Below are 57671 nucleotides of genomic sequence, written 5' to 3' on the forward strand. Positions count from 1 at the left end.
TGCCGGCATCGAACAGGTCAACCAGACCGTCACCCAGATGGACGAGACCACCCAGCAGAACGCCGCGCTGGTGGAGGAAGCCACCGCCGCCGCGCGCGCGATGGAAGAACAGGCCATGCTGCTGACCGACGCGGTGTCGGCGTTCCGCCTGCAGGCGTCCGCGCGCGCGCCGCACGACCTGGCACTGGCCAGCTGAGGTCGCCCGGTGTCCCTGCCCGCTCCCGCCTCCCGCGACTTCGAGTTCAACGACCGCGACTTCCGCCGCGTCTGCGAGCTGATCCACAAGCGCGCCGGCATCGCGCTGGCGCCGGCCAAGCGCGACATGGTGTACGGCCGCCTGTCGCGGCGGCTGCGCGCCCTGGGCCTGCACTCGTTCCAGGACTACCTGGACCAGCTCGAGCGCGACGGCGGCGATGAGTGGCAGGCGTTCACCAACGCGCTGACCACCAACCTGACCTCGTTCTTCCGCGAGCCGCACCACTTTGAGAAGCTGCGCGAGGAACTGCTGGCGCGCGCGCACCGCGCGCCGCTGCAGATCTGGTCGTGCGCGGCCTCCACCGGCGAGGAGCCGTACTCGCTGGCGATCACCGCCTGCGAAGCGTTCGGCACCCTCACCCCGCCGGTCCGCATCCTCGCCACCGACGTCGATACCCAGGTGCTGGCCACCGGCGCGCAGGGCGTTTACCCGCTCGAGCGCATCGCCGGGCTCGATCCGGCGCTCAAGCGCCGCTACTTCCAGCGCGGCACCGGCCCCAACGAGGGCAAGTGCCGGGTGCTGCCGGCGCTGCGCAGGCTGATCGAGTTCCGCCAGCTCAACCTGCTGGCCCCACGCTACGACGTCGGCGGGCCCTACGACGCGCTGTTCTGCCGCAACGTGATGATCTATTTCGACAAGCCCACCCAGCGCGGCATCCTGTCGCGGCTGGTGCAGCACATGGGCGACGACGGCCTGCTCTATACCGGCCATTCCGAAAACTACCTGCACGCGGCCGACCTGATCCAGCCGTGCGGGCGCACCCTGTACCGGCGCGTGCCCGGAGCCGGCGCATGAGCCTGCCCGCCCACGCCGACGACGTCATGCGCTACCGCGACACGCGGTTCCAGACCATTGCCGCCAAACTGCTGCCCACCCAGTACCTGGTGGTGGACGACGACACCGCGCTGACCACCACCCTGGGCTCGTGCGTGGCGGCCTGCATCCGCGACCCGGTGCTCAAGATCGGTGGCATGAACCATTTCCTGCTGCCCGACGGCAACGTCGGCGATGGCGCCCCGGCGCGTTATGGCAGCTATGCGATGGAACTGCTGATCAATGACCTGCTCAAGCGCGGCGCCCACCGCAAGCGCCTGGAGGCCAAGGTGTTCGGCGGCGCCAACGTGCTCAAGGGCTTCACCAGCAACCCGGTCGGCACCCGCAACGCCGAGTTCGTGCGCCAGTACCTGCGCGCCGAGCACATCCCGGTGATCGCCGAAGACCTGCTCGGCATCCACCCGCGCAAGGTCTGGTTCTTCCCGCAGACCGGCCGGGTGGTGGTGCAGCGCCTGCCGCATGCGCACGAAGCCGAAGTCGCCGCCACCGAATCGGCCGTGCGCGCCCGCCTGTCCAAGGCCCCGGTCACCGGTGGCGTGGAGCTGTTCGAATGAGCCTGCAAGCCCCCTGCCGCGTTCTGGTGGTCGACGACTCGGCGCTGGTCCGGCAGATCCTGTCCGATCTGCTGGCGCGCGACCCCGGCATCGAGGTGGTCGGTACCGCGTCCGACCCGCTGATCGCGCGCGAGAAGATCAAGCGCCTGAACCCGGACGTGCTGACCCTGGACGTGGAAATGCCGCGCATGGACGGGCTGGCGTTCCTCGAAAACCTGATGCGCCTGCATCCGCTGCCGGTGGTCATGGTGTCGTCGCTGACCGAGCGCGGCGCCGACACCACGCTGCAGGCACTGGCGCTGGGCGCGGTGGATTTCGTGGCCAAGCCCAAGCTCGACGTGGCCCGTGGTCTGGAAAGCTACGCCGCGGAGATCTGCGCCAAGGTCAAGACGGCCGCGCGCTCGCGGGTGCGGGCGCTGGCGGTTCCGGCGCAGGCCAGGCGCACCCTGGACACGATCGCCCCCAGCGCGGCCGGCGCCTCGTCGCTGAAGTTCCGCACCACCGACCGCCTGATCGCCATCGGCGCCTCGGCCGGCGGTACCGAAGCCCTGCGCGTGGTGCTGGAAATGATGCCCGCCGACGCCCCGGCCATCGTCCTCACCCAGCACCTGCCGGCCAGTTTCAGCACCGCCTTCGCCGAACGCCTGGACCGCCACTCGGCGATGTCGGTGCGTGAGGCCAGCGATGGCGAGGCGATCCTGCCCGGCCATGCCTACCTGCCGGCCGGTGGCCGCCACCTGCGCATCATCCGCGACGGTGCGCGCTGGCGCTGCCGCATCGACGACACCCCGCCGGTGAACCTGCACAAACCGGCGGTGGACGTGCTGTTCCGCTCGGTGGCGCAGAACGCCGGCGCCAACGCCATCGGCGCCATCCTCACCGGCATGGGCGACGACGGCGCGCGCGGGCTGCTGGAAATGAAGCAGGCCGGCGCCCGCACCCTGGTGCAGGACGAAGCCAGCAGCGTGGTCTGGGGGATGCCCGGCGCGGCGTTCAAGCTCGGTGCCGCCGACGAGGTGGTGCCGCTGGAGCAGGTCGCCGCGCGCCTGCTGGCCTGGGCGCAACAGGGGTAAGCCATGTCGCGCGCCGACCCGCCCGGGCCACAGGCAGCGACCACCGCGGCGGCGGCCACCGCCGCCGACACGGCACTGCGCCACTGCCTGCAGGACGCGCCGGACGGCATCGTGCTGCTCGACCGCGACGGGCGGATGGTGTTCGGCAATGGCAAGGCCTGCGAAATGCTCGGCCTCGGCGGCAGCGCCGACACCGCGCCGCTGCCGGAACTGCTGACCCCCGAGGAGCGTGAACGCTGGCTGCAGGCGCCACCCGCGCCGCTGCTGCTGGCCGCGCAGGCACGCCCGGGGCGGCCCGGCGACCTGTGGCTGTGCGCCGGCGAAGGCTGCCTGCGCGGCATGGCGGTGCTGCGCCCCGCCGACGCGCGCATGCACGAGCAGGCGCACATCCACCTGTTGTCGCAGGCGCTGGACAGCAGCGACAACGCGATCTTCCTGTGCGACGGGCAGTCGCGCATCCGTTACGTCAATGCCGGTTTCTCGCGCATGCTCGGCTATGCGCCGGAGGAAGCGCTGGGCAAGCTGCCGCGCGAACTGATCCGCGGCCCGCATACCGACGTGGCCACGCTGGACCGGCTGGGCGAGGGGCACCGCGCCGGCCGCGCCCACCGCGACCACCTGCTGGGCTACTGCAAGGACGGCAGCCCGCTGTGGCTGTCGGTGGTGGCCACGCCGCTGGCCGATGCCAGCGGCAGCCTGGTCAACGTGTTCACCGACATCACCGAGGCCAAGACCCACGAGGTCCTCAACGGCAAGGTGCTGGACGCGCTGGTGCGCGAAGAACCGCTGGCGATGACCATGGCGCTGATGTGCCAGGAGGTCGAGCGGGTCGCGCCCGACCTGCGCGTGGTGGTGACCCGCAGCGAACCCGACGGGCAGTTGTGCACCCTGGCCGCGCCGGCCCCGCTGATGACCGCCGGCACGTGTGGCTGGGAGCACCCGGCGTGCATGCAGGCGCTGCGCCGCGGGCGCGCGGTGGTCATCGAGGACATCGCCAGCGCGCCGCTGTTCGACAGCCAGCGCGACGCACTGCTGGCCCTGGGCCTGCGCGCGTGCTGGTCCAACCCGATCCGTTCCACCGCCGGCCAGGTGCTGGGCACGCTGGCCTTCCATTGCCACCGCCCGGGCCCGCCGACGGCCTGGCACCGGCGCCTGGCGGAGCTGTGCCTGCACCTGTGCGCGCTGGCGCTGGAACGCGAACAGGCGCGCTCGCGCATGCACCGGCTGGCGTTCTACGACGTCCTCACCGGGCTGCCCAACCGGCTGATGTTCAACGCGCTCAGCGAGCAGCCGCTGATGCAGGCCGAACAGCAGGACACGCCGATGGCGCTGCTGTTCGTGACCCTGGACCGCTTCAAGCGCATCAACGAAAGCCAGGGCCACGCCGCCGGCGACGGCCTGCTGCGCGACCTGGCGCGGCGCCTGCACGACATCGCCGGCCCGGAGTCGGTGGTCGCCCGCCAGGTGGCCGACGAGTTCACCCTGCTGGTGCCGGGCTGCGCGCAGCAGCAGGCCGTGGCGCTGTGCGAACGGCTGCTGGCGATGATCGCCGCGCCCACCGTGGTCGGCAGCATGACCCTGCACGCCAGCGCCAGCATCGGCGTGGCGATGTACCCGGACGACGGCCGCGCCCTGGAGACGCTGCTGCGGCATGCCGACCTGGCCATGCGCCGGGCCAAGGACGAGGGCGGCGGGCGCTTCCGCTTCTTCAGCGCGGACATGAACCGCCTGGCGCAGGAACGGCTGCTGCTGGAGGCCACGCTGCGCGACTCGCTGCGCCAGGGCGGCCTGCGCCTGCACTACCAGCCGCAGGTGCATGCCGATGGCCGCGGCCTCTACGGCGTGGAGGCACTGCTGCGCTGGCGCCACCCGCACCTGGGCGACATTCCGCCTTCGCGCTTCGTGCCGCTGGCCGAAGAGTGCGGGCTGATGGCCGAGCTCAGCCACTGGGTGATGGAAGAAGCCTGCCGCCAGCATGCCGACTGGCGCCGCCGCGGGCTGGACATCCCGCGGGTCGCGGTCAACCTCTCGGCCAGCGCCTTCGAGCTGCCCTCGCTGGCCGAGCAGGTGCGGCGGCTGCTCGAGCGCCACCAGCAGCCAGCGGACACCCTGGTGCTGGAGATCACCGAGGGGGTGATGCTCTCGGCGCAGCCGCAGGTGCCCGCCAACCTGCACGCGCTGCACGCGCTCGGGGTGCGGCTGTCGCTGGACGATTTCGGCACCGGCTATTCCAGCCTCAGCCACCTGCACCGGCTGCCGATCAGCGAGATGAAGCTGGACCGCAGCTTCATCAGCGAGATCGGGCACGACCCGGCCGCCGGCGCGTTGATCCTGTCGGTGCTGCGCATCGGCGAGAGCCTGGGCAAGCACGTGGTCGCCGAAGGCGTGGAAACCGAAGACCAGCGCCGGTTCCTGGTGGACAACGGCTCGCCGGTGCTGCAGGGCTACCTGTTCTCGCCGGCCCTGTCCGCCAACGCCCTGGAGCAATGGCTGGGCGAACAGGCGTACGCCCGCCCGCCCCGGTGCTGAGCGCCACGGCCACCGCCGCCGCCTGGTGGCGCGCCACCGGCACCACGGAAGGCCGATAATGCGCCCGCACCGCTGTTGCCCGAGGAACACCCCATGACGGACACCCCCACCCGCCACGACCAGCACGGCCGCTACCCGCGTGCCGAGACCGCCGACGATTTCCGCCACAACCTGGCCGCGGTGCAGGCACGCATCGCCGCCGCCTGCCAGCGTGCCGGCCGCGACCCGGCCAGCGTGCGCCTGCTGCCGGTGAGCAAGACCATCGACGAGGCGCGCATCCGCCAGGCCTACGCCGCCGGCTGCCGCTTCCTGGGCGAGAACAAGGTGCAGGAGGCGCACCACAAGTGGGAGGCGATGCAGGACCTGGGCGACCTGCACTGGTCGGTGATCGGCCACCTGCAGACCAACAAGGCCAAGCTGGTCGCGCGTTTCGCCAGCGAGTTCCAGGCACTGGACAGCCTGCGCCTGGCCCAGACCCTGGACCACCGCCTGCAGCTGGAAGGCCGCCAGCTGGACGTGTTCGTGCAGGTCAACACCTCCGGCGAGGACAGCAAGTACGGGCTGGCGCCGGCCGACGTGGCTGCTTTCATCGCCGCATTGCCGCGGTTCACGCATTTACGCGTGCGCGGGCTGATGACCCTGGCGCTGTTCTCCGAGGACGCGGCGCGGGTGCGCGCCTGCTTCGTGCGCCTGCGCGAACTGCGCGACCGCCTGCGCCCGCAGGCGCCGGACGGCATCGGCCTGGACGAGCTGTCGATGGGCATGTCCGGCGACTTCGAGATCGCCATCGAGGAAGGCGCCACGGTGGTGCGCGTCGGCCAGGCCATCTTCGGCGCGCGCGCGCTCCCGGACAGCCACTACTGGCCGGCCGGCGCCGGCTGAACGGGGGGGGACGGCGTCGCATCGGCTTCGCACGAAGCGCTATAAACTGCGCGCCTTCACTCACCCTTGCTCACCGGACGCGACGATGTTTTCCTGGATCCTGGCCCTGCTGCTGGCACTGTTCGTCTGGGGCCTGACCTCCGCCTGGTTGTGGATGGTCAAGCGCCGGAAGACCGAAACCCAGCACGGCCTGGCCGCACTGGCGGGCATGCGCTGGCGGGAGTTCTCGCAGATCGTGCGGCGTGCCATGAGCGAACAGCGCGGCATGCGCGACCTGTCCGGCGAGGACCACGGCGACCGCGGCACCAGCAGCGACTTCCTGATGGAACGCGCCGGCCAGCGTTGGCTGCTGTCGTGCAAGCACGGCCGCGCCTACCGCATCGGCGCGCCGGCGATCACCGAGCTGGGCGCGGCCCTGCGCCTGACCGGCGCGGCCGGCGGCATCCTGATCACCGAAGGGCGGGTTGAACGCGACGGCCTGGCCGCCGCCGAGAAGGAAACCATCGAGGTGCTGGACGGCCGCGTGCTGTGGCAGGTGCTCGCCCCCTGCGTGCCCGACGACATACGCACGATGGTGGAAGGCATTGCCCGCCGCGAGGCGGTACGCCAGACCGGCATCGCCGCCCTCGGCGCGCTGGCGGTAGGGCTGCTGGCCGGCCTGGGCTACACCACCCTGCAGGTCGACGAGAACCTGACCACGCGTGCCACGGAGACCGCCGCGGCCGCGCCGCCGGCAACGGCTCCCGGCCCGGCCCCGGCGCCGGCGCCCGCCGCACCGGCCGCGGCGCCTGCGCCGGCTCCGGCCAGGACCGCGGCCGCGGCCCCCCCCGCCACGCGCGCGGCACCCGCCGTGGCGCCCCCCGCCGCCAGCGCCAGCGCCAGCGTCGACAAAGCCGCCAGCGACGATCTCCAGGAAGACCCCGACCCGGACACCCTGCTGCGCTACCAGCAGGCCGTTTCCAAGAAACTGGCCGCCACCCCGGGGGTGATCAGCGGCATCTGGCTGACCCGCTCCACCCTGTCGGTCGAACGCAGTGCCGACGACGCCACGGTGTGGCCGCTGATCTGCCGCGAGGTCGAGCATTACCCGGCGCTGCGCACCGTGCGCATCCAGCTCAACCCCCGCCCCGGCACCGGCGAGCCGGTGCGCTGGCGGCAATGCCGGACCTTCTGACCCGTAGGTGCGGGGCTCGCCCCGCATGGGCGGTACGGTGAAATCCGCATGCGGGGCAAGCCCCGCATCTACAACGGCGGCTGGTCAGCGGCCGCCCGGCGCGAAGCGCGCCACCAGGTCGTAGGCATCGCCGAGGAATTTCTGCCGTACCCAGGTGATGGGCATCTCGCCGCGCCAGGTCTGGCGGTCGATCACCAGGCAGGCGGTACCCACCGGCACCGCCAGCAGGGCGGCCTCGGCGGCGCTGGCGGCCACCGCGCTGATGCGGTGCTGGCCGCGTGTCCACGACACGTTCTGCAGCAGCCAGCTGCCCGGCGCATGGGTGGAAAAATCCACCGCCAGCGTTTCCGGGACGGCCTCGGGGTTGATCAGGCGCCGCTCCAGCGCCAGCGGGCGGTCGTCGGCCAGGTGCAGGCAGCGCATCGCCAGCAGCTCGCCCTCGCCCACCAGCCGCCCTTCCTCCGGCGCGGCGGCATCGGCGCGCCGTAGTTGCCGCTCCAGCAACCTGAAACCGTAGCGGTGGCCACGCTCGTTCACCGCCAGCGCGATGTCGGGGATCTCCAGCGCCACCTGCTCCAGGTGCGGCGGTTGCCGCGCGACAAAGGAGCCGGCGCGGCGGCGGCGTTCGATCATGCCACTCTCGGCCAGCGCGGTGAGCACCTTGTTCACCGTCATCCGCGAACAGTCGTACTGCGCCATCAGCTCGTGTTCGTAGGGAATGCGGAAGCCCGGCGCCCACTCACCGCTGAGGATGCGGCTTTCGATGTCGCCGCGGATGCGCTGGTTGAGGCTCGGCGCCTTCCTGTTCTTCACTCGTGATTCCTGCCTGGGGTCAGCCCAGTATCCGCTGCAACGCGACCCGATAGCGCGCGGCGATCGCATCGCGGTGCACATGGCGGCCGTCCCGCACCCACTGCCGGCCGCCGCGCCATACCGAACGCACCGCGCCGCCACGCGCGGCGAACACCCAGCTGTCCAGCAGCGCGTCGCCGGCGCGGCCCTGCAGCGACGCATGCGCGGCGTCGAGCTCGACCAGGTCCGCCGGCGCACCGACCGCCAGGCCGGCAGCCACGCCCAGCGCCTGCGCGGCGCCTTCGTGCGCCTGCTGGCACAGCCAGCGGCCACTGGAAAGCGAACCCGGCGAAACCACGTTGCGCCCGCGCAGCGCCAGCCGCTGGCCGTACTCGAGCAGGCGCAGTTCCTCGGCCGCGTCGATCAGCACGTTGGAGTCCGAGCCCACGCCAAAGCGGCCGCCGTGGTGCACGAAATCGCGCATCGGGAACAGGCCGTCGCCGAGGTTGGCCTCGGTGACCGGGCACAGCCCGGCCACCGCGCCGCTGGCGGCGATATCACGCACCTCGTCCTGCTCCAGGTGGGTGGCGTGCACCAGGCACCAGCGCGTGTCCACCGGTGCATGCTGCAGCAGCCAGCGCACCGGGCGCTGGCCGCTCCACGCCAGGCAGGCCTCGACCTCGCGCACCTGCTCGGCGATATGGATGTGGATCGGCCCCGGCGCCAGCTCCACCAGCGCCTGCAGCTGCTGCGGGGTGCAGGCGCGCAGGCTGTGCGGCGCCAGCCCCAGCACCGCGTCGGGCAGCGGCCGCAGCGCCTGCCGGCAGTCATCCAGCAGCGCCGCGAAGCCCTCGATGTCATGCAGGAAGCGGCGCTGCGCCGGCAGTGGTGCGGCACCGCCGAAATCGCTGTGCGCGTAGAACACCGGCAGCAGGGTCAGGCCCAGCCCGGTATCGGATGCGGCCGCGGCGATGCGCGCGGCCATCTCCGCGTGCCGGGCATAGCGCTGGCCATCGGGCGCGTGGTGCAGGTAGTGGAACTCGCCGACCCGGGTGAACCCCGATTCCAGCATTTCCATGTAAGCCTGCGCGGCCACCGCCTGGCACTCATCCGGGCCCAGCCGGTCCAGGAAGCGGTACATCAGCTCGCGCCAGCTCCAGAAGCTGTCGCCCGCGCGACCACCAACCTCGGTCAGGCCGGCCATGGCGCGCTGGAAGGCGTGGCTGTGCAGGTTGCCCAGCCCCGGCACCACCACGCCCAGCGGCTGCGCGCCCGGCTCGGCCGGCGCATCGGCGGTCACCGACACGATGCGGCCCTGCGCGCATTCGATACTCACCGCCTGTGCCCAGCCCTGCGGCAGCAGGGCGTGCGCGGCGTGGAAACGGACCGGACTGGAAACCTCGTTCGCCATCACTGGACACTCTCCGTGGGTGGTGATTATTGTATATACAAATAAACGCGGAAGGGTGCTCATGCACTGCGATACGGTCTGGCACAACGCCCATCTGATGACGCTCGACGATGCCGCCGGCGGCCTTGGCATCGTGCGCGACGGCGTGGTCGCCGCCCGCGACGGGCGCATCGTGCATGTCGGCCCCGCCGCCGCCGCGCCGGCCTTCGACGCCGCCCGGCGCATCGACTGCGGCGCCCGCTGGCTGGGCCCCGGCCTGGTCGACTGCCATACCCACCTGGTCCATGCCGGCAACCGCGCCAACGAGTTCGAGCAGCGCCTGCAGGGCGTGAGCTATGCCGACATCGCCCGCGCCGGCGGCGGCATCGTCTCGACCGTGCGCGCCACCCGTGAAGCCGACGACGCCGCGCTGCTGGCGGCCACCCTGCCACGGCTGGACGCGATGCTCGCCGAGGGTGTCACCACCGTCGAGATCAAGTCCGGCTATGGCTTGACCCTGGACGCCGAGCGCAAGCAGCTGCGCGTCGCCCGGCAGCTGCCGCAGCTGCGCCGGGTCGACGTGGTGACCACTTTCCTCGGCGCGCACGCGGTGCCGCCGGGCCGGCAGCCGCAGGAGTACATCGACGAGGTCTGCGAGGTGATGATTCCGGCCATCGCCGGCGACGGCCTGGCCGAAGCGGTGGACGTGTTCTGCGAGAACATCGCGTTCTCGCGCGAACAGGCCGCGCAGGTGTTCGAGGCCGCGCACCGCCACGGGCTGGCGGTGAAGATCCACGCAGAACAGCTGAGCAACCAGCATGGCGCCGAGCTGGCGGCACGGCATGGCGCGCTGTCGGCCGACCACATCGAGCACCTGGACGAGGCCGGGATCGCCGCGATGCGCGCGGCCGGCACCGTCGCGGTGCTGCTGCCGGGCGCGTTCTACTTCACCCGCGACACCACCGTGCCGCCGATCCAGAAACTGCGCCAGGCCGGCGTACCGCTGGCGCTGGCCACCGACAGCAACCCCGGCACCTCGCCGCTGACCAGCCCGCTGCTGGCGATGAACATGGGTGCGACCCTGTTCCGCATGACCGTGGACGAATGCATCGCCGGCTTCACCCGCGAAGCGGCGCGCGCGCTCGGCCGCTTCCACCGCATCGGCCGGCTCGCCGCGGGCATGGACTGCGACCTTGCCATCTGGGACATCGACGCACCGGCCGACCTGGTCTACCGCATGGGCTTCAACCCGCTGCAAGCGCGCGTGTTCCGCGGCGAACCGGCAGCGTAGGCCCCGGGCCCGCCCGGGGGCGGCCATTCCGGCAGCCCCCATGCGCCGCGGCGCCGCACCCGCGGAACCCCAAAACCCGTGCGCGGCAAGCCCCGCACCTACCCTTGAGAACCTGGAGTAACCCGATGAATTCGCCCCTCACGCTTCGTCCCGGCCATGTTCCGCTGGCCCAGTGGCGCCAGATCTACCGCGGCGCCCGCGTGCGCCTGGACGCTGCGGCGCAGGCCGCGGTGCTGCGCAGCGCGCAGGCGGTGGACGCCATCGTCGCCCGGGGCGAGCCGGTGTACGGCATCAACACCGGCTTCGGCAAGCTGGCCAGCGTGCGCATCGAGCGCGACGACCTGGAAACCCTGCAGCGCAATATCGTGCTGTCGCACGCCGCCGGCGTCGGCGAGCCGATGCCCGCCGACGTGGTGCGGCTGATGATGGCGCTCAAGCTGACCAGCCTGGCGCAGGGCGCCTCGGGCATCCGCCCGCAGACCCTGGCGCTGCTGGAGGCACTGCTGCAACACGATTTCGTGCCGGTGGTGCCGTGCCAGGGCTCGGTCGGCGCGTCCGGCGACCTGGCGCCGCTGTCGCACCTGGCCGCGGTGATGATCGGCGTCGGCGAGGCCTTCGTCGATGGCGTGCGGATGCCCGCGGTCGATGCGCTGGCACGGATCGGCCAGGCGCCGCTGACGCTTGGCGCCAAGGAAGGCCTGGCGCTGCTCAACGGCACCCAGTACTCCACCGCCTACGCACTGGCCGGGCTGTTCGAGATCGAGACCGTGTTCCAGGCCGCGCTGGTCACCGGCGCGCTGTCGGTGGAAGCGGCCAAGGGCTCGGACACGCCGTTCGACCCGCGCATCCACCAGATCCGTGGCCAGCGCGGGCAGATCGCCACCGCCGCCGCGCTGCGCGCGCTGATGGCCGGCTCGGCCATCCGCGAATCGCACCGCGACAACGACGTGCGCGTGCAGGACCCGTACTGCCTGCGCTGCCAGCCGCAGGTGATGGGCGCGGCACTGGACGTGATGCGCCAGGCCGCGACCACGCTGGAGATCGAGGCCAACGGCGTATCCGACAACCCGCTGGTGTTCACCGATACCGGCGAAGCGCTGAGCGGCGGCAACTTCCATGCCGAGCCGGTGGCCTTCGCCGCGGACATGCTGGCGATGGCGGTGTGCGAGATCGGTTCGATCAGCGAACGCCGCACCGCGATGCTGGTCGACCCGGCGCTGAGCGGGTTGCCGGCGTTCCTGACCCCGAAGCCCGGCCTGAACTCGGGCTTCATGATCCCGCAGGTCACCGCCGCGGCGCTGGTGTCGGAGAACAAGCAGCGCGCCTACCCGGCCAGCGTCGATTCGATCCCGACCTCGGCCAACCAGGAGGACCACGTGTCGATGGCCGCGCACGGCGCGCGCCGCCTGCTGGCGATGGCGGAGAACGCCGCCAATGTCGTCGGCATCGAACTGCTGGCCGCCGCGCAGGGCTGCGATTTCCACGCCCCGCTGCGCTCCAGCGACGCGCTGGAAAACGTGCGCGCCAGCGTACGCGCGCAGGTGCCCACCTTGCAGGACGACCGCTACTTCCACCCGGACATGGTGGCCGCCACCGCGCTGGTGCGCACTGGCGCGCTCGCCCGCGGGCTGGAGGGCGTGCTGCCGCAGGTGGAGACGATGCAGTAAACGCCGGGCCCCTCTCCCATCAGGGTAGGAGGGGCTGCTTGCCGACCGCCGGCTCGCCGTACTGCGAACGCCGCTGCGCCAGCGCGCCGGCCGCGGCGCGAGGCCGGGGCCGGGGAGCGAACGGAGCGCGGATGGTTCCGACATCGCCCGATCCACCCGCCCCCAACCGGCGCGTCGCGCCACCTTCTCCCGCGGGAGAAGGCAACCGCCACCTCCCGCCACCGACAACGACATGCCATGAACTCCCATCCCGACTGGCTGCAGATCCACGAAGGCGATGCCCCGCTGATCGTCAGCTTCCCGCATACCGGCACCGGGCTGCCGGATGAACTCGCCGGCCATTTCGTGTCGCCGTGGCTGGCGCGGCGCGACGCCGACTGGTGGGTGCATGAGCTGTATGCCTTCGCCCGCGACCTGGGCGCCACCACCGTGCGCACCGCGGTCTCGCGCTCGGTGATCGACGTCAACCGCGACCCGTCCGGGGTTTCGCTGTACCCGGGCCAGAACACCACCGGGCTGTGCCCGACCACCACCTTCGACAACCAGCCGCTGTACCGCTCCGGCCACGAACCGGACGATGCAGAGATCGCGCGCCGCCGCGAAGCCTACTTCGCGCCCTATCACGCCGCGCTGGCCGCGCAGATCGCGCGCCTGCGCCAGCGCCACCCCACCGTGGTGGTCTACGACGCGCACTCGATCCGCTCGCGCATCCCGCACCTGTTCGACGGCGAGCTGCCGCAGTTCAACATCGGCAGCGCCGGCCCCACCGGCGAGCCCGACACATCCTGCGACAACGCGCTGACCGACGTGGTCGAGAACCTGTGCGCGCTCAGCGGCCTGGGCCATGTACGCAACGGCCGCTTCAAGGGCGGCTGGATCACCCGCCACTACAGCGACATTCCCGGCGGCGTGCACACCCTGCAGATGGAGCTGGGCTGCCGCGGCTACATGCACGAGCCCGCGCCCGCCGACGTGGACGAGCACAGCTGGCCCACGCCCTACGACCCCATCCACGCCGCCGCGGTGCGCGACACCCTGCAACAGGTACTGCGCGCCTGCCTCGATTTCGCCCGGAGAGATGCATGAACACCCGTCACGACCCTTCCCGCAGCCCCCGCGCGCCGCGCGGCAACACGCTCAACTGCAAGTCCTGGCAGACCGAGGCGCCGTTCCGCATGCTGCAGAACAACCTCGACGCCGAGGTGGCCGAAGACCCGGCCTCGCTGGTGGTCTACGGCGGCATCGGCCGCGCCGCGCGCGACTGGGAGAGCTACGACAGGATCCTGGAAACGCTCAAGCGGCTGGACGACAACCAGACCCTGCTGGTGCAGTCGGGCAAGCCGGTCGGCGTGTTCCCCACCCACCCCGATGCTCCGCGCGTGCTGATCGCCAACTCCAACCTGGTGCCGCACTGGGCCAACTGGGAACACTTCAACGCGCTCGATAAGAAAGGCCTGATGATGTACGGCCAGATGACGGCCGGCTCGTGGATCTACATCGGCAGCCAGGGCATCGTGCAGGGCACCTACGAGACCTTCGTCGAGATGGGCCGCCAGCACTACGGCGGCAGCCTCGCCGGCAAGTGGATCCTCACCGCCGGCCTGGGCGGCATGGGCGGTGCGCAGCCGCTGGCCGCCTCGCTGGCCGGCGCCAGCAGCCTGACCATCGAATGCCGCCAGAGCAGCATCGACTTCCGCCTGCGCACCCGCTACGTGGACGAACAGGCCACCGATATCGACGACGCGCTGGCGCGCATCGCCAGGTACACCGCTGCCGGCGAAGCCAGGTCCATCGCCCTGCTCGGCAACGCCGCCGAGATCCTGCCCGAGCTGGTGCGCCGTGGCGTGCGCCCGGACTGCGTCACCGACCAGACCAGCGCCCACGACCCGGTGCACGGCTACCTGCCGATCGGCTGGAGCGTGGAGCAGTGGCTGGCCGAACAGAATACCCACCCGGACAAAGTACGCGACGCCGCCAAGGCAGCCATGCGCGTGCACGTGGAAGCCATGCTCGCGTTCCACGCGCAGGGCATTCCGACCGTCGACTACGGCAACAACATCCGCCAGATGGCGTTCGACGAAGGCCTGGAGAACGCGTTCGACTTCCCGGGCTTCGTGCCCGCCTACGTGCGCCCGCTGTTCTGCCGCGGCGTCGGCCCGTTCCGCTGGGTGGCGCTGTCCGGCGATCCGGAGGACATCTACCGCACCGATGCCAAGGTCAAGGAAATCATCGCCGACGACCCGCACCTGCACCGCTGGCTGGACATGGCGCGCGAGCGCATCAGCTTCCAGGGCCTGCCGGCGCGCATCTGCTGGGTGGGCCTGGGCCTGCGCCACAAGCTCGGCCTGGCCTTCAACGAAATGGTCCGCAACGGCGAACTGAAGGCGCCGGTGGTGATCGGCCGCGATCACCTGGACAGCGGCAGCGTCGCCTCGCCCAACCGCGAGACCGAGGCGATGAAGGATGGCAGCGATGCGGTGTCCGACTGGCCGCTGCTCAACGCCATGCTCAACGTCGCCGGCGGCGCCACCTGGGTGAGCCTGCACCACGGCGGCGGCGTCGGCATGGGCTACAGCCAGCACTCCGGCGTGGTCATCGTCTGCGATGGCAGCGAAGCCGCCGACCGGCGCATCGCCCGCGTGCTGTGGAACGACCCGGGTACCGGGGTCATGCGCCACGCCGATGCCGGCTACGACATCGCCCTCGACTGCGCGAAGGAAAAGGGGCTGGACCTGCCGGGCATCCTCGGCTGATCCATCCGGCCACTGGTGCGCCCCGTTGCCGGGGCGCACCAGTGGCATGCCGACGGCGGCCCGGGTGCGGCGCCGGGATCGACCGCGCACCGGCCACGCCATCCGCCCGGCACCCGCCCACTGGCCGCCGCATCCGCAAGCGGCTGAATCCAAACCGCGCACTTGCTGCATCCAAGCCATGAACCCGCCCGATGGCGGCATGACAGCGAGGACGCATGCACACCCACCGCCCCCTTTCCCGTCGCGCGCGCCTGATCGGCCGGCGGCTCGTCGCCGGCTGCCAAGCCGCGGCTCTGCTGGCGTTCGCCGGCCCCGCCCTGGCCGCCACCGATGCCCGCCCGACGCTGCCGGACACCGCCACGGGCCGCGTCGCCCGGCAACTGCTCCAGCAGGTGGACAGCGCCGCGCCGGCACAGCTCAAGCAATGGCTGCCGGGCATCCTGTCCGACACCATCGGCGATCAGGACAAGGCCGCGTTCGTCGCCGGGCTGGTCTCGGCCGCGCGCGACGGCGGCGGACTGGAGGTGTTCGATGTGCGCACCGACGCGCGGCATCCCGGCGTACTTGGCGTTGCCGTCAAGGCGCGCCGCGACGGTCGGCCGGCATTGCTGTGGTTGACCGGGGATCCGGACAACCCGGGACGACTGTCCGAGGCGATGGCATTGCCGATGGACGATCCACGACTGTATGCCGGCTGGCCGACGCAGGGCGGCGCCACCGGGGCCGGCCTGACCCGCCTGCTGCGGGGCGCGCTCGACCGCCTCGCGCAGCACGAGGACTTTTCCGGCTGCCTGACCGTGCAGCAGGCCGGCAGCGTGGTGTTCGACGAATGCCGCGGCCTTGCAGAACGCAACTTCGGCGTGCCGGCCGATCACCGCACCCGCTTCCATATCGGCTCGATCAACAAGATGTTCACCGCCGTGGCCATCGCGCAGCTGGTGGAGGCCGGCAAGCTGTCGTGGGACGACACCCTGGCACAGCACCTGCCCGAGTATCCCGACCAGGCCAGTGCGCGCCGTATCACCCTGTGGCAATTGCTGCACCACACCGCCGGGCTCGGGGATTTCCTGGTACCGGAGTACTTCGCCGATTCGCGGCGTTTCGTCGATCCGGGTGACTACCTGGAACTGATCGCGCGGCAACCACGCGTTGCCGAGCCCGGTACCCGATGGAACTACAGCAACGCCGGCTACATGCTGCTCGGCCGCATCGTCGAAAAAGCCTCTGCCGAGCCCTACGACCAGTACCTGCAGCGCAACGTCTTCGCCCCTGCGCAGATGCACGACAGTGGTTTCGACACGCTCGACCAGGTGGTGCCGCGGCTTGCGGTCGGCTACTACCGCGACGGGCTTTTCTCCAGCACCTGGAAAGCGGCCTGGCTCAAGCTGGGCTACAAGGGCGGCCCTGCCGGCGGGGGCTACTCCACGAACGCCGACCTGCTGCGTTTCGCACAGGCGCTGCGTACCGGCAAACTGGTCACGCCGGCCACACTGGAACGGATGTTCGCCGACCCGGTGCCTGCCGGGCCCGGCGGCTATGCCGCCGGGTTTGGCGAACGGCTGTCGCACGGGCTGCATGTCCGCGGCCATGCCGGCGGCATCGAGGGCACCACGGCCAACCTGGCCATGGTCTGGGAAACCGGGGCAACCGTGGCACTGACCAGCAACCAGGGCGAGAGCCAGAACTGGATGCTCGCCGAACGCATCGCGGACCTGCTCGCGGCCAGCGCGCAGCCGCGCTGATCAGCCACCCCCGGATCTCCGTTCCGCCCGTTTCCGTCCTTACCCGCACCTGCCACCGCTACAAGGAGCCATACGATGGACTTTCTCCTCATTCCCCTGGTCGTGATGCTCGCGCCCGTGCTGATCGTGCTGATCGTGCTGCGCTACCGCTACCTGCAGACCCAGGCCCGGTACACCGCCCTGCTGGCGCTGGCCGACAAGGGCGTGGACCTGGGCTCGCAGTGGCTGCAGCCATCGGCGGCGGACGTCCAGCGGCGCCACGGGCTGGTCCTGGTCGGCGGCGGGCTCGGGCTGATGGCGATGTTCCTGGCCCTGCCCGGCGGGTTCGACAACGGCCTGGCGGTCAGCCGGCTGTGGGGCATCGGCCTGCTGCCCCTGGCCACCGGCCTGGGGTACCTGGCCAGCGCCTACCTGGACCGCCGGGACGGCGTGCGTGGCTGACAATGCCGCGGCCGCGCGCGTGGACCAGGCCCTGGCCGCACGCGCCCGGCACGGCGACCGCCAGGCGTTCGAACAGCTGGTCCGACGGCACCAGGGCATGGTGCGCGCGCAGTTGCGGCGGCTGCTGCATGGCGACCATGCCCTGGCCGACGATCTGGCCCAGGAGACCTTTCTCCTGGCCTGGCGCAAGCTGGCCCAGTTCCGCGGCGATGCACAGTTCTCGACATGGTTGTACCGCATCGCCTACACCTGCTTCCTGCAGGCACGCCGCCAACCCACACAGCGCGAGCGCACGGAAGCGGAAGGCCTGGCGCTGCTGCAGGCACCGGCAGACGGCGTGGACCTGCAGGTGGACCTGCAGCGCTGTATGGGCCGCCTGTCCACTGCAGAACAGGCCGTGCTGCTGCATTGCGTGCAGATGGGCCTGAGCCATGACCAGGCGGCCTATGTGCTGGCGATGCCGCTGGGCACGGTCAAGACCCACGCCCTGCGCGGCAGGGCCAAACTCAAGGCATGCCTGGCGGCGTGGCGCGCTGACGACAGCGAGGAAACACACCCATGAATGATCCACGACAACGCGACCTGGGCACGCTCCTGCGCCGCGAATTCGAAGGCCCGGTTGCGGACGACGGTTTCAGCGACCGGGTGATGCGACGGTTGCCGCCACGCCGCAGCCTCCGCTGGCCGCTGTGGCTGGGGCTTTCCGTGGGCGCGGGTGCCGCCGGGTGGGCACTTGCGCAGACGCCCCTGCTCCGCGTCGGCTGGCAGGAGTGGCTCGCGGGCCAGTTCTCGGCTGCCGGTATCGGCATGTGGCTCATGTCGATGGGCATCGCCTGGCTGGTGGCCGCCTGGGCACTGTCGGCAGACGCGTCACGCTGAGCGCTGGCCAGCGGGTGGACACGGAATCGCCGCCACGGCACCCTGCCGCGACGCAAAGCCCTCGCCGACGGTACCCACGCGCATGCCTGCAATGCCCTGCGCAACCGGAAAGACAGCCTGGGCGACTCATTCACCGGACCGCCCCATGAACCCGATCATCCGCGATGAAACGCCAGGCGACGTGGACGCCATCGCCCGCGTCACCGGGGCGGCGTTCGCCAACGCTGCGCATGCCAGCCACACCGAACAGTTCATCGTCGGTGCATTGCGCGAGGCCGGGCAGCTGTGCGTTTCGCTGGTGGCGCTGGAGGGCGACGACCTGGTCGGCCATGTCGCGCTGTCGCCGGTGACGTTGTCCTCGGGCGACACCGGCTGGTATGGGCTGGGTCCGATCTCGGTGCGCCCGGACCGGCAGGGCCACGGCATCGGCGCGGCGCTGATGGCCGCAGCCATCCGGCGGCTGCAAACGATGGGCGGCGCCGGCTGCGTGCTGCTGGGCGATCCACGCTACTACGCGCGCTTCGGGTTCCGGGCATGCCCACAACTGGTACTGCCCGGTGTCCCCGCGGCGTATTTCCAGGCCTTGCCGCTGGCCGGAAAAATACCGGTCGCCGAAGTGAGCTATCACCCGGCCTTCGAAGCCGTTGGCTGATGGCGCCGCGTGCACAGCGCCGGCGCGTGGAGGGTGTTCGTGGCGCGCGACCGGGGCGTCGCCAGCGCTCCAGCGCGCGGCAGTGGCGGCGTCCGCCCGTCCGCGCAAGCCTGGCGCGCCTCAGTGGCTGGCGCGTCCGGCGTCCTTGCCGCCGCCCTGCGCAGCCGTGCGGCTTTGCGCGAACGCCGGGAACGTCTTGGCCAGCGGTTCCTTGTCCGGGAGGATGTAGAACACGCCGCCACGCTCGAACGTCTGGCGCACGACCTGCTCGTAGAACGCCGGCGAGACGTTGATGCAGCCATGGGTAATGCGGTTGTCGTCCGGCGTCGGCGAGGCCAGCCGTTCCGGGCGCCGTTCGGCGGGCACGCCGGTGGCGGTCGGATGGATCGATACCGCAGAGTCGTAGTCAACCCACAACACGCGGCCGGCATCCAGCGAGGGACCGTAGCCGCCGACGAAGCGACCGGCGGGCGTGGTGCGGTCGCGGCCGGGGATCTCGCGCAGCGCCAGCCCGGCGATGCCCGGGGCGATGTGGTCGCCGACCGCAGAGCCGAACAGCGCAGGCGCCGCGCCGCGCAGCCGGCCGTCCCCCCCAAACACCAGGATCTGCGCCGCGGCCTTGTCCATGATCGCGAACGGATAGCCTTCGGTGTCGCGGGTGGCCACCACCCAGCCGGCCAGCGCGATCACCGTATCGGACACTTCCTGCCCCGGCGGCAGCTCATCGACGGCGGCCACGGCCACGCCGGCCGTGTCCTGGGCGCTGGCCGTGGCGACGCCGGCGCAGGCCAGGGCGAGGGCCAGCGCGCTCGCGCGGAAGGCGCGGATTGCAGCGTGTCGGTACATGCGGAAGGGGCTCTCCCTGGATACGTCGAGCGCGTGGGGAAGCGGATCCAGTGGCCGTGGCCGGCCACCGGAACCGGGTTCATGGATGCACCACGCGGGGTGCGAAACGATCAACCGCGCGCGGCGCGGCGCGGGGCGGTTTCAAGCTGCTGGACGCGGCCTTCGATCTGGTCCAGGCGCTGGTTGGCGCGCTGCGCGGACTGGTTGGCCGATTCGGCACTCTGGGCCGCACCCTGCACTTTCGCGTCGAGCTGGTCGAGGCGGCTGTTGATGTTGGCGAACTCGTTCTTGTAGGTCGCGCAGGCGCCAAGGCCCAGGGTGGCGACGAGTGCGACACCCAGCATGCCTGCGCTCTTGAGATGTTGTCGGGTCATGAACATTCCACTCCTGCTTCGTCGGGGGAGCCTGGAATATAGCGGCCTTTTCGTGGATGCAATGACCACGCCTTCAGCTGATGTTGGTACACGTGGATGGGCTGTGAAGATGCGGAAACAGGCGGGATTCATGCTTCCAATCCGGCAATTCACCGTGCAATGCGCAGCATCCCGACATGACATCACGAACCTGCCTGAGGCGATTGCGGGTAATGAAAGAACCGGTATCCGGTATCGATCGCGCGTGCTTGTGCAGATGCCGGCAGTGCACCGGCAAGGCGGTCGTCCGCACGCCACCGGCACGTGATGGCCAACGCGCAGATCGCATCCCTTCCGGGTCTGTGCGCCCGGCGACACGACGTTCGATGCCGGCCGGCATCAGAGCGAACGGACGACTGCACGCAGCCGCCCTCATCGTTCGCCGGATGTCACCACGCCGGCCAACACCTGCGGGGTGCGGGCCGGCATGGGGCAATCGTTCCGCCATTGCATCGGCCAGCGCTCCGCCCAGAGAACCAACACCTCGTTGCCGTCATGCCCTCCGCGCGTGCGCCCTGCCCGGCGCTGCTGGCGGCATCAACGGAACTCGAACAGTTCGCGGTGCAGGCGGTCTTCCGCCACCCCGGTTTCGCGCATCAGCTGGCGTACCTGCTTCAGCAGTCCGCCCGGACCGCAGAAATGGATGCTCGGCGCCGATGCCCCGCTCTCCTGGACCAACCGGGTGAAGCGACTGCGGAACCCGGCATCGCCCGGGCCGGTGGCGATCTCGACCAGCTCGACCCCGCGCCGCGCGGCCAGGCCCTGCAGGTCCAGCACCTCGGGAAGCTCGCGTCCGGGCGTGTAGAAGTGGAAGAAGGTCACCCGCTCCAGCCCCACCGCATCGGCATCCTGCAGCCAGGAGATGAACGGGGTCACGCCGACACCGCCGGCGATCCAGATTTCCCGGCCATCGTCCGGCGCCCGCAGGAAACGCCCGAACGGCGCATACACCTCGGCCAGCAGGCCCGGCCTGGCCTCGCGCACCAGGCGCTCGGTGTAGTCGCCCAGCGCACGCACCATGAAAGCGATGCCTCCATCGGTGGGTCCGGCGCTGGCAATGGTGAACGGGTGCGGCTCGCGCAGGCCGTCGTGCTCGAACGACAGGAAGGCGAACTGGCCGGGCTGGAACGGAATCCCCCTGCCCTCCGGCCGCAGCTGCAGGTAGACCGCATTGCCGGTTGAAGACACCGCATCCAGCCGGTAGCGCGCGTGCCGCGACCACAGCGGATACAACAGCAGCTTGTAGAACGCCGCCGCCACGCCGAGCAGCGACAGCAGTGCCAGCCACACGCCGGCGGGGCTGCCCAGCACGATGGGCGACTTGAAGCTGAGCCAGTGCGCGATCACGACCAGGAACAGCGGCCCCGACAACCTGTGCCACCAGCGCCAGCTGCGATACGGGATCTTGCGGTTCAGTGCCAGCAGCACGATCAGCATGATCGCCACGAAGCTGAGCTGGCGGACCAGGCGCGTCACTGGCCCGGGCAGCGCCAGGATCGGCGCCACCTCCCACGCCTGCGCACCCGCCTTGAAGACCAGGTGTATCGAGGCGAACACCAGCGCCCACACACCCAGCCACTTGTGCGTCTCGTACACGCGGTCCAGGCCATCGAACAGCGACTCGACGATCTTCCAGCGCGCGCCAAGCACCGCGGCCAGTGCCATCAGCGAAACCGCGGTGACGCCCGAGCCCAGGCTGAGCATGGCCGTTGTCGGCCAGGTGCTGCGCGGAACCGCCAATGCCGGCAACAGGAAACCGGCCAACACCACCGGAATGATCAGTGAACGCGAACCCAGCCGCATGCCGAACCCCGCCATCGTGAAGGGACGGCACGAGTATGAACCGCCGGCCGCTCGATCGAAGTGATCCGAATCAATCAATCGCGGCGAGCAACGCTGCGCCGCGCACCGCCGCTGCCGACCACGATGGGACCGCCACGGTGAGCGACCGTGCCATTGACCATCCGGCGATGCTGCGTTCCCCGGCGGTGCGGACATCCACCACCCCATGCCAGGGATTGGCAACCTGGCATGGCGCGCGACCGGCACCTTGTCTGGGCGTGCTGGTGAAGAAGCCGGCCTTCCGACCGCGCGCCGCCGTCACGGGGCTGCGCACCGGCATCGCGGTGGTCCCCAGTCGCGTCCGGGGGCTGCCAGCCCCCAGCACCAGCGTGGATATGGGCGACCGACAGCCAAGGCGAATGCCGAATGCCGGGGGCAGGCCACGCGCGTGGCTGGCGCGGCTTCCGGTACGCGGTACAGGAGCCCGCGTGCACGGGCTTCCCGTAGCGCAGTATCCGCCGGGCGGCTTACTTGTCCGCGGCCGCCTGTGCCGGTGCGTTCTTCACGTAGCGGTCGAACCAGGCCAGCATTTCCGCCACCAGCTGCGCGTTGGATTCCAGCGCGGTGTACCAGTGCGGCTCGTGCGGCAGCATCACCAGGCGGGTGGTACCGCCATTGCCGCGGATCGCCTGGTAGAGCTTGCGCGACTGGAACGGCTCGGTGCCGGGGTTGGCGTCGTCCTCGCCGTGCACCAGCAGCAGCGGCAACTTGATCCTGTCGGCATAGAAGTACGGCGAGGCCTTCAGGTACACATCCTGTGCCTGCCACACCGAGCGGCGCTCGTTCTGGAAGCCGAACGGGGTGAAGGTCTTGTTGTACGAGCCGCTGGTGGCCACGCCGGCCTTGAACAGGTCGGTGTGGGCGATCAGGTTGGCGGTCATCAGCCCGCCGTGGCTGTGCCCGGTGACACCGATGCGGTTGCGGTCCACCACGCCCAGCTCGACGGCCTTGTCCACCGCGGCCCTGGCGTCGGCGGTGAGCTGCTCCAGGTAGGTGTCGTAGGCCGTCTTCGGGTCGCCGACTATGGGGAACGAGGCATTGTCGATGATCGCGTAGCCGGCCAGCAGCATCAGCCGGTAGGGCGCCAGGCGGGTGAAGGTCTGCTGCGAGCCGGACACCTGCCCGGCCTGCGCGCTGCTGGCGAAATCGGCTGGATAGGCATACAGGATGGCCGGCAGGCGCTGCCCTTCCTTGTAGCCCGGCGGGGTGTACAGGGTGAAGGACAGGTCGACGCCGTCGGCACGCTTGTAGGTGACCAGCCGCTTCTGGATCTGCCGCACTTCCGGGGTGGGGTCGGCGACCCGGGTCAGCCGGCGGCCTTCGGCGGCGTACTGGGCCTCGCCGTCGCGGGCCGTGGCAGCGCGCGCACCCAGCTCGCGCAGCCAGGCATTGGGCGGATCGATCACCGACTGGTGCCAGGTGAGGTAGCGGCCCGGTTCGGCGGTGAAGCCGAGGAACTGGTCGTAGGCATCGGTGGCACTGCGGAACAGGCGCTCGCTCTTGAGCGTGGCCAGGTCCAGGCGGTCGAGGAACGGACGGTCGCCCTGCGGCGAACTGCCCTGCCCGCGCAGGAATACCTTGCCGTCCTCCTCGCGCACCACCACCGCGCCGTTGCCCAGGCGCTGGTAGACGAAGCTGCCGGGGTCGGCATACAGCTCATCGCTGGACAGGTCCCACAGCAGCCGCGCGGCCTGCTTCGGGTCGTCGATGTCGACGATGCGGGTCTGCCGCCAGTGGCGGTTCTCGTCGTACTCGCTGAGGAAGCTGCGCTGCGGCTGCGCGGTCCAGTCGAAGCCGGCATAGCGCTGCGTGGTGCGGGCGATCTCGCGCGGCGCGGCGGTGAACGGTGCCGACTGCAGCATCACCCGGTCGCGCTGCGGCACGCTGACATTCCAGTCGCCCTTGTCCAGCGCCTCGGCCCATACCAGGGTGGCCGGGTCGGTCGCGCGCCAGTCGAAATCACGCGGCCCCTCCGGCACGCCGTGCACCGGCACGCGCTCGGCCAACGGCAGCGAGGCGATGCGGGTGCGCTTGCCGGTGGTCACGTCCAGCACGTCCACGTCGTAGCCGAAGCGCTGGTAGGTGACCGCGTGCGAGAACGGCGGCTTGAGGGTCTGGGTGAGCACATGCACGCCGTCGGGCGCGCCGTTGACGCCGTTGTACAGCTGCGGCGCGCCCACCGCGCGGACCTCGCCGGAGCCGACCTCGACCACCGCCAGCTGCGACAGGCCGTAGTAGGCGAACAGGCGTTCGTCATGGGCGCTGGCCAGGGTGTCGCGGGTTTCGTAGGTGCTGCTCTCGCCCTTGGCACCGAGCGATTCCTGTACGTCCGGGCCGTACACGTCGTCACCGGCGGGCGCCGGCCCCTGCTCGGCCGGCACCAGCTTGACCAGCAGGCGGCTGCCGCCGTCCAGCCACTGCACGGTACTGCCGAACATGGGGTTCAGGCGCACGCCGGGCACCTGCCGGACCTGGCCGCTGGCGGCATCGCCCACCCACAGCTGCACCGCGTCGGCGACCACGTTCTGGAAGGCGAAGCGGCGGCCATCCGGCGACCACAGCGCCCCGCCGGCACAGGCGTCGCCCGGCAGCGGCACACGGGTGTGTTCGCCGCTGGCGATATCGACCAGGGTGAAGTCGGCCACGCAGGCGGGGATGCCGTAGCCGCCCGGGGTATCGTGGCGGCTGCGGTTGCCGGGCTCCAGGCGCAGCCCGGCCAGCTTCAGGTACGGCCGGGCGACGCGGCCGATCGATGGATAGGTCTGGCTGGTGGTCAGCAGCAGGCGCCGGCCGGTAGGGTCGACGCCGGGCATCGGCGGTGGCGGCGCCGTCAATACCTTCAACAGTTCGGCCGGCGGCTTGGCGTATTCGGCATGCGCAGGCATGCTGGGCAACACGGCGGCAGCGGCCGCGGCCAGTGCCGCGGACCAGGCGGTGAAACGGATGCTCATGGTGTCCCTCATGCGCTGGAATGGTGCCGGCCCGGATGCTGGCGGCAACCGAATCTAGCACCGCCGGGGGAGCGGCCGGATGGGCCGGAAGCAAGGGGTGGGCGCCACCACCCCGCTGCTGCCGCGGCGGGCGGCCGAAGATGCGTACTGGGTGAGAGAACGACAGTGCCATACTTGCTATGTTGCCAAGGCCATGAAACCCGCCGCCGGATCGCCGACGCCCTCTTCGCTGCCGCGTGAGCTGCGCAGTGCCCCGCTGCGCACCATTGCCCCGGTCGCCGCCCTGTCGCTGCTGGCGTTCGCCGGCTGGCTGGCGTGGCAGCGGCTGCCGCTGCAGGCACTTGCGGCACTGGCCTGCGCGGTGCCGGCGGTGGTCGCCACCTGGCTGGTGCACAAGCGCGCGGCGCAGCTGTCCAGCGCCGGCCTGCTGCTGTGCCTGGTGAACGTGGCCGGCTGCCTGCTGGCCGCCGGCGAACTGGGCCACCGCGCCCTGCCGTGGTCGCTGCTGACGCTGATGGCCAACTTCTTCCTGGTGCACAACCGCATCGCCACGCCAGCAAACCTGCTGCTGGTGGCCGGGCTGCTGCTGATCCCCGGCGTGCTGCGCAGACCGGCGCTGGACCTGCAGGCATTGGTGGTGATGGCGCTCATCCTGGGGTTCGGTTTCCGCTTCTCGCGGCGACTGCAGGGCGACCGCACGCGGCTGGAACAGCTCGCGTCGCTGGACGAGCTGACCGGGCTCCCAAACCGCCGCGCGCTGGAGAAGACCCTGGTGCAGCAGATCGGCAGCGCCCGCAACGGGCGTTTCCGGCATGCGCTGGTGATCCTGGACATCGACCATTTCAAGGACGTCAACGACCACTACGGGCATACCGCCGGCGACAACGCGCTGGTCGAGCTGGCGGCGATCCTGCGGCTGGAGCTGCGCGAGCAGGACAAGGTGTTCCGCTTCGGCGGCGAGGAGTTCGTGATCCTGGCCGAGGCCGGCAGCCGCGAGTCGCTGGCCAGCTTCACCGAGCGGGTGCGCGAATCCGTGCAGCAGTTGCTGCACGGCCCGGGCGGCGGCATCACCATCTCGCTCGGTGCGGCCATGTATGCCGGCGAGCAGTACTGGCAGGACTGGTTCTCGCGCGCCGACGCGGCGCTGTACCTGGCCAAGGGCAACGGCCGCAACAGCGTGGTGATCGCCGACGACCCGAACTGAGGCCGGCGGCGCGAGCGGCGGGAAGGGAATGGGCCGCGTGCACCGCGCGTCCGGGGCGGCGGCTACGCCGTCGGTCACGACCGCAGTGGAATGAGGCGGCTCCGGGCGCGGCGCTCCCGTGCACGGCCTGCGGCGGTGGTGTTGACCGTAGGGTGATTCCCGGCGACGGCCGGAAGTGGAACCGGCGACGCGAACCGCGAAAAGCGGAAGCGCCGCATGCGCGGCGCTTCCGGGGGGTACTACGCGCCGGTCACGACCGCAGTGGAATGACGCGGCTCTGGGCGCGACGCTCCCGTGCATCGCCTGCGGCGGTGGCGTTGACCGCAGGATGATTCCCGGTCGCGGCCGGGGCGGACCGGCGACACGAACCGCGAAAAGCGGAAGCGCCGCGTGTGCGGCGCTTCCGGGGTGGGTACTACGCGCCGGTCACGACCACAGTGGAATGACCCGGCTCCCGACGTGGCGCTCCCGTGCACGGCCTGCAGCGGTGGCGTTGACCGCAGGATGATTCCCGGCGAGGGCCGGAGGTGGAACCGGCGACGCGAACCGCGAAAAGCGGAAGCGCCGCATGCGCGGCGCTTCCGGGGTGGGTACTAGGCGCCGGTCACGAGCGCAGCGGAATGACGCGGATCTCGACGCGGCGGTTCTGCGCGCGGCCGGCATCGGTGTCGTTGCTGGCGATCGGGTAGTTCTTGCCGGCGCCCAGGGTCTCGATGCGCTCGCGCTGCACGCCCTGCGCGGCGAGGTAGGCGGCCACGGCGTCGGCACGTTCCTTGGAGATGCGGTTGTTGACCGCGTCGCTGCCGATGCTGTCGGTGTGGCCGACCACTTCGATCATGGTCTGGTTGTATTCGGCCAGGGTCGCCGCGACACCGTTGAGGGCGCCGTAGAACTGCGGCTTGAGCGTGGTCTTGTTGAAATCGAAGGTGATGCCGTCGGGCAGGTTCAGGGTGATGTTGTCGCCCTGCCGCTGCACGTCGATGCCGGTGTTGGCGGTGCGCTCGCGCAGGGCGCGCTCCTGGCGGTCCTGGTAGTTGCCGATGGCGGCACCGGACAGCGCGCCGATGCCGGCGCCGACCATGGCGCGCTGGCGGCGCTCGGTGGCGTTGTCGCCGCTGAGCAGGCCCGCGGCCACGCCGATGGCGGTACCGATCAGCGCGCCCTTGCCGGTGCGGTTCTGCTGCTGGGTGGGGTTGCCGTACGGATCACTCTGCACATAGGAGCCGCCGGTGGCGCAGGCCGACAGCACGGCGGCGGTCACCAGGCCGATGGAAAGGTTGCGGATAACGGTGCGGGTGGTCATCGGGGAATCTCCGTCTGGTGCCGGCCGTGCCGGCGTGGATTGCGCGGGCAGCATAAACAGCCAGGCGCGAGTGGCGCATGACGAAACCATGCGGCCACCGGGCTCCATTCAGGTACCTGTCCAGGATTGCAATCGTGGCGACCCGGGCCTTCCCCGCGCCCATGTGCAGGCGTCGCCGGCAGGCGCCGGGCATCCTTGTGCCCCCCAAGAGTCCTCCGGCGGCCGGCTACGATACCGGGCGGGCGACGCCCGCCGATGCTAGTCCACCGCCGGCGACCAGCTGGCGCCGTAGAGCTGCCACTGCCCGTCGACCTGCCGCCAGTGGCTGGTGACCTGCTGCAGCTGCCCGCGCTCGGGCAGGAAGCGGCCGTCGCCCCCGGTGAGCAGCACGCTGAAGCGGACGGTCGCGGTAGCCCCCTGCCCCATCTCGACCCGCAGCGGGCCGGTGCGCGCGCCGACCCGGGCGTTGAGCAGCAGTTGCGCGCGCAGCAGCCGGTCCAGGCCAGCGCGGTCCAGGGTGTCATTGCCGATGAAGTCGGCGGCGACGTACGCCATGAAATCGCGCGGTTCGCCCTGTTCCACCGCGGCCTGCATGCGCGCCACGGTGTCGCGCAGGCGCTGCTCCGGCGCCTGCCGCGCGCAGGCGCACAGCACCAGCACGATCAGCGCAATACGCACGCAGTTGAAGACCGTTCGGATCATCGCTCCCTTCGCCTTTTCCATTCTGGACGGTATGCTGCGGCAACGGCCACCGTCGGCGCATGGCCGCCATACCAACTAGACCACAACCATTTCCTGGAGGGGAAGATGAATCAGGAACGTCCCTGGCTGCAAAGTTATCCCGCCGGCGTGCCGGCCGAGATCGACGTCGATGAATTCCGCTCCGTGGCCGCGGTGTTCGATGCCTCCGTAGCCAAGTTCCGTGACCGTCCCGCCTACTCCAACTTCGGCAAGGTGCTGACCTACGGGCAGGCCGATGCCCTGGTGACCCAGTTCGCCGCCTACCTGCTGGGCGAGCTGCAGCTGAAGAAGGGCGACCGCGTGGCGGTGATGATGCCCAACTGCCTGCAGTACCCGATCGCCACCTTCGGCATCCTGCGCGCGGGCCTGACGGTGGTGAACGTCAACCCGCTGTACACCCCGCGCGAGCTGAAGCACCAACTGGTCGATTCCGGCGCCTCGGCGCTGGTGGTGGTGGACAATTTCGGCGACACGGTGCAGCAGGTGATCGCCGACACGCCGGTCAGGCAAGTGATCACCACCGGGCTGGGCGACATGCTCGGCTTCCCCAAGGGCGCGATCGTCAATTTCGTGCTCAAGTACGTCAAGAAGATGGTGCCCGACTACCGCATCAAGGGCACGATCCGCTTCCGCGAGGCGCTGCGCCTGGGGGCGCGCCACCTCATGCCGCCGGTGGAGATCAGCCACGACGACATCGCCTTCCTGCAGTACACCGGCGGCACCACCGGGGTGGCCAAGGGCGCCATGCTGACCCACCGCAACCTGGTGGCGAACATGCAGCAGGCGTCGGCATGGATCTCCGCCTCGGGGGTCAAGCCCGGCGAGGAGGTGATCATCACCGCGCTGCCGCTGTACCACATCTTCGCGCTGACGGCCAACGGCCTGGTCTTCATGAAGCTGGGCGGCCTGAACCACCTGATCACCAACCCGCGCGACATGAAGGGCTTCGTCAAGGAGCTGCGCAACAACCGCTTCACCGCCATCACCGGCGTCAACACGCTGTTCAACGGCCTGCTCAACACGCCCGGCTTCGAGGACGTGGACTTCTCCTCGCTCAAGGTCACCCTGGGCGGCGGCATGGCGGTGCAGCGGGCGGTGGCCGAACGCTGGAAGAAGATCACCGGCACCACCCTGGTGGAGGCCTACGGCCTGACCGAAACCTCGCCGGCAGCCTGCATCAACCCGCTGGACCTGGCCGAGTACAACGGCGCCATCGGCCTGCCGATTCCGTCCACCGACGCCTGCGTGAAGGACGATGACGGCAACATGCTCGCGGTCGGCGAGGTCGGCGAGCTGTGCATCCGCGGCCCGCAGGTGATGAAGGGCTACTGGCACCGCCCGGACGAGACCGCCAAGGCGATGGACGCCGGCGGCTGGCTGCATACCGGCGACATGGCGCGCATGGACGAGAAGGGCTTCTTCTACATCGTCGACCGCAAGAAGGACATGATCCTGGTGTCCGGCTTCAACGTGTACCCGAACGAGGTCGAGGACGTCATCGCGATGATGCCCGGCGTGCTGGAAGTGGCCGCGGTCGGCGTGCCGAACGAGAAATCCGGCGAGGTGGTCAAGGTGGTCATCGTCAAGAAGGACCCGAACCTGACCGAGGAGCAGGTCAAGGAGTTCGCCCGCGCCAACCTGACCGGCTACAAGCACCCGCGCATCGTCGAGTTCCGCAAGGAGCTGCCCAAGACCAACGTCGGCAAGATCCTGCGCCGCGAACTGCGCGACGCCCCGCCGGCCGGCTGAAGCCCGCCTGTCCAGCCGTGCCCCTGAAGGCCCCGCCGGCCCCCGGCGGGGCCTTTGCGCATGCGCCGGACCATGGCGCGTGTAGGATCGCGGAGTGCCAGCGTCCGGCCCGCCGCCCACGCTTCCGATTCTGCGGGCCTCCTGCAAGGACCCAGCCCATGAACGCGATCGAACTGTTGCCCGTCGGCACCCCCGCCACCGACTACGCCACCCCCTACTCCACCATCCGCGTGCACGACGACGCCGTCGGCGACGTGCATTGGCTGCACATGCACGCCGACGCCGGCCCCGGCGTGCGCCCCTGCTTCCGCAAGCCGCTGATGACCGAGATGCACGCCTACCTGGACGGCATCAGCGGCGACCCGCAGGCCCGTCCCGGGCGCCTGCGCCACCTGGTGCTGGCGTCGGCGGCCGACGCCTTCAACCTCGGCGGCGACCTGGATGTGTTCTCGGCGCTGATCCGCGCGCGCGACGGCGACGGCCTGCTGCGCTACGCGCGCAGCTGCGTCGACGGCGTGTACCGTTTCCATGCCGGACTGGACGGCAGCTTCCGCACCATCGCCCTGCTGCAGGGTGATGCGCTCGGCGGCGGCCTGGAGATGGCCCTGTCCTGCCACACCATCGTCGCCGAGGAAGGCGTCGGCATGGGCCTGCCCGAAGTGCTGTTCGGCCTGTTCCCGGGCATGGGCGCCTACAACTTCCTGAGCCGGCGGGTGTCGCCTCAGCTGGCCGAGCGCATCATCCTCGAGGGCCGTGTGTACAGCGCCGAGGAAATGCATGCCATGGGCGTGGTCGACATCCTGGTGCCGCGCGGCCACGGCGAGCAGGCGGTCAACGACCTGATCCGGCAACAGCAGCGCATCCCGCAGTCGTACCTGGCGATGAACGCGGTACGCGGCATTTCCAACCGGGTCGACTACCAGGAACTGATGGACATCACCCGGGTCTGGGTGGATGCGGCGCTGGCGCTGGACGAGAAGTCGCTGCGCACCATGGACCGGCTGGTCAAGGCGCAGACCCGCCGCAGCGGCCAGGTGCGGGGTTGAACCGCACCGGGACGGCGATGGAACTCAGCCGGTCACGTCGTCGTGCGATTGCGCGCGCCCCTGGGCGCGCGCGTCCAGCGCCTGGCGTCCCTCCTGCAGCGCGGCACCGATGCGCGCGTGCAGCGGCTTCCATTCGCCCTTGAGTTGCCAGTCGGCCATGCGCATCAACTCTCCCCCCTGCCGGGCGACTTTCAGCAACCCCAGGTTGGCGGCCACGCCCTTGATCGCATGGGCGTGTTCGCGCAGCCGCGTCCAGTCCTCGCCCTGCGCATCGCCGGGCAAGGCGCCGATGCCGCTCTCCAGGTCCTCCAGGCACTGGCGCACGAACTCGCGCTCGAAGCCCTTGCCCATGCCCAGCGCGGTCAGCTCGTCGAGCACGCCGGTATCGAGCACCGCGTCGCCGTCGGCGAAGGTGGGAATCACCGCGGCCATGTCGCGGCTGCCGGCCGCCGCGCCGCTGGCGATGTCGGCCATGGTCTCCAGCAGCCGGGCCGCCACCACCGGCTTGGCCATGAACGCGTGCGCCCCGGCCTGGTTACAGCGCTGGATGGCCTCGGGCGTGACATCGGCACTGAGGATCACCACCGGCGTGCGCGGGCCGCCACCGGCCTGCATCACCCGCAGCTCCCGGAGCAGGTCCAGCCCGCTCATGCCGGGCATGTGCAGGTCGGTGATGGCCACGTCGAACTCGCGCGCGGCCATGGCATCGAGCGCCTCCTCGGCGCCATGCACGCAGGTGACGCGGTGGCCGGCCTTCTGCAGCAGCCGCTGCAGCACCATGCGGTTGGCCTCGTGGTCGTCGGCCACCAGGATGTCCAGGCTGCGCACGCGCGCGCGGTGGCGGCGGAACGGGTCGGTGAAGGCGATGACGTTGCCGGGGTCCTCGGCGGCCGCGGCCTCGCTGCCCGGCGCCGCCCCGCCCTCGGCCACGGGCGTGGCCAGTGCCCGGCCCAGCGGCAACTCCACCCAGAAGCAGCTGCCGGCCGGCAGGTTCTCGCGGTAACCGATCTCGCCGCCCATGGCCTGGGCCAGGCCCTTGGCGATGGCCGTGCCCAGCCCGGTGCCCTCGTGGCGCCGGGCCATGGACACGTCGGCCTGCTCGAAAGCGTCGAACAGCCGCGGCCGCAGCGCAGCCGGCACGCCGATGCCGGTATCCAGGATCTCGAAGCGCAGCCGCAGCGGCACGTCCTGCCCCGACTGGCTGACCGACACCCGGATTTCCACCTGGCCATGGTCGGTGAACTTGACCGCGTTGCCGGCCAGGTTGAGCAGGATCTGGCGCAGGTGGCCCACATCGCCATGCAGCCCGTCGGGCACCCCGGACTCGACGAACACGCGGTAGTCCAGGCGCTTGGCGCGCGCCTGCGGGGCCAGGATCAGGCCGATCGAGTGCACCAGCTCGGCCAGCGAGAAATCGCGGGCGTTGATGCGCAGCTTGCCGGCTTCGATCGCGGAAATGTCCAGCACTTCCTCCACCAGCGCCAGCAGGGTCCGCGCCGAGGCCTGGATCGTGCCCAGGCACTCGCGCTGCTCTTCGTCCAGGCGGGTGGTGGCGAGCAGTTCGGTCATGCCGGACAGGCCGTTGAGCGGGGTCCGGAATTCGTGGCTCATGTTGGCCAGGAAGCGGCTCTTGGCGTCGCTGGCGCGGCGCGCCTCGGCCATCGCCCGGGTCAACTGCCGCAACAGGCTGGAAAAATACAGCGGGATCGCCGCCAGCCCGACCAGCAGGCCGATGCCCAGCGCCAGGTTGCGCTGCCAGTAGTCGCTCAGCGCCAGGGTGATGCCGAAGCTGCTGGTGGCCATGACCACGGCCAGCATCAGGTAGCGGTTGCCGAAGCGCATGCCGTTGCCGACGGTGACCCACATCACCACCACGTAGATGCAGGCCATCGGCTCGCCGATGGTGCTCATCGCCGCGGACATCAGCGCGTAGTCGTCGACCATGCCCAGGATCCGACGCAGGTCCGAGCGTCCCGGCTTCCACAACAGCCAGCCCATCAGCACCAGCGACAGGCCCTGGGCGATCAGGATCAGGGTGATCACCAGTTGCAGCTGCCCCGGCGGCAGGCTCCAGCGCTTGGCCGACAACAGCACGTAACACAGGATCAGCGCGATCATCACGATGCGCACCAGCGCCTGCGCGTGCTCGCTGTCCCCGCGTTGCCGCAGGCGCTGGCGCAGCCAGGCGAACGCGCTCGTCATGTCAGGCTTCCGGTCTCGGGAACGCCGCCGAGTAGCGGGCGCAGACCTGCTCCAGCCGCTCGCGCGCCTGCAGCAGCGCATCCACGCAGCGCGGGCAGAACAGGCGCCCGCGCTGGGCGTAGAGGTAGGCCAGCGCGGCGTCCATCGACCAGGCCTCCTTGTATGGCCGCGGCGACAGCAGCGCGTCGAACACGTCGGCCACCGCGACGATGCGCGCTTCCAGCGGGATGTCCTCGCCCACCAGGCCGTCGGGGTAGCCGCTGCCGTCGTAGCGCTCGTGGTGGCGCAGGGCGATGGTCGCGCCCATCTGGATGAAGCGGTTGTTGCTACCGCTGAGCAGCTCGTGGCCGATACGCGGGTGGCGACGCATGACCGCCAGCTCGTCCTCGTCCAGCTTGCCCGACTTGAGCAGGATCGAATCGGGTATGGCGATCTTGCCCATGTCGTGCAGCGGCGCGGCCATCTCGATGGTGCGCACGTCCTCGCTGGGCAGCCCCAGTTCGTCGGCGATCAGCCCGGCGACATGCGCCATGCGCTCGAGGAAGGCACTGGTGCCGGCGTCGCGGTACTCGATGGCGCGCGCCAGCCGCGACAGGGTCTCGCGCTCGCGCTCCTCGACCTCGTGCATGCTGGCCAGCAGCCGCTGTTCCAGCGACAGTGCCCGCTGGCGCACGCTCTGGCTGTGGCGCCGCAGCTGCAGCAGGTTGTTGCAGCGCGCGCGCAGTTCGCGCGGGCGGATCGGCTTGACCAGGAAATCGATGACCCCGGCCTCGAGCGCGCTCTGCCGCAGCGGCTCGTCGCCGACCACGGTGATCAGCACGATCGGGACGTCGCGGTTGCCGGGCATGCGCCGGAAGCGCTGGGCGAACTCCAGCCCGTCCATGTTGGGCATGCGGTAGTCGAGCAGCAGCAGGTCGGTATCGTGCGACTGGCACCAGACCAGCGCCTCCAGCGGATCGGCGAAGTCGTACACGCCCAGTTCCGGCGAGATGTCTTCCAGCACATGCCGCACCATGCTGCGGGCCGATGTCTGGTCGTCGACGATGACGATTTCCAAGCGCATGTGACTGTCTGTCCGATGAAACCGCTGTTGCCGGGAAGTCAGGCTCCCGGCACGCCGCGCCTCCTCACCGGCCCCTGCGGGCACGGTCCGGCGGACATCGCATCATCAACTGCATGCGCCGGCCCTGCAATACGCCCGTGCCCGGGTGGGTCCGCAAGCCGGTGCGCGGCGCACGGCGGAGCGGGCGCGCGCTCAGTTCTCCGGGCGCATGTACGGGAACAGCAGCACGTCGCGGATCGAGGCGCGGCCGGTCAGCATCATCACCAGGCGGTCGATGCCGATGCCCAGGCCGCCGGTCGGGGCCATGCCGTATTCCAGGGCGCGGATGTAGTCCGAGTCGTAGTGCATGGCCTCGTCGTCGCCGCCCTGCTTGGCCTCCACCTGCGCCTGGAAGCGCGCGGCCTGGTCCTCGGGGTCGTTCAGCTCGGAGAAGCCGTTGGCGATCTCCTTGCCGTTGATGAACAGCTCGAAGCGGTCGGTGTAGCCCGGCTCGGTGTCGCTGGCGCGGGCCAGCGGCGACACCTCCACCGGGTGGTCGGTGATGAAGGTCGGCTGCACCAGGGTGTGCTCCACCGTGGCTTCGAAGATCTCCAGCAGCAGCTTGCCCCAGCCCCAGGACGGCTTGACCTTGATCTTCAGCCGCTCGCAATGGCGCAGCAGGGCGTCGCGGTCGGTGCAGTCGGCGACGCTGATTTCCGGGTTGTGGTGGCGGACCGCCTCGTCCATGCGCCAGCGGCGGAAGGCCGGGGCCAGGTCGATGCTGGCGCCGTCCCACTCCACCGTGGTGGTGCCCAGCACCTGCCGGGCCACGTCGCGGATCACGCCCTCGGTCAGGTCCATCACTTCGTTGTACGTGGCGTAGGCCTCGTACAGCTCCATCATGGTGAATTCCGGGTTGTGGCGGGTGCTCACGCCCTCGTTGCGGAAATTGCGGTTGATCTCGTAGACCCGCTCCAGGCCGCCGACCACCAGGCGCTTGAGGTACAGCTCCGGGGCCACGCGCAGGTACAGGTCCAGGTCCAGCGCGTTGTGGTGGGTGGTGAACGGCTTGGCGGTGGCGCCGCCGGGGATGTAATGCATCATCGGCGTCTCGACTTCGAGGAAGTCGCGCGCGTCCAGCCAGGCGCGCATGGCGCGGATGATCCTGGAGCGCTTGACGAACACCTCGCGCGACTCCGGGGTCACGATCAGGTCCACGTAGCGCTGGCGGTAGCACTGCTCGACGTCGGCCAGGCCATGCCACTTGTCCGGCAGCGGGCGCAGCGACTTGGTCAGCAGCCGCAGCGCGGTGGCCTTGACCGACAGCTCGCCGGTCTTGGTGCGGGTCAGACCGCCTTCCACGGCGATGATGTCGCCCACGTCCCAGCCCTTGAACGCGGCATAGGCCTCGTCCAGCGCGGTCGCCTGCAGGAACAGCTGGATGCGGCCGGACTCGTCCTGGATCTGGGCGAAGCTGGCCTTGCCCATGATCCGCTTGGCCATCAGCCGGCCGGCCATCTTCACGGTGCGGCCGGAGGCTTCCAGCGCCTCGGCGGTCCAGGTACCGGCGTCGGCGAACTCGGCCTGCAGCGCGCCGGCGAAGTGTTCGCGGCGGAAGTCGTTCGGGTAGGCGATCCCCTGCCCGCGCAACGCCGTGAGTTTCGCGCGGCGCTCGGCGATGAGGCTGTTCTCGTCGACGGGGGTCTGCGGCGCGGGGGTCTGGTCGTTCATGGCGTTGGCTTGGTGGTGGCGGGGGAGGAAACAGGCCCGGCCATCATGCCGATGGACGGGCGGTGGAGCGGACGCGCGGCCGCCGGGGCCGCCGCGCGCCGGTTACGCGTCGATGCGCTTGGAACCGGCTTCCAGGCCGGACTTGAGGCTGGCCTCGACGAATTCGTCCAGGTCGCCGTCGAGCACCTTCTGGGTATCGCTGCGCTCGATGCCGGTCCGCAGGTCCTTGATGCGGCTCTGGTCCAGCACGTAATTGCGGATCTGGCTGCCCCAGCCGATGTCGGACTTGGTGGCTTCCACCGCATCCTTCTCGGCGTTGCGCTTCTGGATCTCCAGCTCGTACAGCTTGGCGGCCAGCATCTTCATCGCGCGGTCGCGGTTGGCGTGCTGGCTGCGCTCGGTCTGGCAGGCCACCACCACCCCGCTGGGGACGTGGGTGATGCGCACGGCCGATTCGGTCTTGTTGACGTGCTGGCCACCGGCACCGGAAGACCGGTACACGTCGGTCTTCAGGTCGGCCGGGTTGATCTGGATGTCGATGTTGTCATCCACTTCCGGCGACACGAACACCGAGGTGAAGCTGGTGTGACGGCGGTTGTCCGAATCGAACGGGCTCTTGCGCACCAGGCGGTGCACGCCGATCTCGGTCTTCAGCCAGCCGTAGGCGAAATCGCCCTCCACGCGGAACGTCGCCGACTTGATGCCGGCCACTTCGCCGCCGGAGACTTCCAGCAGCTCGGTCTTCCAGCCGCGGCTCTCGGCCCAGCGCAGGTACATGCGCAGCAGGATCTCGGCCCAGTCCTGGGCCTCGGTGCCGCCGGCGCCGGCCTGGATGTCGACGAAGGCGTTGGCCGAGTCCATCTGCCCGGAGAACATGCGCTGGAACTCCAGCTTCTCGATCTGCGCCTGGTACTTGTCCAGGTCCGCGACCACCGCCAGCGCGGTGTCCTCGTCCTGTTCGCTCTCGGCCAGGTCCAGCAGTTCGCCGCATTCGGCCATGCCGTCGAGCACGCCGGCGATGCCCAGCACGGTCTTCTCCAGGCTGGCGCGCTCGCGCCCCAGGTTCTGCGCGTACTCGGCGTTGTTCCAGACATCGGGGCTTTCCAGCTCCCGGGTTACTTCCTCAAGACGCTCTTTCTTGGCGTCGTAGTCAAAGATACCCCCTGAGCGAGACCACGCGATCGGTCAGATCGGTGATTCGCTGGCGGATCGGATTCAGTTCGATCATGGTCGGTCCATGCAGGTGCAGACAAGCCGGCAATTCTAGCATCGCCCATCCACGCCGGCGGTGATCGCGCGCGCCCTGCCGGTCCCCCGCGGAACCGCCGGCGCTTGCCGGTAGAATCGCGGCCAGCCGCGTCGCGGCGCGGCCCTTTCAACCGATCAAGGACTCTCGCTTGAATACACGCCCCACCCGCCTGTTCGCCGCCCTTTCCCTGACCCTGGCCCTGGCCGCCTGCCAGAAGCTGGGCGGCGGCGAAGCCGACACCGCCCCCAGCTTCGCCGTCGGCGACAGCGTCTCCGGCGAGATCACCTCTTCCAGCCGCCTGAACTACAACGACGGCAGCCGCCACCAGGGCTACCGGATGGCGCTGAAGAGCGGCCAGGCCGTGGCCCTGGAACTGGGCGGCGCGCTCGATGGCCAGCTGTCGGTGTTCGACGGCCAGAACCTGCTGGCCACCGCCTCGGCGGGCGGCCACGAGGGCGAGGCCGGCGACCGCGGGCTCAGCCTGGCGTTCAAGGCGCCCAAGGATGGCACCTACCTGGTGGCGGTGAACAGCGCCAGCGCGGATGCGTTCGGCCCGTTCAAGCTCAAGAGCAGCCAGGTCACGCCCTATGACGGCAAGCCGCTGGGGGCCGGCAGCGAAGCCATCGACTGGCTGGTGGACGAAAAACAGGATTACACGCTCAAGGTCGACAAGGCCGGCATCTACGCCGTCACCATGGAATCGGGCGCGCTCGATGCCTACCTGCGCCTGAGCGGTCGTGGCGTCGATATCGAGGACGACGATGGCGGCGGCAACCTCAACGCCCGCATCCGCGCGTACCTGGAGCCGGGCGAGTACACCCTCGCCGCGTCGTCGCTCAGCGGCGGCACCGGCGCGTTCACGCTGAAGGTCGCGCTGACCCCGGTCGACAAGGACCTGATCATCCGCGACGGTAGCGCGCTGGCCGTCGGCCAGACCGCGCAGGGCATGGTCGACTCGCGCGGGCGCCGCAGCTTCGTGCTCGAGCTGGATAGCGCGCGCCACCTGCAGTTCGATGCCATCGCCGACAACTTCGATTCGGTGCTGCGGGTCAGCGGCCCCGGCATCGAGGCCGAGGACGACGACGGCGGCAACGGCACCAACGCGCGGCTGGCGCTGCGCATGGGCCCCGGCCGCTACACGGTGACCGTTTCCAGCTTCGGCAGCCAGCAGGGCGTATTCGAGCTGGAGACCACCGACCTGGGCGGCGACGCCGCCGCGCCCGCCAACAGCAACCGCAAGGACGCCGCCACCGCCACCGACGCGGCGGCCGAGGCGGCCATCGCGAACTGAAGCACCGGGGCGGCGGGTCCCTGCCCGCCGTCCCGGCGCTTCCCCCTGGCCAGCGGCGCCAGCAGTCCACCTGCGTCGCGCCCGGCACTGGCCGTCCCCCTGCAACACACCAAGGAACCCCCACGTGAAGCGACTCGCAGCTGGAGTGCTGACCCTCGCCATCGCCGCCGGCCTGAACGCCCCCGTTCACGCCGCCCCCGCCGCCCGCCCCCTCGCCAGCAACGGCGAGACCTCGGGTGAAATCACCTCCGCCACCGCGCTGAACTACAGCGACGGCAGCCGCAGCCAGCTGTTCAGCCTGCAGCTGGCGGCCGGCCAGGCGGTATCGCTGAAACTGGACGGCCCGCTCAACGGCACGCTGGCGGTGTTCCACCGCGACATGCTGGTCGGCCGCACCGAATGCGGCTGCGGCGAAGGTGCCCAGCTCAGCGTGCGCGCCGACAAGGGCGGCCAGTACCTGGTCGCGGTCAGCGGCGCCGACGCCCGCGCCTTCGGCCCGTTCCACCTCACCGCCACGCCGATCGTCGCCTATGACGGCAAGCCGCTGGCGGCCGGCCAGCGCATCACCGACTGGCTGGTCGGCGACCGCCAGACCTATACCCTGCAGGTCGACACCCCCGGGCTGTACACCGTCTCGCTGGAGTCGGACGCGTTCGACACCCGGCTGGAGCTCAGCGGCAACGGCGTGGCGCTGGAAGACGACGACGGCGGCAACGGCACCAATTCGCGGCTGGTGGCACCGCTGCAGCCGGGAACCTACACCCTCACCGCCAACGCCTTCTCGCGCAACGGCGGCGCGTTCTACCTGGGCGTGGAGCGGGCCGATTTCCCGGAAGGGCTGGTGTTCGAGGACGGCGGCGCGCTGCCGCTGGAAGGCCTGGCCAGCAGCTTCGTCGGCGCCGACCAGACCCGCAGCTTCGTGTTCTCGCTGGCGGACCGCCGCCGCGTGCAGTTCGACGCCAGCAGCCGCGACATCGACACCTTCCTGACCCTGCAGGGCCCCGACTTCACGCTCAGCGACGACGATGGCGGCGGCGGCGTGAACTCGCGCCTGTCGCAGGTCCTGGACCCGGGCGAGTACAACGTTTCGGTGCGCTCGGTGAACGGCCGCGGCGGCATCTTCCAGATCGCCACCAGCACCGCGCCGGCACCGGATGGCCCGACCCGCCCGGTGCTCGTCCCCGGCCGCGAGACCAGCGGCCAGCTGATCGCCGGTTCGCGCAGCCTGTACACGCTGGAGGTCCCGCGCAAGGGCCACTACGTGATCAGCATGACCGGCAGCAACGGCCTGGACGGCATGATCACCCTGATGCGCGACGGCGAGGAAGTCGCCTCGCAGGACGACAGCGACACCAGCCTGGATCCGCAGCTGGAGATCGAGCTGGACGCCGGCCAGTACGTGCTGATGGCGCACAGCTTCGACCCGTCCGCGACGGGCGCCTACCGGCTGCTGGTCCGGCGCCGGTAAACCCGCGGCATCGCGCAGGCCGTCGCTGGGCGGCCTGCGCACCCGGCCGCGCGGGGGGGCCAGCGGCCGCGCGCGCGGCCGGCTATTCCATCGCGCCGCGCGCACGCAGCGCGGCCCGGTAGCGGCGGCTGCACGGCAGCACGCTGCCGTCGCGCAGGTGCACGCGGGCATCGCCGCTATCCAGCGGTTCGAGCGACACCACCTGCGCCAGGTGCACGATGTAGCTGCGGTGGATGCGCACGAAGCTGTCCGGGTCCAGCCGCGCCTCGATCCCGGCGATGGTGCTGCGCAGCGGATAGTCGTGGCCGCGTACCCGCAGGTTGACGTAGTTGCCGGCGGCCTGCAGCCATTCGATGTCGCCGGCGGCGACCAGGAACTCCCGGCCGAGCTTGCGCACCAGGAAACGTTCCGGGCGCTCCACCGGCTCCAGCGGCGGGCCTTCGTCCGGCTCGGACAGCAGGCTGGCCTCGCCCTGCCAGCGCCGCAACAGGGCGCGGTAGGCCTCCATCGTCAATACGATGTAGGCGAAGCTGCGGATGTCCTTCAGGTACTCGTAGAACAGGCCCCGCGGCCACGGCCCGAAGTCGTAGTCCATGCCCACGCTGGCGTATGCGGTCGCGCGCAGCGCCACCATGCCCAGCACGTGCACCCCGCAGACCCCCAGGCTCGCGGCGAAATAGCGCAGCGCCTGCCGCCCCCACCCGCTCCACTGGAATGGATGGCGACGGGTGAACCAGGCCATGCCCGGCAGGATCAACAGCAGCCAGACCAGCGCACTGCTGGCCTCCCACAGCGCCGGCTCCCAGGCGGCGATATCCGAGCCGCGGCGACGCAGGTCCATCAGCGTGACCACGCTGTTGGCGACGCAGTTGCCACCGATCATCACCAGCCAGAAGCCGACCTCGACCCAGCGCCTCCATGGCAGATAGCGTTCGTACGGCAGCGGTTCGGCGTCGCGCATCGGCCGCATTCTAGCCGCTGGCGTGGTTCCGGCGGTCCCCGCGCGCCCACCGTTCGTCCCTGCACGCCCCCCGGCCGTCCCCTGGCACTGGCCGGGCGGGCCGGGCGCGGCAAGGCTGGCGGCCTTTCCAACATCACCGGATGCCACCACGATGCAACGCCGCCACGACCTGGACCGGGTCCGCGTCTTCGCCTTCTGCCTGCTGGTGCTCTACCACGTGGGCATGTACTACGTGAGCTGGGGCTGGCACGTGAAAAGCCCGGCGGCCAGCACCGCACCGGAACCGTTCATGCTGCTTACCAGCCCCTGGCGGATGTCGCTGCTGTTCCTGATCTCCGGTGTCGCCACCGCGTTCATGCTGCGCGGCCACGGCGAGGGCTTCGTGCGCCGGCGCTCGCGCCAGCTGCTGCTGCCGCTGCTGTTCGGGATGCTGGTGATCGTGCCGCCGCAGGCCTACCTGCAGGTGGTCGAACAGCTGCCCGGCGGCTATGCCGGCAGCGGGCTGGACTTCTATGGCAAGTACCTGGCTGCCTACCAGGGCTTCTGCGGCAGCGACGGCAAGTGCCTGGTCCTGCCGACCTGGAACCACCTGTGGTTCCTGCCCTACCTGTGGTGTTACACACTGCTGGCGTGGCTGCTGTGGCGGCTGCCGGCACCGGCGCTGGCGGCGCTGCGCGACGCCAGCGCCCGCCTGCTGCAGGGCTGGGGCGCGCTGCTGCTGCCAGCGCTGCTGCTGGCGCTGGCACGGCTGCTGCTGGTTGCGCGTTTCGAGCAGACCCATGCGCTGGTGGACGACTGGTACAACCACGCGCAGTACGCGAGCGTGTACCTGATCGGCTTCCTGGTGGCCTTCAACGAGGGCTTCTGGCGCTCGCTGCAGCGCCTGCGCTGGCCGGCGCTGCTGCTGGCCGCCGGCAGCTACGCGCTGCTGGTCCATACCTGGTACTTCGCCGGCCATGACGATGCCCACCCGGTACCGGAACCGCTGCGCCAGTGGCTGCGCGTGGCCTGGGCGCTGGACCAGTGGTGCGCCATCGCCGCGCTGCTCGGCTTCGCCTACCGCTGGCGCGACGTCGACAGCCCGCTGCTGCGCTACCTGAGCCTGGCGGTGTTCCCGCTGTACATCCTCCACCAGACGGTGATCGTAGTGCTGGCCCACGCGCTCAAGCCGCTGCACATTCCGGCCATGGCCGAGGCCGTGTTGCTGGTGGTGGCGACCTTCGCACTGTGCCTGTGGGCTTACGCCGTGATCCGGCGCGTCGGTTGGCTGCGTCCGCTGTTCGGACTCAGGCCCGCGGCCGCCGCGCCGGCGACGAGGGTGGCCGACAGCCGTCCATGAGCGCCAGCCGCAGCGCCATGCCTAGGCCGCCTGGCAGTGCTCCACGATCAACTGGATCGCGCCGCCACCGCGGTAATCGTCGCCGACCAGACGGTAGGCCAGGTGCACGTGGCGGCCCGGGGCGGTGCCGGTCCAGCCGCCGAAGTGGATCGCATTGAGCGGCGCGGCCAGGCCGGGCAGGCGCAGCTCCAGTTTCAGGTGGCGCTCCTTGAGCACGCGCCAGTTGGCCACCTCGAAGTGGCCGTCGAACAGCGGCTCCGGGAACCCCTGCCCCCACGGCCCGGCCAGGCGCAGCGCCTCGGCGTGGCGGAAATCCAGCTCGGCCGCGGACAGTTCGCCGTCGCTGAGCAGTTGCTGCTGCAGCAACTCCGGGTCCAGCGTCGCCAGCACCTGCTGCTCGAACGCGGCACGGAACGCCTCCAGCCGCGACAACGGCAGGCTCAGGCCGGCGGCCATGGCATGTCCGCCGAAACGCTCGATCAGCCCGGGATGGCGCGCATCCACCGCGGCCAGCGCATCGCGGATGTGGAAGCCGGGAATCGAGCGCGCCGAGCCGCGTAGCGCCTGCGCGCCCGGCTCGGCCGGGGCGAAGGCGATCACCGGGCGGTGCAGGCGGTCCTTCATCTTCGAGGCGACCAGCCCGACCATGCCGGGATGCCACTGCGCATCGAACAGGCAGGCCGCCACCGGACGCCCGCCGCTGCCGTCCAGCAGTACCCGCGACACCGCCAGCTCGGCGTCGTCGGTCATCGACTGCTGCACCGCCCGGCGCTCGGCGTTGATCTCTTCCAGCAACGCGGCGATCTCGCGCGCCTGCGCCGGGTCTTCGGTCAGCAGCAGTTCGATGCCCAGGGCCATGTCCTCGAGCCGGCCGGCGGCGTTCAGCCGTGGGCCCAGGGCGAAGCCGATATCGCTGGCGGTGAGCCGCCGCGGGTCGCGGCCGCTGGCCTCGATCAGCGCGCGCAGGCCGACGCAGCCCTGGCCGGCGCGCAACCGGCGCAGGCCGGCCGCGACCAGCGCGCGGTTGTTGTCGTCCAGCGCCACCAGGTCGGCGACGGTTCCCACCGCCACCAGGTCCAGCAGCGGGGTCAGGTCCGGGCCCTTGCCATCGGCGAACGCGCCGGCCTCGCGCAGGTGCCGGCGCAACGCCATCAGCACGTAGAAGATCACCCCGACGCCGGCCAGCGCCTTGCTCGGGAAGGCATCCCCGTCCAGGTTCGGATCGACGATGGCATCGGCCGCCGGCAGCTGTTCGCCGGGCAGGTGGTGGTCGGTCACCAGCACCTGCCAGCCCAGCGCCTTGGCCGCGGCGACGCCGGCATGGCAGGCGATGCCGTGGTCCACCGTCACCAGCAGCGCCGGCTGCAGCGCCGCCAGCTCGGCCACCAGCGACGGCGACAGGCCGTAGCCATGCAGCATGCGGTTGGGCACCGCATGCACCACGTCGCGGGCGCCGAGCAGGCGCAGGCCGCGCACGCCGACCGCGCACGCGGTGGCGCCGTCGCAATCGAAGTCGCCGACGATCAGGATGCGCCGGTCGGCGGCGATCGCCGCGGCCAGCAATTGCACCGCCGCGTGCATGCCGCCAAGCAGCTCCGGCGGGTGCAGTTGCGCCAGTTTCGGCTGCGCCTGCTCGGTGCAGCGCACGCCGCGCGCGGCGTAGATGCGGCGCAGCAGCGGCAGCATGCCCTCGTCCCACTGCCCGGCGTCGCCGGGCGGGCGGCGGACGATCTTCAGGCCATCATTCATCGCGCAGTGCCGCCAGCGGCTTCTTCCAGAAGTGCCAGCGCTGGCCACGGTGGATGCGGAAACAGGCGCCATCCTCGAAATCCAGCCGCAGCTCGCGCAGTTCACCGCGGGCCATGGCATCGAGCAGCGGCGTGATGGCGTCGCCGGTGAGCTGTTCCAGCGAGCGCAGCTGGCGCAGGTCCACCAGCGCATCCACCGCCTGGTCGCCATCAATGCGCACCCCGGCCATGGCCGCCAGCCCCTGCAGCAGCGCATCGCGGCTGCGCACCTGGGCATGCCCGGTGCGCACCGATTGCGGCAACCGGCCGGCGCCCCAGAACCACAGCGAGTTGACCGCACGCCTGCCCTGTGCTGTGCGCTGCTGGTTCCACGGATGCTGGTGCAGGACCACCTGGGCCTCGGTCAGCAGCGCCCGCCACTGGCGCCCGTTGTCGCCCTCGGGCAGGTGTTCGAACAGGTCGTCGCCCAGCGCGGCATCGGGCGCGGTGAATGCCGGCAGCGGCGTGTCGTCGGGCAGGCGCAGGTACCAGCGCGACGGCGACGGCGCGTCGAGCTGGAAACCGAACCCGGCGAACAGCGGCTGCAGCGCGGGCAGCAGCGCGGCCGCGTCGGCCGGCTCCAGGCGCAGGCTCTCGGCCGATGCCATCAACCGCGCGCCCTGCATGTCCGGCATCACGTTGGCCGGGTCGGCGCGCAGCCACAGGCTGCCGCTGGCATCGCCGGCATCGACCTGGCGGGTGAGCGCGGCGGCCGACCAGTCATCGGGCTGCACCTGGAAATGCCGGCGCAACTGCGCCGATTCGCCGGCGTCGCCGGTACTGCGGTCGGCGCGTCCCAGCGCGCTGGCCACCCGTGCCGGCAGGGTGCCGCCCGGGAAACGGCTGCGGGCGGGGAGCAGCAAGGTGGCTTTGGCGTGGGTCATGGAGGGCTCTGCTGTGCGCTTGCCGGCGGGAAACGCCCCGGCAGGACTGCCGGGTTGTCTCGGATCCGGCGGGTGTCGCCGGGGCATGAGCGAGGGTACGGGCGAAACCGGCGGCCGCCAAACCGCGCCTGGCCGCGGCCGCTCCTGCGATCACGGCGCCTGTGCCGCGCCCCAGGGAAGCCGGGCCCTGCCCCGCGCGAAGCGGGGACGGCCGTGCTGCCTGGCGTCATCGCCGGCGCGTCGCGCGGGAAAGCCCGCGCCGCCGGACTCAATCGAGGTATTCGACGCTGACGATCTCGTACTCGCGCTGGCCGGCCGGCGCGGCGATGGCGACGGTATCGCCCTCGTTCTTGCCGATCAGTGCGCGCGCCACCGGCGAGGAGATGGCGATCAGGCCGAGTTTGATGTCCGCTTCCAGGTCGCCGACGATCTGGTAACGCTTTTCCTCGTCGCTCTCCACGTCGGCCAGCGTCACGGTCGCGCCGAACACCACCCGGCTGCCGGCGTTGAGCTTGCTGATGTCGATGATCTCGGCATGCGACAGCTCGCCTTCCAGCTGCTTGATGCGGCCTTCGATGAAGCCCTGCTCCTCGCGCGCGGCATGGTACTCGGCGTTCTCCTTGAGGTCGCCGTGCTCGCGTGCCTCGGCGATCGCGGCGATCACCTTCGGACGCTTTTCGGTCTTCAGGTGGTCCAGCTCGTCGCGCAGCCGCTGCGCGCCCTTGAGGGTGATGGGGGCTCTCATGCGTTCAACTCCTTGTGCAGTTCCTGCAGCGACCAGACCGGGCCGGTGCCGCGGAATTCCAGCGATTGCACCAGCGCCTTGGCGCCGGCCACCGTGGTCGAATAGGTGACGCGCTGCTGCAGCGCCTCACGGCGGATCGAGAACGAGTCGTTGATCGCGGCACGGCCTTCGGTCGTGTTGACGATGTAGACGATCTCGCCGTTCTTGATGCTGTCGACGATGTGCGGGCGGCCTTCGACCACCTTGTTGACCACCTCGCAGGCAATGCCCTGCTGTTGCAGCCACGCCGCGGTGCCGCGGGTGGCCACCACCGAGTAGCCGCGCTCGACCAGGCCCTGCACCGCCGGCAGCACGCGCGGCTTGTCGGCGTCGCGCACCGAGATGAACGCCTTGCCCGGCGGCGGGGTCTTGATGCCGCCGGCCTCCTGCGCGCGCGCGAAGGCGGCGCTGAAGCTGCGGCCCACGCCCATCACCTCGCCGGTGGAACGCATTTCCGGCCCGAGGATCGGGTCCACGCCCTGGAACTTGGCGAACGGGAAGATCGCCTCCTTCACCGAGTAGTAGTCCGGCACCACTTCGCTGGTCGCGCCCTGCTCGGCCAGGCTCATGCCGGCCATGCAGCGGGCGGCGATCTTGGCCAGCGGCACGCCGGTGGCCTTGGACACGAACGGCACGGTGCGCGAGGCACGCGGGTTGACTTCCAGCAGGAAGATCACGTCGTTGCCGTCGGCGTCGGGCTGGATCGCGAACTGGGTGTTCATCAGCCCGACCACGTTCAGCGCCTTGGCCAGTTCACGCACCTGGCGGCGCAGCTCGTCCTGGGTGGCCGGCGACAGCGAGTACGGCGGCAGCGAGCAGGAGGAATCGCCCGAATGCACGCCGGCTTCCTCGATGTGCTCCATCACCCCGCCGATCAGGACGTTGCCGTCCTTGTCGCAGATGATGTCCACGTCCGCTTCTACCGCGGCGTCGAGGAAGTGGTCCAGTAGTACCGGCGAGTCGTTGGAGACCTTGACCGCGTCGCGCACGTAGCGGGCCAGGTCCGATTCGCCGTAGACGATCTCCATGGCGCGGCCACCAAGCACGTAGCTCGGGCGCACCACCAGCGGGTAGCCGATCTCGCGGGCCAGCACCAGCGCCTCGTCGGCGGTGCGCGCGGTGCGGTTCGGCGGCTGCTTCAGGCCCAGTTCCTGCACCAGCTTCTGGAACCGCTCGCGGTCCTCGGCCAGGTCGATGGAATCGGGCGAGGTGCCGATCACCGGCACGCCGTTGGCTTCCAGCGCACGCGCCAGCTTGAGCGGGGTCTGGCCGCCGTACTGCACGATCACGCCCTTGGGCTGCTCCAGCTCGACGATCTCCAGCACGTCCTCCAGCGTCAGCGGCTCGAAGTACAGGCGGTCGGAGGTGTCGTAGTCGGTGGAGACGGTTTCCGGATTGCAGTTGACCATGATGGTTTCATAGCCGTCCTCGCGCAGGGCGAGCGCGGCATGCACGCAGCAGTAGTCGAACTCGATGCCCTGGCCGATGCGGTTGGGGCCGCCGCCGAGGATCATGATCTTGTCGCGGTTGCTCGGGTTGGCCTCGCACTCGTCCTCGTAGGTCGAGTACAGGTAGGCGGTGCTGGTGGCGAACTCGGCGGCGCACGAATCCACCCGCTTGTACACCGGGCGCACCTTGTGCGCGCGGCGCAGGGCGCGGATCGCCGCCTCGTTGGTGCCGGTCAGCTGCGCCAGCCGCGCGTCGGAGAAACCGGCGCGCTTGAGCGCGCGCAGGCGCTTGCCGTCGAGTGCGTCGATGCCTTCGGCGCGCACCTGCTTCTCGTCGGCGATGATGTCCTCGATCTGGTCCAGGAACCACGGGTCGATCCAGGACAGGCCGTAGACGTCGTCCACGCCCATGCCGGCGCGGAACGCGTCGCCCACGTAGAACAGGCGCTCGGGGCCCGGCGCCTTCAGCTCGCGCTTGAGCGTGGCGATGTCATCCTCGTTGCCCAGGTCCAGGCCGGTCGGGTCCAGCCCGATCTTGCCGGTCTCCAGGCCGCGCAGGGCCTTCTGCAGCGATTCCTTGAAGGTGCGGCCCATCGCCATCACCTCGCCCACCGACTTCATCTGGGTGGTCAGGCGCGCGTCGGCGGCCGGGAACTTCTCGAAGGCGAAACGCGGGATCTTGGTGACCACGTAGTCGATCGACGGCTCGAACGAGGCCGGGGTCAGGCCGCCGGTGATCTCGTTCTTCAGCTCGTCCAAGGTGTAGCCCACCGCCAGCTTGGCGGCGACCTTGGCGATCGGGAAGCCGGTGGCCTTGGAGGCCAGCGCCGAGGAACGCGATACGCGCGGGTTCATCTCGATCACCACCACCCGGCCGGTGGTCGGGCTGATGCCGAACTGCACGTTGGAACCGCCGGTGTCCACGCCGATCTTGCGCAGCACGGCGATCGAGGCGTCGCGCAGGCGCTGGTATTCCTTGTCGGTCAGGGTCTGCGCCGGGGCCACGGTGATCGAGTCACCGGTGTGCACGCCCATCGGGTCCAGGTTCTCGATCGAGCAGACGATGATGCAGTTGTCCGCGGTATCGCGGACCACTTCCATCTCGAATTCCTTCCAGCCCAGCACCGACTCCTCGACCAGCACTTCGGTGGTCGGCGACAGTTCCAGGCCGCGGTTGACGATCTCGATCAGCTCTTCGCGGTTGTAGGCAATGCCGCCGCCGCTGCCGCCCAGGGTGAAGGACGGGCGGATGATGGTCGGGTAGCCGACCCGGGTCTGGATCTCCAGCGCCTCTTCCAGCGTGTGGGCGACGGCGGCCTTCGGGCACTCCAGGCCGATCTCCTGCATCGCCACGCGGAACAGCTCGCGGTCCTCGGCCATGCGGATCGCTTCGCGCTTGGCGCCGATCAGCTCGACGTTGTACTTCTCCAGCACGCCGTGGTCGGCCAGGTCCAGCGCGCAGTTCAGCGCGGTCTGCCCGCCCATGGTCGGCAGCAGCGCGTCCGGGCGCTCCTTGTCGATGATCTTCTCGACGGTCTGCCAGTTGATCGGTTCGATGTAGACCGCATCGGCCATCTCCGGATCGGTCATGATCGTGGCCGGGTTGGAGTTGACCAGCACCACGCGGTAACCCTCGTCGCGCAGCGCCTTGCACGCCTGCGCGCCGGAGTAGTCGAACTCGCAGGCCTGGCCGATGACGATCGGGCCGGCGCCGATGATCAGGATGGTTTTTAGATCGGTGCGCTTTGGCATTTCAGTACTCGCATGGGGGCTGCGGCGGGCCGCAGTGAGTGAAGACGTGCGCTGGAGGGCCGCATCCGTCGCGGTCGTGCCGGAACGGAAGGCCGGTCCGGCGGCGGGATTACCTGGCCTGGGCCATCATCGCGATGAAACGGTCGAACAGCGGCGCCACGTCGTGCGGCCCGGGCGACGCTTCCGGATGGCCCTGGAAGGAGAACGCCGGCGCGTCGGTGCGCTCCACGCCCTGGATGGTCTGGTCGAACAGCGAGCGCTGGGTGACCCGCAGGTTCGCCGGCAGCGTGCTTTCATCGATGGCGAAGCCATGGTTCTGCGAGGTGATCATGACCCGGCCGCTGTCCAGGTCCTGCACCGGGTGGTTGGCGCCGTGGTGGCCGTGGCCCATCTTCATGGTGTTGGCGCCCGAGGCCAGGCCGAGCAGCTGGTGGCCCAGGCAGATGCCGAAGGTCGGAATCCGGCGATCCACGAACTCCCTGATCGCGGCGATGGCGTAGTCGCACGGCTCCGGGTCGCCCGGGCCGTTGGACAGGAACACGCCGTCGGGATTCATCGCCAGCACCTCGGCGGCCGGGGTCTGCGCCGGCACCACGGTGAGGTCGCAGCCGCGCTCGGCGAGCATGCGCAGGATGTTGGCCTTGACCCCGAAATCGTAGGCCACGACCTTGAACTTCGGCTCGGCCTGGACGAACTGGCCCTGGTCCAGGTCCAGCTGGCCTTCGCGCCAGGCATAGGGCTTGTCGGTGCTGACCACCTTGGCCAGGTCCATGCCCTTCAGGCCGGGGAACTTGCGCGCCGCTTCCAGCGCCTTGTCCACGTCGATGTCCGGGCCGGCCATCAGCGCGCCGTTCTGGGCACCGCGCTCGCGCAGGATGCGGGTCAGCTTGCGGGTATCGATGCCGGCGATGGCGACCACGCCGCGCTGCTGCAGCCAGTCCGGCAGCGAGCGCTGGTTGCGCCAGCTGCTCGGGCGGCGCGGCACGTCGCGCACGATCAGGCCCGCGGCCCAGACCTGCGACGCCTCGTTGTCCTGCTCGGTGGTGCCGGTGTTGCCGATGTGCGGATACGTCAGGGTGATCATCTGCCTGGCGTAGGACGGATCGGTCAGCATTTCCTGGTAACCGGTCATCGCGGTGTTGAACACCACCTCACCCACGGACAGGCCGGGCGCGCCTACGGATTCGCCCTCGAATACGGTGCCGTCTTCGAGCACGAGGATTGCGGCTTGGGTCACGGGAATCTCACTTTGGCTACCGAGGGGGCTCCGAAGCCACGCCTGCGCTCACGGCAAAAACCGGTTGCAAAAAAGCGCGGACGGCGGTGTTAAACCGGTCCGGCTGACGTGATTCGGCGAGCGGGAATTGTAAAGGCATGGGCGCCATCGGCGCCAGCGCCGCGTGCGTGCGCCGCCGGCCCGCCGGCTGCCGTGCCCGGCGCCTGTTCAGCTGCTGGCGGGCGCCACCAGCTCGCGCACCGAATAGCGCCCGGGCGCCCGTCCGTGCAGCTGCCGCGCCACATGCAGGGCACCCCGGGCGAAAATGTCGCGGTTGGTGGCGCGGTGCACCAGTTCCAGCCGTTCGCCCATCCCGGTGAACTGAACCAGATGCTCGCCGATGATGTCTCCGGCGCGCAGGCTGGCGTAACGCGGCTCGGCGCCCCCGTGCCGGGCCGACTCCCCGAGCGTGAGCGCGGTACCGGACGGGGCATCCTTCTTGTGCACGTGGTGCGATTCGACGATGTCGCAGTCCCAGCCCGGCAGGCTCGCCGCCGCCCGCTCCACCAGCTCGGCCAGCACCGCCACGCCCAGGCTGAAATTGGTCGCCCAGGTCAGCGGGATCCGCTGCGCGGCGGCCGCCAGCGCCGCCTGCTGCGACGCATCGATGCCGGTGGTGCCGGAAACGAACGCCACGCCGCGCGCCACGCACAGTGCCAGCACCGGGTCGAAACCACCCGGCAGGCTGAAATCGATGGCCACGTCGAACTCGGGCGCACCCGGCATTTCACTGGCGGCGAAGTGCGGCACGCCATCGATCACGCGCTGTGCCGGCGCCTTGCGCAGCACCGCGGCGACCACCTGCAGCGCGGGATCGTCCGCCGCCAGCCGCAGCAGGGCCTGGCCCATGCGCCCGGAAGCACCGTGAATGAGCAATCGCAGGGGAGTCTGGTTCATGCCCGCAGGCTAGCGGCAGCATGCCCGCCCGGGCAAGCGCCGGCGCCGCCACGCTGAACGCTCCTTCATGCACGGGATAACCATCGCCCGATGCCAAGCGGCGACACTGGACCACGCGGCACTCGCGTGGACACAGCGCATGACGGCCCGCCGATGCCGCGGTGCCGCGCCTGAACACCTACCGCGACTACGCTGCGCGGGATGCCGCATGGCTCCGGCCGACCCGCCCGACCCCGGCGCGGGGACATCGGCCTGGGCGTCATGGCCGGCATGCAACGCCGGTAGCGTCGGCCATTCCTGCACCCCGGCACACATGCTGCGGCCGGACATCCGCGACCGCGCCGGGTCGGCCCCACCCAGCACGCGGTCGCCGGCGCTTTGCGGCAGTGGCCGCGCACCGCGCCCGGGCCGCCGCACGCGCCCGGCGTGGACCTGCCCCGCGGGCAGCGCCCTGTATTGCGCCCTTTCCCTTGCCAGAGGTTGCCGTGTCCCGCTCCATCCTGATCCTGCTGGGCCATCCCGACCGCGACAGCCTGTGCGGCGCCCTCGCCCACAGCTACGCCACCGCCGCCGGGGCTGCCGGCCACCAGGTGCGCCTGATCGCGCTGGGCGAACTGGGCTTCGATCCGGTATTGCACCATGGCTACCACCAGGTCCAGCCGCTGGAACCGGATCTGGAGGATGCGGCCGAAGCGATCCGCGCCTGTGACCACCTGGTGCTGGTCTACCCGACCTGGTGGGGCGGAATGCCGGCGTTGCTGAAGGGCTTCTTCGATCGCGTGCTGTTGCCGGGCTTCGCGTTCCGCCACCGGCGCGATTCGCCCTGGTGGGATCGCCTGCTGGCCGGTCGTAGCGCACGGGTGATCACCACCCTGGACACGCCGCCCTGGTACTACCGCTGGATCTACCGCGACCCGGGCATCGCCCAGCTCCGCGCCACCATCCTGGAATTCTGTGGCATCCGCCCGGTGCGGGTCAGCCGGCTGGGCGTGGTACGCAACAGCACCCCGGCACAACGCGAACGATGGCTGGCGCTGGCGTCCGAACTCGGGTCACGCGCAGGCTGAGCGGCGCGAGCGCGGACTCCGCGGCGCTGCCGCGCCGCCACTGCCGGGGCCGTGCCCGGCCGGGTCCACCGCTACCGGCGCGCGTTTCAGTGTTGCCGCGGTGGATTCGGCCCGCAGCCGCCGCAGCCACCACAACCGTCATCGCCGCCGCCAGCCGGCGGCGCCAGCCGGCGCCCCAGAGCCTGCAGCCGCGCCGGGCGCTGCGGCTTCAGCAGCCACAGCACCAGCGCCCCGCGCAGCCGGCGCACGGTACCGGGGAACTGCTTCTTCAGCACCACCCACGCGCTGGCCAGCACGGCCAGGGCGATGATCGCGTACTGCAGCAGCAGGCCCCGGTCCATCAGCCCGCCCCCAGCGCCACGGCGACCTGGTAGGTGACCAGCGAAGCCAGCCACGCCGCCGCGAACAGGTAGCCGGCGGCGAACGCCATCTGCTTCCACGAGTTGGTCTCGCGCTTGATCGTGGCCAGCGTGGAAATGCACATCGGCGCGTAGATGTACCAGACCAGCAACGACAGCGCGGTGGCCAGCGACCAGCCGTCGCTGATCAGCGGGGTCAGCGCCTGCGCCGCGGCATCGTCGTCGGCCGCCGACAGTGCGTACACCGTGGCCAGCGAGGAGACCGCCACTTCGCGCGCGGCCAGCCCCGGAATCAGCGCGATGCAGATCTGCCAGTTGAAGCCCAGCGGCGCGAAGAACACCGCCATCGCGTGGCCGATGCGGCCGGCGAAGCTGTAGTCGATGGCCGGCAGGGTGGCGTCGGCCGGTGCCGCCGGGAACGACAGCAGGAACCACAGCAGGATGGTCAGCGCCAGGATGATGCCGCCCACGCGCTTGAGGAAGATCATGCCGCGCTCGTACAGCCCGACCGCCAGGTCGCGCAGGTGCGGCAGGCGGTAGGACGGCAGCTCCAGCAGCAGCGGGTGCTCGCCCTTGTCGCGGCGGAACTTCTTCATCGTCCACGACATCGCCAGCGCGCTGAGGATGCCGGCCACGTACAGGCCGAACAGCACCAGTCCCTGCTGGTTGAACACGCCCCACACGGTCTTCTGCGGGATGAACGCGCCGATCAGCAGCGCATACACCGGCAACCGCGCCGAGCAGGTCATCAGCGGCGCGACCAGGATCGTCGCCAGCCGGTCGCGCGGGTCCTGGATGCTGCGCGTGGACATGATGCCCGGCACCGCGCAGGCGAAGCTGGACAGCAGCGGGATGAACGAGCGCCCGGACAGCCCGGCCGCGGCCATCATCCGGTCCAGCAGGAACGCCGCGCGCGGCAGGTAGCCGGACTCCTCCAGCGCGAGGATGAAGAAGAACAGGATCAGGATCTGCGGCAGGAACACCAGCACGCCGCCGACACCGGCGATGATGCCGTCCACCAGCAGGCTGCTCAGCGGCCCCTCGGGCAGGGTCGAGCCGACCAGGGCGCCGAGCCAGGCGAAACCGGCCTCGATGCCGTCCATCAGCGGCGTGGCCCAGGCATAGACCGCCTGGAAGATCAGGAACATCACCGCCGCCAGGGTCAGCAACCCGAACACCGGGTGCAGCAGCCAGCGGTCCAGCGCATCGTCGATCTTCGCGGTGCGCGTGGGCATGCGCACCGCGGCGGCGAGGATGTCGCGCACCTGGGCATGGTGGTCGGCGGCGGCCACCACCTGCGGCGGCGCCATCGACGCCACCTGCGGCATCATCGCGTCGATCCGCGCGACCAGTTCGCTGGCGCCGTTGCGGCGCACCGCGACGGTCTCCACCACCGGCACGCCCAGCGCCCGTTCCAGCGCCGCCACGTCGATGGCGATGCCGCGCCGGCGCGCGGCGTCGACCATGTTCAGCGCCACGATCATCGGCTTGCCCAGCTCGCGCACTTCCAGCGCGAAGCGCAGGTGCAGGCGCAGGTTGGTGGCGTCGACCACGCACACCAGCGCATCGGGCGCGGGTTCGCCGGGGTAGAAACCGCGGCACAGGTCGCGGGTGATGGCCTCGTCCAGGCTCGCCGGCTGCAGGCTGTAGGCGCCGGGCAGGTCCAGCACCGCGTATTCGCGCCCGGACGGCGCGCGCATGCGCCCTTCCTTGCGCTCGACGGTGACGCCGGCATAGTTGGCCACCTTCTGGCGGCTGCCGGTGAGCTGGTTGAACAACGCGGTCTTGCCACTGTTCGGATTGCCCACCAGGGCCAGCCGCGACACGCTTGCCGCTGCGTTCATGCCGCGTCCTCCTGCCTGATCCGGATGCGGGCGGCCTCGCTGCGCCGCAGCGCGAAACGGGTGAAGCCGACCTGCACCAGCAGCGGCTCGCCGCCCACCGGCCCGCGCGCGACCACGCGCACGTCCTCGCCGTCGACGAACCCCAGCTCCCTCAACCGCCGCGCAATCGCATCATTGGGATGCAGGTCCCGCACCGCCTCCACCTGCGCGGGTGCATGCAGCGGCAAATCTGACAACGTCACTGAATGGCGCCTTTGAATAGGTTGATAAGAATGGTTATCAATTGTAGCACCGTCGCGCGGGGTCTTGCTGCCCCGGGCGCTCCGCTATGATCCGTGCACCAAACGCACGCATGGACCCCAATGAGCGAGGCACTGCTCGTCAGCCGCGACAACGCCGTGGCGACGCTCCACCTGAACCGCCCCGAGCTGCACAACGCGTTCGACGCCGGGCTGATCGCCACCCTCACCGCCGCGCTGGAAGCGGCCGCCGCCGATCCGGCGGTGCGCGCCGTGGTCCTGGCCGGGCATGGCCCCTCGTTCTCGGCCGGCGCCGACCTGCAGTGGATGCGCGCCATGGCCGGCGCCTCCCGGGAAGAGAACCGCCAGGACGCACTGGCGCTGGCGCGGCTGATGCGCACCCTGGACGAGCTGCCCAAGCCGACCATTGCCCGCGTGCATGGCGCCAGCTTCGGCGGCGGTGTCGGCCTGGTGGCCTGCTGCGACATCGCCATCGCCGCCGAAGGCGCCCGTTTCGGCCTGACCGAGAGCCGCCTGGGCCTGCTGCCGGCGGTGATCTCGCCGTATGTCATCGCCGCCATCGGCCCGCGCCAGGCGCGCCGCTGGTTCGCCACCGGCGAGCACTTCGACGCCGCCGACGCATTGCGCATGGGGCTGGTGCACCAGGTGGTCGCCGCCGACGCGCTCGACGCCGCGGTGCAGCGGCAACTGCAGCTGATCGGCAAGGCCGGCCCGGTCGCCGCGGCCGCGGCCAAGGTGCTGGTGCGCGAGGTTCATGCCGCTGGCGGCGACCGCGACGCGCTCGACCGCGCCAATGCCGGGCTGATCGCCGCGCTGCGCGCCTCCGACGAAGGCCGTGAGGGCCTGACTGCGTTCCTCGAAAAGCGCCCGCCGCGCTGGGCCACGCAGGAGCCGCGATGAGCGATTTCGTCCGCATCGTCGAGGTCGGCCCGCGCGACGGCCTGCAGAACGAGAAGCAGCAGATCGCCACCGCCGACAAGATCGCGCTGATCGACCGGCTGTCGGCCACCGGCCTGCGCAGCATCGAGGCCACCAGCTTCGTCAGCCCGAAATGGGTACCGCAGCTGGCCGACGCCGCCGAGGTGATGGCCGGCATCGCCCGCCGCCCCGGCGTCGCCTACCCGGTGCTGGTGCCGAACGAACAGGGCTATGACCGCGCCCGCGCGGCCGGGGCGCGGGAAGTGGCGGTGTTCACCGCTGCCTCCGAGCAGTTCAACCGCACCAACACCAATGCCGGCATCGACGAATCGCTGCAGCGCTTCGCGCCGGTGCTGGAACGGGCCAGGGCCGACGGCATCCCGGTGCGCGGCTACGTGTCCACCGTGCTCGGCTGCCCTTACCAGGGCGAGGTGCCGCTGGCCGACGTGGTCCGGGTGGCGCGCGCGCTGTACGCCATGGGGTGCCACGAGATCTCGCTGGGCGACACCATCGGCGTCGGCACCTCGCGCAAGGCGCGCGCGATGCTGCGCGCGGTCGCCGCGGAGGTGCCGATGGTCGCGCTGGCGGTGCACTTCCATGACACCTATGGCCAGGCGCTGGCCAATATCGCCGCGTGCCTGGAGGACGGCGTGCGCGTGGTCGATTCGGCGGTGGCCGGCACCGGCGGCTGCCCCTACGCGCGCGGCGCCAGCGGCAATGTCGCCAGCGAGGACGTGGTCTACATGCTGCACGGCATGGGCATGGACACCGGCATCGACCTGCCGGCCCTGGCCGACACCGGGCGCTGGCTGGCCGGCGTGCTCGGCCGCGGCAACGGCAGCAAGGCCGGCCAGGCCATGTCGCCCCCCTGATGAACGCAACGAAAGGACGCTCGCGCATGCTCCGCACCACCCTGCTCATCGCCGCCCTGCTGCCCGCAGGCAGCGTCATGGCCGCCTCGGCCGTGGTCTTCTCCGATTCCGGCGCCTACGGTTTCGCCTACAACCATCCCTCGGCAAGCCTCGCCCTGCAGACCGCCATCGGCCACTGCGCGCGGCGCTCGGGCAACTGCACCGAAGTGGCCAGTACGTCGGCCGACAGCGGATACTCGGCCATCGCCAGTGGCAGTGCCGCGTTCGGCCATGCACTGGGCGAGCGCGATGAGCGCGCCGCGATCGACAAGGCCCTGGCCATGTGCCGGCGCGCGGCCGACGACTGCCAGCTTGAGTTCCTGTGGCGGGAACGGCCGGTACCCGCGCCCCTGCGCCTGCCTGCGCACCCGCCGATGCCCGTCCCCGCCCCCCGTCCATACTGATCCGGTCGCCGTCCTGCTGTAGGGAAGGCGGCATCGGCTAGAATCGGCGACTCTTCACCGCAGGATCGTCCCGATGCAGCTGTCCTCCGTCCGCGCCGTCGTCACCGGCGGCGTCTCCGGCCTCGGCCTGGCCGTGGCCCGGCACCTGGTCGCCAACGGCGGCAAGGTCGCCCTGTTCGACCTCAACGAGGAAAAAGGCACCGCCGCGGTCGCCGAACTGGGCACGGACAATGCCCGCTACTTCACCACCAACGTCACCGACGAAGCCGGCGTGGCCGCCAACCTGGCCGCCGCGCGCGAATTCCTGGGCGGGCTGAACGTGGTGATGAACTGCGCCGGCATCCTCGGCGCCGGCCGCGTGCTCGGCCGCGAGGCGCCGATGCCGCTGTCCAACTTCCAGGCCACGGTGATGGTCAACCTGGTCGGCAGCTTCAACGTGGCCAAGGCCGCCGCCGACCTGATGCAGCACAACGAAGCCGGCGTCGACGGCGAGCGCGGCGTGATCATCAACACCGCCTCGGTCGCCGCCTACGAAGGCCAGATCGGCCAGGCCGCCTACTCCGCCTCCAAGGGCGGCGTGGTCGGCATGACCCTGCCGATGGCGCGCGAGCTGTCGCGCTTCGGCATCCGCGTGATGACCATCGCGCCGGGCGTGTTCTGGACGCCGATGGTGGACGGCATGCCGGCCAACGTGCAGGAGTCGCTTGCCGCGTCGATCCCGTTCCCCTCGCGTCTGGGCCAGCCGGACGATTTCGCCGCCCTGGTCGGCCACATCATCGGCAACACCTACCTC

At 70.5% G+C, this 57671-nt stretch carries 48 protein-coding genes and 1 pseudogene (1 of these 49 running past the window's edge); 27 read left to right on the forward strand and 22 right to left on the reverse strand.

From position 1 onward, the window contains the following. From AC06E6_RS05100 to AC06E6_RS05130, 7 genes and pseudogenes are all read left to right on the forward strand, one after another. Positions 1 to 196 (forward strand): annotated as a pseudogene (locus tag AC06E6_RS05100) (hypothetical protein); the annotation flags it as partial. Between the two features lie 9 nt (positions 197 to 205). Continuing rightward, on the forward strand, positions 206 to 1051 hold the full coding sequence (locus AC06E6_RS05105; protein WP_104938877.1) for a CheR family methyltransferase: 846 nt from the start codon (positions 206 to 208) through the stop codon (positions 1049 to 1051). Beyond that, positions 1048 to 1644 (forward strand): chemoreceptor glutamine deamidase CheD, encoded by a 597-nt coding sequence (gene cheD / locus AC06E6_RS05110; RefSeq protein WP_478060499.1) that lies wholly within the window; start codon positions 1048 to 1050, stop codon positions 1642 to 1644. Before AC06E6_RS05105 ends, cheD begins: the two co-directional genes overlap by 4 nt. Further along, entirely contained in the window at positions 1641 to 2717 is a 1077-nt protein-coding gene (locus AC06E6_RS05115; RefSeq protein ID WP_478060500.1) for a protein-glutamate methylesterase/protein-glutamine glutaminase, read from the forward strand. The genes cheD and AC06E6_RS05115 overlap by 4 nt, the downstream gene beginning before the upstream one ends. Positions 2718 to 2720: 3 nt before the next feature. Continuing rightward, positions 2721 to 5246 carry an EAL domain-containing protein gene (locus tag AC06E6_RS05120; RefSeq protein WP_478060501.1) on the forward strand — a complete coding sequence of 842 codons (2526 nt, stop codon included), beginning with the start codon at positions 2721 to 2723 and terminating at the stop codon, positions 5244 to 5246. A gap of 93 nt (positions 5247 to 5339) precedes the next feature. Further along, positions 5340 to 6128, forward strand: coding sequence for a YggS family pyridoxal phosphate-dependent enzyme (locus AC06E6_RS05125; RefSeq protein ID WP_478060502.1), 789 nt, complete (start codon positions 5340 to 5342; stop codon positions 6126 to 6128). Between the two features lie 85 nt (positions 6129 to 6213). After that, positions 6214 to 7302, forward strand: a complete 1089-nt coding sequence (locus AC06E6_RS05130; protein ID WP_313248598.1) for a restriction endonuclease — start codon at positions 6214 to 6216, stop codon at positions 7300 to 7302. A gap of 84 nt (positions 7303 to 7386) precedes the next feature. Here the strand turns inward: AC06E6_RS05130 and hutC are convergent, their stop codons facing one another. Both hutC and AC06E6_RS05140 read right to left on the reverse strand, forming a co-directional pair. Then, positions 7387 to 8115: a histidine utilization repressor gene (hutC, locus tag AC06E6_RS05135; RefSeq protein WP_104938882.1), complete on the reverse strand. Its 729-nt coding sequence runs from the start codon at positions 8113 to 8115 to the stop codon at positions 7387 to 7389. Between the two features lie 19 nt (positions 8116 to 8134). Then, the gene (locus AC06E6_RS05140) at positions 8135 to 9505 is read right to left on the reverse strand and encodes a formimidoylglutamate deiminase (RefSeq protein WP_478060503.1); all 1371 of its coding nucleotides are present in this window, start codon (positions 9503 to 9505) and stop codon (positions 8135 to 8137) included. A gap of 61 nt (positions 9506 to 9566) precedes the next feature. On the opposite strand from AC06E6_RS05140, the gene hutI reads away from it, so the two are divergent. From hutI to AC06E6_RS05185, 9 genes are all read left to right on the forward strand, one after another. Beyond that, on the forward strand, positions 9567 to 10775 hold the full coding sequence (gene hutI / locus AC06E6_RS05145) for an imidazolonepropionase (RefSeq protein ID WP_478060504.1): 1209 nt from the start codon (positions 9567 to 9569) through the stop codon (positions 10773 to 10775). A 125-nt stretch (positions 10776 to 10900) separates the two neighbouring features. Then, complete coding sequence (hutH, locus tag AC06E6_RS05150) at positions 10901 to 12442, forward strand: histidine ammonia-lyase (RefSeq protein WP_478060505.1); 1542 nt, start codon at positions 10901 to 10903, stop codon at positions 12440 to 12442. Between the two features lie 237 nt (positions 12443 to 12679). Next, the gene (hutG, locus tag AC06E6_RS05155; protein ID WP_478060506.1) at positions 12680 to 13528 is read left to right on the forward strand and encodes an N-formylglutamate deformylase; all 849 of its coding nucleotides are present in this window, start codon (positions 12680 to 12682) and stop codon (positions 13526 to 13528) included. Next, complete coding sequence (gene hutU, locus AC06E6_RS05160; RefSeq protein WP_478060507.1) at positions 13525 to 15195, forward strand: urocanate hydratase; 1671 nt, start codon at positions 13525 to 13527, stop codon at positions 15193 to 15195. The genes hutG and hutU overlap by 4 nt, the downstream gene beginning before the upstream one ends. 215 nt (positions 15196 to 15410) lie before the next feature. Next, positions 15411 to 16937, forward strand: coding sequence for a serine hydrolase domain-containing protein (locus AC06E6_RS05165; RefSeq protein WP_478060508.1), 1527 nt, complete (start codon positions 15411 to 15413; stop codon positions 16935 to 16937). A gap of 75 nt (positions 16938 to 17012) precedes the next feature. Next, positions 17013 to 17378, forward strand: a complete 366-nt coding sequence (locus tag AC06E6_RS05170; protein WP_240212065.1) for a DUF6249 domain-containing protein — start codon at positions 17013 to 17015, stop codon at positions 17376 to 17378. After that, positions 17371 to 17940, forward strand: coding sequence for an RNA polymerase sigma factor (locus AC06E6_RS05175; RefSeq protein WP_240212064.1), 570 nt, complete (start codon positions 17371 to 17373; stop codon positions 17938 to 17940). The genes AC06E6_RS05170 and AC06E6_RS05175 overlap by 8 nt, the downstream gene beginning before the upstream one ends. Continuing rightward, on the forward strand, positions 17937 to 18257 hold the full coding sequence (locus tag AC06E6_RS05180; protein WP_240212063.1) for a hypothetical protein: 321 nt from the start codon (positions 17937 to 17939) through the stop codon (positions 18255 to 18257). Before AC06E6_RS05175 ends, AC06E6_RS05180 begins: the two co-directional genes overlap by 4 nt. 145 nt (positions 18258 to 18402) lie before the next feature. Next, the gene (locus tag AC06E6_RS05185; protein WP_240212062.1) at positions 18403 to 18909 is read left to right on the forward strand and encodes a GNAT family N-acetyltransferase; all 507 of its coding nucleotides are present in this window, start codon (positions 18403 to 18405) and stop codon (positions 18907 to 18909) included. A gap of 120 nt (positions 18910 to 19029) precedes the next feature. Here the strand turns inward: AC06E6_RS05185 and AC06E6_RS05190 are convergent, their stop codons facing one another. The 4 genes from AC06E6_RS05190 to AC06E6_RS05205 all read right to left on the reverse strand — a co-directional run bounded on the left by AC06E6_RS05190 (position 19030) and on the right by AC06E6_RS05205 (position 24961). After that, the gene (locus AC06E6_RS05190; RefSeq protein ID WP_478060714.1) at positions 19030 to 19713 is read right to left on the reverse strand and encodes a hypothetical protein; all 684 of its coding nucleotides are present in this window, start codon (positions 19711 to 19713) and stop codon (positions 19030 to 19032) included. A gap of 152 nt (positions 19714 to 19865) precedes the next feature. Continuing rightward, positions 19866 to 20135 carry a hypothetical protein gene (locus AC06E6_RS05195; protein ID WP_104938893.1) on the reverse strand — a complete coding sequence of 90 codons (270 nt, stop codon included), beginning with the start codon at positions 20133 to 20135 and terminating at the stop codon, positions 19866 to 19868. Between the two features lie 570 nt (positions 20136 to 20705). Beyond that, entirely contained in the window at positions 20706 to 21971 is a 1266-nt protein-coding gene (locus AC06E6_RS05200; protein ID WP_478060509.1) for a ferredoxin reductase family protein, read from the reverse strand. Between the two features lie 506 nt (positions 21972 to 22477). Beyond that, positions 22478 to 24961: a S9 family peptidase gene (locus AC06E6_RS05205; RefSeq protein ID WP_478060510.1), complete on the reverse strand. Its 2484-nt coding sequence runs from the start codon at positions 24959 to 24961 to the stop codon at positions 22478 to 22480. A 193-nt stretch (positions 24962 to 25154) separates the two neighbouring features. Between AC06E6_RS05205 and AC06E6_RS05210 the strand changes: the two genes are divergently transcribed. Beyond that, positions 25155 to 26165 (forward strand): GGDEF domain-containing protein, encoded by a 1011-nt coding sequence (locus AC06E6_RS05210; protein ID WP_478060511.1) that lies wholly within the window; start codon positions 25155 to 25157, stop codon positions 26163 to 26165. 604 nt (positions 26166 to 26769) lie between these two features. Here the strand turns inward: AC06E6_RS05210 and AC06E6_RS05215 are convergent. Together AC06E6_RS05215 and AC06E6_RS05220 are read right to left on the reverse strand one after the other, a co-directional pair. Beyond that, on the reverse strand, positions 26770 to 27468 hold the full coding sequence (locus tag AC06E6_RS05215) for a YiaD family glycine zipper/OmpA-like lipoprotein (RefSeq protein WP_104938896.1): 699 nt from the start codon (positions 27466 to 27468) through the stop codon (positions 26770 to 26772). Positions 27469 to 27726: 258 nt separating this feature from the next. Next, on the reverse strand, positions 27727 to 28170 hold the full coding sequence (locus tag AC06E6_RS05220) for a Cif family virulence factor (RefSeq protein WP_478060512.1): 444 nt from the start codon (positions 28168 to 28170) through the stop codon (positions 27727 to 27729). 105 nt (positions 28171 to 28275) lie between these two features. On the opposite strand from AC06E6_RS05220, the gene rpfB reads away from it, so the two are divergent. Continuing rightward, the gene (gene rpfB, locus AC06E6_RS05225) at positions 28276 to 29958 is read left to right on the forward strand and encodes a fatty acyl-CoA ligase RpfB (protein ID WP_478060513.1); all 1683 of its coding nucleotides are present in this window, start codon (positions 28276 to 28278) and stop codon (positions 29956 to 29958) included. A gap of 158 nt (positions 29959 to 30116) precedes the next feature. Beyond that, the gene (locus tag AC06E6_RS05230; protein WP_313230918.1) at positions 30117 to 31004 is read left to right on the forward strand and encodes a crotonase/enoyl-CoA hydratase family protein; all 888 of its coding nucleotides are present in this window, start codon (positions 30117 to 30119) and stop codon (positions 31002 to 31004) included. 24 nt (positions 31005 to 31028) lie between these two features. Here the strand turns inward: AC06E6_RS05230 and AC06E6_RS05235 are convergent, their stop codons facing one another. From AC06E6_RS05235 to prfB, 4 genes are all read right to left on the reverse strand, one after another. Next, complete coding sequence (locus tag AC06E6_RS05235) at positions 31029 to 33206, reverse strand: response regulator (RefSeq protein WP_478060514.1); 2178 nt, start codon at positions 33204 to 33206, stop codon at positions 31029 to 31031. Position 33207: 1 nt separating this feature from the next. Next, a complete protein-coding gene (rpfG, locus tag AC06E6_RS05240; protein ID WP_104938901.1) occupies positions 33208 to 34269 on the reverse strand; it encodes a cyclic di-GMP phosphodiesterase response regulator RpfG in 1062 nt (353 codons plus the stop codon). A 192-nt stretch (positions 34270 to 34461) separates the two neighbouring features. Next, a complete protein-coding gene (lysS, locus tag AC06E6_RS05245) occupies positions 34462 to 35979 on the reverse strand; it encodes a lysine--tRNA ligase (protein WP_478060515.1) in 1518 nt (505 codons plus the stop codon). 102 nt (positions 35980 to 36081) lie between these two features. After that, positions 36082 to 37207, reverse strand: a protein-coding gene (prfB, locus tag AC06E6_RS05250) for a peptide chain release factor 2 (protein ID WP_104938903.1) whose coding sequence is annotated in 2 segments (ribosomal slippage) — positions 36082 to 37131 and positions 37133 to 37207 — 1125 coding nt in all. Because the reading frame shifts where the segments join, the coding sequence is not laid out codon by codon here. A gap of 169 nt (positions 37208 to 37376) precedes the next feature. Here prfB and AC06E6_RS05255 point away from each other — a divergent pair. Continuing rightward, positions 37377 to 38519: a PPC domain-containing protein gene (locus AC06E6_RS05255; RefSeq protein WP_478060516.1), complete on the forward strand. Its 1143-nt coding sequence runs from the start codon at positions 37377 to 37379 to the stop codon at positions 38517 to 38519. A 124-nt stretch (positions 38520 to 38643) separates the two neighbouring features. Further along, entirely contained in the window at positions 38644 to 39987 is a 1344-nt protein-coding gene (locus tag AC06E6_RS05260) for an ABC transporter substrate-binding protein (protein WP_240212052.1), read from the forward strand. An 82-nt stretch (positions 39988 to 40069) separates the two neighbouring features. Here the strand turns inward: AC06E6_RS05260 and AC06E6_RS05265 are convergent, their stop codons facing one another. Then, entirely contained in the window at positions 40070 to 40948 is an 879-nt protein-coding gene (locus AC06E6_RS05265) for a LytTR family DNA-binding domain-containing protein (protein ID WP_104940205.1), read from the reverse strand. A gap of 151 nt (positions 40949 to 41099) precedes the next feature. On the opposite strand from AC06E6_RS05265, the gene AC06E6_RS05270 reads away from it, so the two are divergent. After that, positions 41100 to 42287, forward strand: a complete 1188-nt coding sequence (locus AC06E6_RS05270; RefSeq protein WP_478060517.1) for an acyltransferase family protein — start codon at positions 41100 to 41102, stop codon at positions 42285 to 42287. Positions 42288 to 42308: 21 nt separating this feature from the next. Here the strand turns inward: AC06E6_RS05270 and recJ are convergent, their stop codons facing one another. The 6 genes from recJ to dapB form a co-directional block, all read right to left on the reverse strand. Beyond that, entirely contained in the window at positions 42309 to 44036 is a 1728-nt protein-coding gene (gene recJ / locus AC06E6_RS05275; protein WP_478060518.1) for a single-stranded-DNA-specific exonuclease RecJ, read from the reverse strand. Beyond that, positions 44029 to 44958: a phosphoglycerate mutase gene (locus tag AC06E6_RS05280; protein ID WP_104938908.1), complete on the reverse strand. Its 930-nt coding sequence runs from the start codon at positions 44956 to 44958 to the stop codon at positions 44029 to 44031. The genes recJ and AC06E6_RS05280 overlap by 8 nt, the downstream gene beginning before the upstream one ends. 268 nt (positions 44959 to 45226) lie before the next feature. After that, positions 45227 to 45703 (reverse strand): transcription elongation factor GreA, encoded by a 477-nt coding sequence (greA, locus tag AC06E6_RS05285; protein WP_104938909.1) that lies wholly within the window; start codon positions 45701 to 45703, stop codon positions 45227 to 45229. After that, complete coding sequence (gene carB, locus AC06E6_RS05290) at positions 45700 to 48942, reverse strand: carbamoyl-phosphate synthase large subunit (RefSeq protein ID WP_104938910.1); 3243 nt, start codon at positions 48940 to 48942, stop codon at positions 45700 to 45702. The genes greA and carB overlap by 4 nt, the downstream gene beginning before the upstream one ends. Before the next feature lie 109 nt (positions 48943 to 49051). Beyond that, positions 49052 to 50179: a glutamine-hydrolyzing carbamoyl-phosphate synthase small subunit gene (gene carA, locus AC06E6_RS05295; protein WP_161613762.1), complete on the reverse strand. Its 1128-nt coding sequence runs from the start codon at positions 50177 to 50179 to the stop codon at positions 49052 to 49054. Positions 50180 to 50386: 207 nt separating this feature from the next. Then, positions 50387 to 51115, reverse strand: coding sequence for a 4-hydroxy-tetrahydrodipicolinate reductase (gene dapB, locus AC06E6_RS05300; protein ID WP_161613761.1), 729 nt, complete (start codon positions 51113 to 51115; stop codon positions 50387 to 50389). Positions 51116 to 51600: 485 nt separating this feature from the next. Between dapB and AC06E6_RS05305 the strand changes: the two genes are divergently transcribed. After that, the gene (locus tag AC06E6_RS05305) at positions 51601 to 52182 is read left to right on the forward strand and encodes an NAD(P)H-dependent oxidoreductase (protein WP_240212049.1); all 582 of its coding nucleotides are present in this window, start codon (positions 51601 to 51603) and stop codon (positions 52180 to 52182) included. Between the two features lie 86 nt (positions 52183 to 52268). Here the strand turns inward: AC06E6_RS05305 and AC06E6_RS05310 are convergent, their stop codons facing one another. Genes AC06E6_RS05310 through AC06E6_RS05320 form a run of 3 tightly spaced genes read right to left on the reverse strand, consistent with a single transcriptional unit; the run spans position 52269 to position 54627 of the window. After that, a complete protein-coding gene (locus AC06E6_RS05310) occupies positions 52269 to 52523 on the reverse strand; it encodes a DUF6587 family protein (protein ID WP_161613760.1) in 255 nt (84 codons plus the stop codon). Next, complete coding sequence (feoB, locus tag AC06E6_RS05315; RefSeq protein WP_427851776.1) at positions 52523 to 54385, reverse strand: ferrous iron transport protein B; 1863 nt, start codon at positions 54383 to 54385, stop codon at positions 52523 to 52525. Before feoB ends, AC06E6_RS05310 begins: the two co-directional genes overlap by 1 nt. Next, entirely contained in the window at positions 54382 to 54627 is a 246-nt protein-coding gene (locus AC06E6_RS05320; RefSeq protein ID WP_104938914.1) for a FeoA family protein, read from the reverse strand. The genes feoB and AC06E6_RS05320 overlap by 4 nt, the downstream gene beginning before the upstream one ends. A 120-nt stretch (positions 54628 to 54747) precedes the next feature. On the opposite strand from AC06E6_RS05320, the gene AC06E6_RS05325 reads away from it, so the two are divergent. From AC06E6_RS05325 to AC06E6_RS05340, 4 genes are all read left to right on the forward strand, one after another. Beyond that, on the forward strand, positions 54748 to 55545 hold the full coding sequence (locus AC06E6_RS05325) for an enoyl-CoA hydratase-related protein (RefSeq protein WP_478060519.1): 798 nt from the start codon (positions 54748 to 54750) through the stop codon (positions 55543 to 55545). Beyond that, complete coding sequence (locus tag AC06E6_RS05330) at positions 55542 to 56435, forward strand: hydroxymethylglutaryl-CoA lyase (protein WP_478060520.1); 894 nt, start codon at positions 55542 to 55544, stop codon at positions 56433 to 56435. The genes AC06E6_RS05325 and AC06E6_RS05330 overlap by 4 nt, the downstream gene beginning before the upstream one ends. Before the next feature lie 26 nt (positions 56436 to 56461). Continuing rightward, entirely contained in the window at positions 56462 to 56878 is a 417-nt protein-coding gene (locus AC06E6_RS05335) for a DUF4189 domain-containing protein (protein ID WP_313230975.1), read from the forward strand. A gap of 73 nt (positions 56879 to 56951) precedes the next feature. Next, a protein-coding gene (locus AC06E6_RS05340) for an SDR family NAD(P)-dependent oxidoreductase (protein WP_054666018.1) crosses the window boundary here: on the forward strand, positions 56952 to 57671 show its 5' portion. It continues 51 nt past the right edge of the window; 720 of the gene's 771 nt are visible here — the first part of the coding sequence; it begins with the start codon at positions 56952 to 56954; its stop codon lies off the right edge, out of view.

It is taken from the genome of Stenotrophomonas sp. Steno-Z10-HUANG, from assembly GCF_056393075.1.

Excerpts from the sequence above, each read along its gene's own strand:
- AC06E6_RS05185 (WP_240212062.1), top strand. The coding sequence starts at position 18,403 with ATGAACCCGATCATCCGCGATGAAACGCCAGGCGACGTGGACGCCATC.
- AC06E6_RS05180 (WP_240212063.1), top strand. The coding sequence starts at position 17,937 with ATGAATGATCCACGACAACGCGACCTGGGCACGCTCCTGCGCCGCGAA.
- AC06E6_RS05120 (WP_478060501.1), top strand. The coding sequence starts at position 2,721 with ATGTCGCGCGCCGACCCGCCCGGGCCACAGGCAGCGACCACCGCGGCG.
- AC06E6_RS05200 (WP_478060509.1), bottom strand. The coding sequence starts at position 21,971 with ATGCGGCTGGGTTCGCGTTCACTGATCATTCCGGTGGTGTTGGCCGGT.
- AC06E6_RS05220 (WP_478060512.1), bottom strand. The coding sequence starts at position 28,170 with ATGATCCGAACGGTCTTCAACTGCGTGCGTATTGCGCTGATCGTGCTG.
- AC06E6_RS05125 (WP_478060502.1), top strand. The coding sequence starts at position 5,340 with ATGACGGACACCCCCACCCGCCACGACCAGCACGGCCGCTACCCGCGT.
- AC06E6_RS05210 (WP_478060511.1), top strand. The coding sequence starts at position 25,155 with ATGAAACCCGCCGCCGGATCGCCGACGCCCTCTTCGCTGCCGCGTGAG.
- AC06E6_RS05230 (WP_313230918.1), top strand. The coding sequence starts at position 30,117 with ATGAACGCGATCGAACTGTTGCCCGTCGGCACCCCCGCCACCGACTAC.
- AC06E6_RS05235 (WP_478060514.1), bottom strand. The coding sequence starts at position 33,206 with ATGACGAGCGCGTTCGCCTGGCTGCGCCAGCGCCTGCGGCAACGCGGG.
- AC06E6_RS05325 (WP_478060519.1), top strand. The coding sequence starts at position 54,748 with ATGAGCGAGGCACTGCTCGTCAGCCGCGACAACGCCGTGGCGACGCTC.
- AC06E6_RS05140 (WP_478060503.1), bottom strand. The coding sequence starts at position 9,505 with ATGGCGAACGAGGTTTCCAGTCCGGTCCGTTTCCACGCCGCGCACGCC.
- hutG (WP_478060506.1), top strand. The coding sequence starts at position 12,680 with ATGAACTCCCATCCCGACTGGCTGCAGATCCACGAAGGCGATGCCCCG.
- AC06E6_RS05170 (WP_240212065.1), top strand. The coding sequence starts at position 17,013 with ATGGACTTTCTCCTCATTCCCCTGGTCGTGATGCTCGCGCCCGTGCTG.
- recJ (WP_478060518.1), bottom strand. The coding sequence starts at position 44,036 with ATGAATGATGGCCTGAAGATCGTCCGCCGCCCGCCCGGCGACGCCGGG.
- dapB (WP_161613761.1), bottom strand. The coding sequence starts at position 51,115 with ATGAACCAGACTCCCCTGCGATTGCTCATTCACGGTGCTTCCGGGCGC.
- AC06E6_RS05195 (WP_104938893.1), bottom strand. The coding sequence starts at position 20,135 with ATGTTCATGACCCGACAACATCTCAAGAGCGCAGGCATGCTGGGTGTC.
- AC06E6_RS05130 (WP_313248598.1), top strand. The coding sequence starts at position 6,214 with ATGTTTTCCTGGATCCTGGCCCTGCTGCTGGCACTGTTCGTCTGGGGC.
- greA (WP_104938909.1), bottom strand. The coding sequence starts at position 45,703 with ATGAGAGCCCCCATCACCCTCAAGGGCGCGCAGCGGCTGCGCGACGAG.
- AC06E6_RS05165 (WP_478060508.1), top strand. The coding sequence starts at position 15,411 with ATGCACACCCACCGCCCCCTTTCCCGTCGCGCGCGCCTGATCGGCCGG.
- hutI (WP_478060504.1), top strand. The coding sequence starts at position 9,567 with ATGCACTGCGATACGGTCTGGCACAACGCCCATCTGATGACGCTCGAC.
- rpfB (WP_478060513.1), top strand. The coding sequence starts at position 28,276 with ATGAATCAGGAACGTCCCTGGCTGCAAAGTTATCCCGCCGGCGTGCCG.
- AC06E6_RS05215 (WP_104938896.1), bottom strand. The coding sequence starts at position 27,468 with ATGACCACCCGCACCGTTATCCGCAACCTTTCCATCGGCCTGGTGACC.
- cheD (WP_478060499.1), top strand. The coding sequence starts at position 1,048 with ATGAGCCTGCCCGCCCACGCCGACGACGTCATGCGCTACCGCGACACG.
- rpfG (WP_104938901.1), bottom strand. The coding sequence starts at position 34,269 with ATGCGCTTGGAAATCGTCATCGTCGACGACCAGACATCGGCCCGCAGC.
- AC06E6_RS05270 (WP_478060517.1), top strand. The coding sequence starts at position 41,100 with ATGCAACGCCGCCACGACCTGGACCGGGTCCGCGTCTTCGCCTTCTGC.
- AC06E6_RS05335 (WP_313230975.1), top strand. The coding sequence starts at position 56,462 with ATGCTCCGCACCACCCTGCTCATCGCCGCCCTGCTGCCCGCAGGCAGC.
- AC06E6_RS05330 (WP_478060520.1), top strand. The coding sequence starts at position 55,542 with ATGAGCGATTTCGTCCGCATCGTCGAGGTCGGCCCGCGCGACGGCCTG.
- lysS (WP_478060515.1), bottom strand. The coding sequence starts at position 35,979 with ATGAACGACCAGACCCCCGCGCCGCAGACCCCCGTCGACGAGAACAGC.
- carB (WP_104938910.1), bottom strand. The coding sequence starts at position 48,942 with ATGCCAAAGCGCACCGATCTAAAAACCATCCTGATCATCGGCGCCGGC.
- AC06E6_RS05115 (WP_478060500.1), top strand. The coding sequence starts at position 1,641 with ATGAGCCTGCAAGCCCCCTGCCGCGTTCTGGTGGTCGACGACTCGGCG.
- feoB (WP_427851776.1), bottom strand. The coding sequence starts at position 54,385 with ATGAACGCAGCGGCAAGCGTGTCGCGGCTGGCCCTGGTGGGCAATCCG.
- AC06E6_RS05265 (WP_104940205.1), bottom strand. The coding sequence starts at position 40,948 with ATGCGCGACGCCGAACCGCTGCCGTACGAACGCTATCTGCCATGGAGG.
- AC06E6_RS05205 (WP_478060510.1), bottom strand. The coding sequence starts at position 24,961 with ATGAGCATCCGTTTCACCGCCTGGTCCGCGGCACTGGCCGCGGCCGCT.
- hutH (WP_478060505.1), top strand. The coding sequence starts at position 10,901 with ATGAATTCGCCCCTCACGCTTCGTCCCGGCCATGTTCCGCTGGCCCAG.
- AC06E6_RS05310 (WP_161613760.1), bottom strand. The coding sequence starts at position 52,523 with ATGGACCGGGGCCTGCTGCTGCAGTACGCGATCATCGCCCTGGCCGTG.
- hutU (WP_478060507.1), top strand. The coding sequence starts at position 13,525 with ATGAACACCCGTCACGACCCTTCCCGCAGCCCCCGCGCGCCGCGCGGC.
- AC06E6_RS05280 (WP_104938908.1), bottom strand. The coding sequence starts at position 44,958 with ATGACCCACGCCAAAGCCACCTTGCTGCTCCCCGCCCGCAGCCGTTTC.